General features: G+C 37.5%; 33 protein-coding genes (2 of these 33 cut by a window edge). 2 read left to right on the plus strand and 31 right to left on the minus strand.

Annotated elements, in window-relative coordinates:
• The 28 genes from M0G43_RS08800 to mnmE form a co-directional block, all read right to left on the minus strand.
• Positions 1-400 carry the 5' end (the start) of a triple tyrosine motif-containing protein gene (locus tag M0G43_RS08800; protein ID WP_248025128.1) on the minus strand. Its footprint begins 2,366 nt before the window's first position, so 400 of the gene's 2,766 nt are visible here — the first part of the coding sequence; its start codon is at positions 398-400; the stop codon falls past the left edge of the window.
• Positions 401-439: 39 nt separating this feature from the next.
• Positions 440-2,089 carry a solute:sodium symporter family transporter gene (locus M0G43_RS08805; protein ID WP_248025129.1) on the minus strand — a complete coding sequence of 550 codons (1,650 nt, stop codon included), beginning with the start codon at positions 2,087-2,089 and terminating at the stop codon, positions 440-442.
• 13 nt (positions 2,090-2,102) lie between these two features.
• Positions 2,103-2,942: an endonuclease/exonuclease/phosphatase family protein gene (locus M0G43_RS08810; RefSeq protein ID WP_248025131.1), complete on the minus strand. Its 840-nt coding sequence runs from the start codon at positions 2,940-2,942 to the stop codon at positions 2,103-2,105.
• Between the two features lie 6 nt (positions 2,943-2,948).
• Entirely contained in the window at positions 2,949-4,784 is a 1,836-nt protein-coding gene (locus M0G43_RS08815; protein WP_248025132.1) for a family 43 glycosylhydrolase, read from the minus strand.
• Entirely contained in the window at positions 4,781-6,481 is a 1,701-nt protein-coding gene (locus tag M0G43_RS08820; RefSeq protein ID WP_411039859.1) for a sulfatase, read from the minus strand. The genes M0G43_RS08815 and M0G43_RS08820 overlap by 4 nt, the downstream gene beginning before the upstream one ends.
• On the minus strand, positions 6,478-7,368 hold the full coding sequence (locus M0G43_RS08825; protein ID WP_248025134.1) for an alpha/beta hydrolase: 891 nt from the start codon (positions 7,366-7,368) through the stop codon (positions 6,478-6,480). Before M0G43_RS08825 ends, M0G43_RS08820 begins: the two co-directional genes overlap by 4 nt.
• 5 nt (positions 7,369-7,373) lie before the next feature.
• Positions 7,374-9,971, minus strand: a complete 2,598-nt coding sequence (locus M0G43_RS08830) for a glycoside hydrolase family 2 TIM barrel-domain containing protein (RefSeq protein ID WP_248025136.1) — start codon at positions 9,969-9,971, stop codon at positions 7,374-7,376.
• A gap of 32 nt (positions 9,972-10,003) precedes the next feature.
• On the minus strand, positions 10,004-10,927 hold the full coding sequence (locus M0G43_RS08835) for a T9SS type A sorting domain-containing protein (RefSeq protein WP_248025138.1): 924 nt from the start codon (positions 10,925-10,927) through the stop codon (positions 10,004-10,006).
• A gap of 12 nt (positions 10,928-10,939) precedes the next feature.
• Positions 10,940-12,772 (minus strand): T9SS type A sorting domain-containing protein, encoded by a 1,833-nt coding sequence (locus M0G43_RS08840; RefSeq protein WP_248025140.1) that lies wholly within the window; start codon positions 12,770-12,772, stop codon positions 10,940-10,942.
• An 18-nt stretch (positions 12,773-12,790) separates the two neighbouring features.
• Positions 12,791-15,013 carry a beta-glucosidase BglX gene (bglX, locus tag M0G43_RS08845; protein ID WP_248025142.1) on the minus strand — a complete coding sequence of 741 codons (2,223 nt, stop codon included), beginning with the start codon at positions 15,011-15,013 and terminating at the stop codon, positions 12,791-12,793.
• Between the two features lie 10 nt (positions 15,014-15,023).
• Positions 15,024-16,733 (minus strand): discoidin domain-containing protein, encoded by a 1,710-nt coding sequence (locus M0G43_RS08850; RefSeq protein WP_411039863.1) that lies wholly within the window; start codon positions 16,731-16,733, stop codon positions 15,024-15,026.
• Positions 16,734-16,801: 68 nt separating this feature from the next.
• Positions 16,802-18,901: a glycoside hydrolase family 97 protein gene (locus tag M0G43_RS08855; RefSeq protein WP_248025144.1), complete on the minus strand. Its 2,100-nt coding sequence runs from the start codon at positions 18,899-18,901 to the stop codon at positions 16,802-16,804.
• A complete protein-coding gene (bglX, locus tag M0G43_RS08860) occupies positions 18,898-21,237 on the minus strand; it encodes a beta-glucosidase BglX (RefSeq protein ID WP_248025145.1) in 2,340 nt (779 codons plus the stop codon). The genes M0G43_RS08855 and bglX (M0G43_RS08860) overlap by 4 nt, the downstream gene beginning before the upstream one ends.
• Positions 21,237-22,010, minus strand: a complete 774-nt coding sequence (locus M0G43_RS08865; RefSeq protein WP_248025146.1) for an alpha/beta hydrolase-fold protein — start codon at positions 22,008-22,010, stop codon at positions 21,237-21,239. Before M0G43_RS08865 ends, bglX (M0G43_RS08860) begins: the two co-directional genes overlap by 1 nt.
• Positions 22,011-22,035: 25 nt before the next feature.
• The gene (locus M0G43_RS08870) at positions 22,036-23,010 is read right to left on the minus strand and encodes a metallophosphoesterase (RefSeq protein WP_248025147.1); all 975 of its coding nucleotides are present in this window, start codon (positions 23,008-23,010) and stop codon (positions 22,036-22,038) included.
• Position 23,011: 1 nt separating this feature from the next.
• The gene (locus tag M0G43_RS08875) at positions 23,012-24,394 is read right to left on the minus strand and encodes a glucoamylase family protein (RefSeq protein WP_248025148.1); all 1,383 of its coding nucleotides are present in this window, start codon (positions 24,392-24,394) and stop codon (positions 23,012-23,014) included.
• Positions 24,395-24,453: 59 nt separating this feature from the next.
• Positions 24,454-25,818, minus strand: a complete 1,365-nt coding sequence (locus M0G43_RS08880) for a glucoamylase family protein (protein ID WP_248025149.1) — start codon at positions 25,816-25,818, stop codon at positions 24,454-24,456.
• 119 nt (positions 25,819-25,937) lie between these two features.
• Entirely contained in the window at positions 25,938-27,698 is a 1,761-nt protein-coding gene (locus tag M0G43_RS08885; protein WP_248025150.1) for a LamG domain-containing protein, read from the minus strand.
• A 26-nt stretch (positions 27,699-27,724) separates the two neighbouring features.
• Positions 27,725-29,182, minus strand: a complete 1,458-nt coding sequence (locus M0G43_RS08890; RefSeq protein WP_248025151.1) for a RagB/SusD family nutrient uptake outer membrane protein — start codon at positions 29,180-29,182, stop codon at positions 27,725-27,727.
• A 12-nt stretch (positions 29,183-29,194) separates the two neighbouring features.
• The gene (locus M0G43_RS08895) at positions 29,195-32,218 is read right to left on the minus strand and encodes a SusC/RagA family TonB-linked outer membrane protein (RefSeq protein WP_248025152.1); all 3,024 of its coding nucleotides are present in this window, start codon (positions 32,216-32,218) and stop codon (positions 29,195-29,197) included.
• Between the two features lie 224 nt (positions 32,219-32,442).
• Positions 32,443-35,247 carry a LuxR C-terminal-related transcriptional regulator gene (locus M0G43_RS08900; RefSeq protein ID WP_248025154.1) on the minus strand — a complete coding sequence of 935 codons (2,805 nt, stop codon included), beginning with the start codon at positions 35,245-35,247 and terminating at the stop codon, positions 32,443-32,445.
• A gap of 107 nt (positions 35,248-35,354) precedes the next feature.
• A complete protein-coding gene (locus M0G43_RS08905; RefSeq protein ID WP_248025156.1) occupies positions 35,355-36,332 on the minus strand; it encodes a type IX secretion system membrane protein PorP/SprF in 978 nt (325 codons plus the stop codon).
• A gap of 45 nt (positions 36,333-36,377) precedes the next feature.
• Positions 36,378-44,579 carry a T9SS type B sorting domain-containing protein gene (locus M0G43_RS08910; RefSeq protein ID WP_248025159.1) on the minus strand — a complete coding sequence of 2,734 codons (8,202 nt, stop codon included), beginning with the start codon at positions 44,577-44,579 and terminating at the stop codon, positions 36,378-36,380.
• A 73-nt stretch (positions 44,580-44,652) separates the two neighbouring features.
• Positions 44,653-47,343 carry a type IX secretion system membrane protein PorP/SprF gene (locus M0G43_RS08915; protein WP_248025162.1) on the minus strand — a complete coding sequence of 897 codons (2,691 nt, stop codon included), beginning with the start codon at positions 47,341-47,343 and terminating at the stop codon, positions 44,653-44,655.
• 1 nt (position 47,344) lies between these two features.
• Complete coding sequence (locus tag M0G43_RS08920; RefSeq protein ID WP_248025164.1) at positions 47,345-48,808, minus strand: gliding motility-associated C-terminal domain-containing protein; 1,464 nt, start codon at positions 48,806-48,808, stop codon at positions 47,345-47,347.
• A 130-nt stretch (positions 48,809-48,938) separates the two neighbouring features.
• On the minus strand, positions 48,939-50,249 hold the full coding sequence (locus tag M0G43_RS08925) for a hypothetical protein (protein WP_248025166.1): 1,311 nt from the start codon (positions 50,247-50,249) through the stop codon (positions 48,939-48,941).
• Between the two features lie 299 nt (positions 50,250-50,548).
• Positions 50,549-50,998, minus strand: a complete 450-nt coding sequence (locus M0G43_RS08930; RefSeq protein ID WP_248025168.1) for a hypothetical protein — start codon at positions 50,996-50,998, stop codon at positions 50,549-50,551.
• A gap of 325 nt (positions 50,999-51,323) precedes the next feature.
• A complete protein-coding gene (mnmE, locus tag M0G43_RS08935; protein ID WP_248025169.1) occupies positions 51,324-52,712 on the minus strand; it encodes a tRNA uridine-5-carboxymethylaminomethyl(34) synthesis GTPase MnmE in 1,389 nt (462 codons plus the stop codon).
• 93 nt (positions 52,713-52,805) lie between these two features.
• Here mnmE and M0G43_RS08940 point away from each other — a divergent pair, with 93 nt between their 5' ends.
• A complete protein-coding gene (locus tag M0G43_RS08940; RefSeq protein WP_248025170.1) occupies positions 52,806-53,948 on the plus strand; it encodes a TlpA disulfide reductase family protein in 1,143 nt (380 codons plus the stop codon).
• A gap of 38 nt (positions 53,949-53,986) precedes the next feature.
• On the opposite strand, the gene M0G43_RS08945 is transcribed toward M0G43_RS08940, so the two are convergent.
• Entirely contained in the window at positions 53,987-54,622 is a 636-nt protein-coding gene (locus M0G43_RS08945; protein WP_248025171.1) for a rhomboid family intramembrane serine protease, read from the minus strand.
• 62 nt (positions 54,623-54,684) lie between these two features.
• Here M0G43_RS08945 and M0G43_RS08950 point away from each other — a divergent pair, with 62 nt between their 5' ends.
• Entirely contained in the window at positions 54,685-55,581 is an 897-nt protein-coding gene (locus M0G43_RS08950; protein ID WP_248025173.1) for a lysophospholipid acyltransferase family protein, read from the plus strand.
• Here M0G43_RS08950 and M0G43_RS08955 read toward each other — a convergent pair whose 3' ends face one another.
• Both M0G43_RS08955 and glmM read right to left on the minus strand, forming a co-directional pair.
• Positions 55,582-57,087 carry an aminotransferase class V-fold PLP-dependent enzyme gene (locus M0G43_RS08955; protein ID WP_248025175.1) on the minus strand — a complete coding sequence of 502 codons (1,506 nt, stop codon included), beginning with the start codon at positions 57,085-57,087 and terminating at the stop codon, positions 55,582-55,584.
• A 26-nt stretch (positions 57,088-57,113) separates the two neighbouring features.
• On the minus strand, positions 57,114-57,671 hold the 3' portion of the coding sequence (glmM, locus tag M0G43_RS08960) for a phosphoglucosamine mutase (protein WP_248025178.1). The gene runs 831 nt beyond the window's last position; the window shows 558 of its 1,389 coding nt (coding positions 832-1,389); its start codon lies beyond the right edge, outside the window; the stop codon is at positions 57,114-57,116.

Consider the following 57,671-nt stretch of genomic DNA (forward strand, 5'->3'; position numbering starts at 1 on the left):
CGTAAATTCTGTTTAATGACTGAAAAAGAATAAAACGGTCCACAGAAATGATGTTCCAAAATTGTTCATCTTCGATAAGGTCGATTTTCAACTTTTGAGTCAGCGAAGCATATTTTAAATTCCCAAACTCATCGCGTTGCCAATAACCAAAATCCATATAGCAACCAGTGTATATCTTATCACCTACAACATTAACTGAACGTAAAATAGATTCATTTTCAGAAGGATATAACTGCCATTTAGCACCATTAAATTCCAACAGGCCTTTATTATTGGCTACATAAATGTATTTGTTACTTGCTTGCGAAATGGACCAATTTTGATTTTCACCTCCGTACTCCTTTGAAACAAATAAGTCAATAGGAGGCAATTCTTGCGCCAAAACAAGTTTGGTTAACAAGAAAAAAACAAATAGAAAATGATACTTCTTTAAAGTCAATTAAGCAAAATAAATATAAATACTAATTACGATTGCACATATGACCAAGCCAACTGGTTTGACGAACTTCCACGGGGAAATATCCACCTGTTTAGTATATTCCAACTCAAACGCCTCTTTACGTGGTCTGATCGCTCCAATAATCAACATAATGATAATATTAAGTACAAAAAGAATTGCCATCACGTGCAAAAAGTGAGGATAAGCTTCTGCCTCGACTAATTTTAAAGCAGCCGCATCAGTAATACCTGAAGCTTTGGCTTCTTCAACTGCCTTACCTACAAAATGTGGTTTTAAGAAGAATTGGCTCAAAATATACAATAAAGAGCCTGAAAGTACTCCAATTTTTGCGGCAATTGCAGGAACTCTTTTGGTGGCATATCCTACTACTATAATTGTAAATATTGGAATACTGTAGATACCATTTACTTCCTGAAGATATGCAAATAAACTTCCCGCATTGGCAATCAAAGGCGCGATGAACATTGCTGAAAATGCCAACACAATTCCGAAAATCTTTCCATAGCGTACAACTGTTTTTTCATCAGCATTTTTATTGATGTGCTGTTTGTAAATATCCAGTCCAAACAAAGTTACAGAGCTATTTAGAACACTATTAAATGAGCTCAAAATAGCACCGAATAATACGGCAGCGAAGAAACCAACCAAATATTTCGGCAATACAGCTCTTACCAATTCTGGGTATGCCATATCGCTTGATGCCAGACCGCCTTCAAAATAGTGATAGGCAATAATTCCTGGCAATACCAAAATCAATGGTCCTAATATTTTGAGAAATGACGCCAGCAATAATCCTTTTTGCCCTTCTGCTAAATTCTTTGCGCCTAATGCTCTCTGGATAATTTGTTGATTGGTTCCCCAATAGAACAACTGTACAAGCATCATTCCTGTAAAAATGGTACTGAAAGGAACTTCTTGCCCTGTCTCACCCATCGATTTAAACTTCTCCGGATTGGAACTCATCAAAATATCAATTCCATTTCCTAAACTTCCATCTCCTATTGCAATCAACCCAAAAACAGGTATCAACAATCCTCCTATAATTAATCCGATAGCGTTGATACTATCCGAAACCGCAACCGCTTTCAATCCACCGAATACGGCATATATAGAACCAATGATTCCAATTCCCCAAATACATATCCACAAAGCTTGTGTGCTAGACACATTAAGTAGTTCAGGCACGTTGAACATACCACTTATTGCCACCGAACCAGAATATAAAATTACTGGTAGCAACACGACCACATATCCTGTCAAAAACAATCCTGACGTAATGGTTTTGGTTGTGACATCAAATCGTTTTGATAAAAATTGAGGTACAGTCGTCAAACCTCCTTTGAGGTAACGTGGCAACAGAAATATTGCCGTAACCACCATTGCGATTGCCGCCAAGGTTTCCCAAGCCATCACAGACAAACCATCTGTATAGGCACTACCATTTAAACCAACAATCTGTTCCGTTGATAGGTTCGTTAGAAGTAAGGAACCTGCGATAACGCCTGCTGTTAGGCTCCTTCCGCCAAGAAAATAACCGTCTGAAGATGTTTCATCAGTGCTACGTGTCGCAAAATAAGATATGACTGCCACCAAGAGTGTAAATCCGACAAAAGAAATGATACCAAGCATAATATGGAATGTTTTAGTTAGTGTTTAGTTGTGCTTCAATATATACAGGCAAATGATCTGATGGATATTTTAAATTTTCATTATCACTTAAAACTGCATATTTATTGACTTTAATATTTTTTTTACTGACGAAAATGTAATCGATACGTCGTGTTACAGCCTCATCAAATTTGAATCCATTGAACGTGCCGGAAGGTCCAAAAGGTTGCATCTGGCTAACATCTTTTGAATCCTCTAATGTAGCTTTAATTAGTTGAATGTTCTCTGTTTCTGGTTCCAAATTGAAATCACCCATTAAAAATACAGGTAATTTTCCATTAGCAAATTCCTTAATTTTACTTAAGATTAAACACGTACTGTTTGCTCTGGCAGTCACTCCAACGTGATCAAAATGAGTGTTGAACACCCAAAACCGTTCCTTGTTTTTTATATTTTCAAACAATGCATAGGTACAAACCCTATTGCACACAGCGTCCCAACCCATTGACACCTTATCTGGTGTTTCAGAAAGCCAAAATGTAGAGCTCTTAATTACTTTAAACTTCGTTTTGTTATAAAATATGGCGGAGTATTCTCCAGAATCCTTACCATCATCACGTCCTACACCAACAAAACTGTAATCATTCAACAAACTATCCATATCTTTCATTTGATTTGGCATTGCTTCTTGAACTCCTAAAATATCTGGCGAGTAGAATTTCAATTGGCCTATAAAAAATGGTTTTCTGTTTTCCCAGCTATTTTCTCCTTCCTTCGGATAATCAAGCTTGATATTATAGCTCATCAATGAAAGTTCTTGAGCATTTGAATTCAAAAGAAAAAGAAAAGCAACAATTTGAAATAGATGTCTCATAACTTGTTATTCGATGTATAAAATTTCGCTTTTTTCTGAAATTCCGTTCTCATTAAAAGCCTCAACTTGCAGATAATAAGATTGGTCTGTATTCAAGGCTCTCAACTCGTAATTTGGCGTATCGTACATCATTGCCGAAAGGTTCAACTTGTCTTTTGAAATTCCCCAATAAATCACATATCCTGTAGCATCTTTGACCTTCTCCCAAGTGAGATTGACATTGCGACGGTCGGCTTGACGCACAGCCTTAAAGTTGGGAGGCGTGATTGGTTTAGATTCCAAACCTTTTCCAAACACCCGAAATTCAGAAATAGACAGATAGTTATTGGTACAATACACGTGATTGTATCGGATATATCGTACCTTCTCTGATTTTTCCAATTCGATATACGCGTGAGGCATATCTTTTTTGTTCTTTGAATAATCTGCAATAGTTTTCCAGTTTTGTCTATCAATGGATGACTGCAATACAAATTGTTGCCTCAAAGTGTCAGGACGTCCATAAATATCACTGTTAAAGTCTTGAAAATTGATTTGTATAGCACTGACGTTCATCGGTTTTTCCAAATCAATTTCAACATAAATGGAGTCATTATTACTTTCAGAAACCCAATAACTTCTTATTTCCTCGTCATTTATTCTATTGATGTTGAAATCAGTAATTTGTTCCTGCATATAGCCTTTGTCACTTTCGTCAACCACATTTATTTCTTTGGTTACTAACGGAGAATTGGTCTTAACAGGTTTATTATAAGACAATAACATCCACCCTGTAAAACGTTCTTTGTGATTATCCACTTTTGTATTTGGCAGGTAATGCGGATAGTCACCATAAGCAGTATTGACGTACATTTGTCCATTGTCTTCAAAACCTGCTGGATACATTCCAAGACGTCTTTCAAACTTAAAATTGACGGAAATAGCCATGGTTGAAAAATGCCAATAGTTGCCATTGTTATCCTTAACTGTACTGCCATGACCTGACCCTTTTAAAAATCCTCCAGGTTTGTACGAAATGGGATTATAAGGCGCATACTCAAATGGTCCAAATGGACTTTTACTTGTATACACACCATCGGCATAGACATTCCACTGTGTGCCAGGTGCACCATATTCAAGATAATAAGTGCCGTTATGCTTCATCATCCAAGGACCTTCAATAAAAGGTTTTAAATCTGATGTGTGGTCTTGTCCAAATCGTTCCCAACCATGTTTTTCGGGATCCAAATTAAACAAATCTTTTTCTTCGCCTATTGGCACAAAATAATTATCTGGGTCTAACTCCACAACTCGAAGTGGCCATTTATTTGAAGATTCTTCATATAAATAAACTTTGCCATCATCGTCTACAAATAAATTAGGGTCTTGAATTTGACCAGGCACATTGATGATTGCAAAATTCGTTTTCCAATCTCCAAGTTCGGGATTATCAGTTTCAATAACTGGTCCATAACCAACAGGGTCGCCATAAACAATAATTTTATCCTTATAAACCGCAGCTGCTGGTGCGTTGCTACCGTGAAAATACCAGCTTTGTGGTCTAATGAATTTCCAATTGCTCATATCATCAGAGACCCAATATCCGTGAGAGCGCGTGACAAACATATAGTATTTCCCTTTAAAATTGACAACAGCTGGGTCTGCACCTGAACGATACGAGACCTTGTTTTTCGCTCGATAGTGAGACATATAAGAATAGTCGATATCGATGGGGTTGCAATAGGTTTTATAATTTTTATCTTGAGCGGATTTCTCTTCAGATGAAACATCTCCCTTTTCCTTTTCAGAATTACAGGAAAAACAAAAAATGAATAAGGTTAAAAAAAGAAATCGCTGTATCATAATTTTTTATTTGTGTCCGATATCGGGTCGTAAGAAGTGCCTGTTTTTCCTCGCAGACGCTCAAAGTTCTTATAGTTTCTATCAACCGATTCTTTACTTGATTGCTCAAATTCTTTGTTGGTGACTTCATATTGCTTTTGCAATTCCCCCAATCGAACTCTTAATTTGGATTCGATGGTATCATAATTCTTATCATCAATTAGATTTTTAAGCTCCTTCGGGTCTGCTTTTAAATCGTACAATTCCCATTGGTCAATATCGTCATAAACGTGAATCAATTTGTAACGTTCGGTACGAACTCCATACATCCGCTTGACCATATGAAACGCAGGAAAATCATAGTAGTGATAATAAATAGCATCTCTAAATTCATCATTATCCGAATTTTTCGTCAGCAATGGTCTTAACGATTTTCCCTGCATATCATTCGGAATTTCCACTCCTGCAAAATCCAAAAATGTTTCGGCAAAATCCAAATTCTGGGTGAGTGCATTCACTTCAGTACCTTTTTTAATAACTCCTGGATATCTTGCTACCATTGGCATCGCCAGTGATTCTTCATACATAAATCGTTTGTCGAACCATCCTTTTTCACCTAGATAAAACCCTTGGTCTGTCGTATAAATAATCAATGTGTTCTCTGAAAGTCCATTGGCATCGAGATAGTCCAAAATCTTTCCTACACCTTCATCTACAGCTTTAATCGTTGCCAGGTATTCGTGAAGATAGCGCTGGCCTTTCCAGATTGCCAATTCCTTCGGACTCATATTGGCATCGTGCATCGCATCATTCTTGGCTTGATAGGCTTTGTCCCAAGTAGCTCTTTGCTCTGGTGTCATTCGTTCAAAATCGGTAGTCCAAGGGTTGTGAGCCAACTCATTACTACCTTTTTCCTTGGTCATCTTCAAATCGTGACCTTCGTACATATCTTTGTAGATGGTCTGTTGTTGTTCTTTTGATGCGATGGAACCTTCGTGGTCTGTAAAATAAGTATCTGGCAACGGAAATTCGACGTCATCATAAACATTCAAATGGCGCAACGCTGGCATCCAATTGCGATGTGGCGCTTTGTGGTGTACCATCATCATAAATGGTTGATTAGTTCCTTTTACCGAATTCAGATATGAAATTGCATCTTCGGTGATAATATCCGTAGCATAACCAGTGATGCGTGTCGTATCGACTCGCTTTTTCTGTTCATTATATGCAATAAAATCCGGGTTATAATAATTGCCCTGGTCTGTCAATATTTTCCAATGGTCAAAACCTTGAGGAAGTCCGTGTAGATGCCACTTCCCTATCATCGCAGTATTGTAACCTGCCTTTTGAAGCATTTTTGGAAACGTAGGTTGACTGCCGTCAAATTGGTCACCATTCATTCGGAAACCATTCACGTGGCTGTGTTTTCCTGTAAGCACTACTGCCCTACTCGGACCGCAAATGGAGTTTGTACAGAAATTATTCTTGAAAATGGCACCATCATTGGCTATTCTATCTATGTTGGGCGTCGGTGCCAATTTACTAATTGGGTGGCCATAAGCGCTGATGGCCTGCGTTGCGTGGTCATCGGCCATTATGAAAATGATATTCGGGCGGGTTTGCTCTGAAACGGATGAAGGTTGGGTGCTGCTTTCCTGCATTTTGGTCTTGCAGGTAAACAATGTTAGAGCCACAAATAACACAACTAATCGCTTCATATCTTCGTTACTATTTTGGTTGTTTGAATCACTTCTCTATTGAAAACCGTTTGGTTGAAAAATGTAAATACATCATCCAAATGATCAAAAGGAATCGAAGACAACTCGTGCTTTCCTCCTAAAACCTTATAGAAATAAAACGGCTTTTCAAGTTTCTTCAATCGTTCTACAATAGTTGCCGAACCATCGAGCATCAAATAACCAACTCTCGAAGGCGCACACAAATGATGCGGTGCACTTCCGAAAGGCACCAAATTATCTTCCGTTCCGTGGAAAAAAGCCGAAGGCAAAGCATTCGTCATTGTGATGTAATCTGCATTTACCATCGCTCCTGCCAATGAAAATACACCTGCAAATTTGATATTTTGATAAGGCTTTAAATCGTCCACAAAATATTCACGCATATAAACAGCGTTCAGCATACCTTCTGCACCAGCGCTACTGCCACCAGCAATGATTCTTGTGGTATCAGCGCCAAGCATCACACGGTTTTGATGAATGAATTTTGCAGCATCCAAAAAGTCAATTGCTGCATTTTTAAAGGTCAATAATTTTTCAGATTTTGGACAATCGCAACCAAAACCAGTTACTTGACCTTTTCGAGTCAATCGATATGAAATAAAAACACCTAAATAGCCGTTTTCTGCGGATAATTGAGCTAATTTCACCTCACTCGGATAGGTTCGGTCGCCTCCAACGAAACCACCTCCGTGCATCCAAAGCATCACAGGCAACGAATCTGTTTTTTTATAGTTTTTAGGTGTATAGACATCCATTTTGAGCGTGTCTTTCCCTTTGATGGCATAAGTGTACGTCGTCACTTTCGCCTGTGAAAACGCTGTGCAAGAGATTAGAAGCAGTAGGTAAAATGCAATCTTCTTCATCATTTCAATCATAATTTTTCTATTAACAAACCGCTGATGACGGTTTTTCCTTCTATTGGTTTCAAATTTATCGTTAATCCTTCAGAATTTTTAATCTTTAACAAACCTGAAACAGTAATTCCATATTTGTCTGAATATTGTTGCGACATATTAAAGTTTAAAGCAAGTGTTTCATCATTCACAATCACATCAAAAACACGCTTTGAATCTTTATCAGCTGAAGTCGTCTTTGATTTCAAATTGTAAATAATATCAACTTCACTTTTCAATTGCGGCTCTACAAAATACAAGGTTATTCTGTAATTTCCATCTGGAACGTCAACTTTATAAGTCGAGCAACCTTCAAGCATCGTTTGATACAATGGGTCGGCATTCGTGTTTTTGATGTTCTGCGGAATGCCTTGATGGTTTTCTTTATTGATATTGAATACTTCACCATCTATATGACCAAACAAGCCTTTGCTATATAGTCTATCAGCAACAAATGTGATGCCATTTTCCGAATCTTTGACGTTGAAATGCGAACCGATATTAATGCCCAATCGTTCTGGCAAGTCAGTTGATAAATCTTGAATCAACGCAACATCAAGGTTTTCAGTTATTTCAAATGAATTTGAAACCATTCTCAAAGTATTTTTTCCTTGTGTGAAAGGAATTTCAGCTTCCGCAATACCTTCTACAAACTTTAATGTTTTTAGCAAGTTTCCTTTCAGAAATAATTCAACTTCTTTTTGGTTGGAGAAGAAGGTTACTTTCTGGTCATTCTTTCCAACAATGTTCAACGTAGCATCTGTATGCAGTGACATATGAACAAAAGGCTCATTTTTATCCAAAACCGATTTATACCAATAATAAATATCCTTCGGCTCGCGATTATACTGAACCAATCCTTTTTGATTGACGTGCGGAATGGCATCACCACGGAACTCGGAGCCAAAATCGGCAAAATTCCAAGCTGTCATTCCTGTCACAAAATCGCGCTCCTTCACTTGACGATAATAACCTGAATGTAATTTTAGTTGATATTCCTGTGAAAAATCATATTTCTTTGGTGTGTCGGTTGAAATGCGTGCATCAGTTCCAGGACCATATTCTGATACCATTATAGAACGATTGGGATAACGACGATGCTGTTTATCCAGAAACACACCTAAATCCTCAATTGTGTCGTGATACCAACCGAAATACAGATTCCAACCAATCAGCATTGACAAATCGGCAATTTTTGTTTCGTTGTACAATTCATTAAAATGAAGCGCCATCACCGTTAAACGATTTGGAGCCAATTTTCGTGTCAAATCTTCCAGTTGTTTCGCCAATTCATACGTATAAACCTTGGCATCTTCTTTTTCCTCTTCGGTATTTCTATCGAACGCCAAACGCAGGAAAATCTCGTTCATATAACCGAACATCACCACAGATGGGTAATTATAATATTGTTTGATATGCTCCTTTTGCATATCGATACTTGTCTGAAAAAATTCCTTTGTATTGGTCACTTTATTTACGATAGGAATTTCAGTCCAAACCAAGATACCAAGTTCATCGCACAACTTATAAAGTTCACGTCTATGAGGATAATGTGCAAAGCGAATGACATTTGCACCCATATTTTTTATCAGATGAATGTCTTTTTCCTGAAGGTGCAAAGGAACGGCGTTTCCAAAACTCTCATAATCTTGATGACGATTGACACCGATGAGTTTATATGGTTTTCCATTGAGCGAAAAACCAGTATTTGGGTCTACAGAACACCATCTGAATGCGATGGATTGTTCTCTAAAATCAATTGGATTTTTATTTGAATCCGATAGTTTTATCTGAAGTTTGTAGAGACTTGGAGATTCTGGACTCCAGAGTTTTGGGTCTTGAATTTTTGGGAATTTTATATGGACTTCTGTGGAAGCATTTGCATTCAACTTCACTGTTTCACTTTTCGTCAGAAGTACTTTGCCTTCATAAGAAATTGAAAGCTCTAACTGTGTTGTAGATTTTGAATTATCGAAGTTATCAACCAAAACGGTCACGTCAACTTCAGCACTTTCATTAGAAACGTTAGAATAATTGACGTAAAAGCCATCAGAAGCAAAATCGTTAAGGGAAATGTGTTGTTTTGGAACCGAAATGAGTTCGACATCGCGATAAATGCCTCCATAAAACGTAAAGTCGGCATTTAACGGAGGAATATTGTCATCGTGCGAATTATCGACTGTCACTTCAATCAAATTGAAATCGTCATAATTCAGCCACTTTGTAATGTTGTAATTAAAGGCCGTGTAGCCACCTTTATGCGTCCCGACCTCTTGACCATTTACAAAAACCTTTGCATCCTGATTGACGGCGTTGAATTTTAAATAATGGATGTTGTCAGACTGTGATTTTGAAAGAAAAAGTTGTTTTTTATAATACCCTTTGCCGCGACGATAACCAGGCTCGTCATCAAAAGCATCCTTGTCATTCCAAGTATGCGGAATGTTTATCGTTTCCCAGTTGGTCTTATCTTCTGAAAACTGCCAACCTGAATTAATGATTTGTTGTTGTGAAAATGATGTAAACGAAAAAACCATCCACAATGCCATCAAACAAATGATGTTTAACTGAAACATTGTGAACGGTTTAAATTTCATAAGTTAATCAATTACTTAATAATTAATTTAGAAGTCGTTTTCTTGTTGTTTGCTGTCACTTCCAGAATGTAGGTACCAGCAGATAATTGTGTATTTTTACTAGAATTTCTTTCCCAAACATAAGAGAAGTCTCCAGCTGGTTGTTCTTCATTCAAAAGAGATTGAACCAATCTTCCATTGATATCGAACATCTCTATTTTCAAGTTAGATGCTTCATTCAAGAACAATTTCACTTCAAATCTGTCTGAAACAGGATTTGGGAACACATTCAATTTTGAAATCAAATTAACTGACTCAACAGAAAGTGGTGCATCACTTGTAATCATTTCGATGGCTCCTAAATAGTAGAAACCACTGCCATTGTCGTTATTAGGACCTGGTGCTGCCGTGAAAACAATCGCATTGCTACCGTTTGGTTGAATATTCATAACAGTTGCAGTATTCATTGTATTGTTCGAAGCATTTAAATAACCAACAGATGCTGATGAGCCAGCTACAGTATATATAGCTTCTCTATTGTCACTTACATTGTTCCTTGATGCAAAAATTGAGAACGAATAGTATTTAGTAGGATCAAGACCTGTCAGAGTAAAACCTCCTGTAGGCTCGGTCGCCCCTTGAAATACTGCAGTGTTACCAAAAAAACTATCTGCAGCAGCAGAACTTGGAAAAGGTAGTGATGCATCTGGTGTAGGATTTCCTGCTGTATTAACTGTATTGAATGCGTCGTCAACAGTCAACGTTACACCTGTACTAGCCCCAGAATCATCAACTAAAGCTAAAGTGATGCCTGAAGCACTTGCTGCATTAGCCACAGCAACGTTATTCCAATTTCCAGTTGTAGTATTGGTTGTAATACCAAAGTCAACGTATGTATATTGCTGTGCAAAAGACGCATACGAGATTAAAACGAAAATAAAAGTAATTTTTTTCATGAGTTTTTGTTTTTAGTTAATAATGATTTTGCTTGTTACCGATTTATTGTTGTAATTTATAGACATAATGTAGATACCAGATTTCAAAGTACCTCTTGTCACTTGAATTTGATTGTTACTTACTGTTTGATTACTGGAAAATACATTTTTACCAAGCATATCAGTCATCGTGACGTTCACATTTCCGAAAACAGCTTCAGAAAACTGAATTGTGCAATTTTGGATCATCGGATTAGGAAATATCTTTGTGGTTGCCACTTGAAAATCTTCAACAGATAAGGCTGCATTCATGACAGCTGTGTGAATTCCTTTTCCTAAAATTCTTTGGAACAATATCAAATGCGCAGCGTCATTCATGTGTATGCCGTCTCCTGAATCATATTGTGGCAAAATGCCATTGTTATCGGCAACTGGAAATCCAGTCCAGAAATCAACAGTATTATCGTTACCAAATAGATTATAGGTCTCGGTAATCATCTGTAATTGAATATTTAAGTTGGTTGTATTGGCACCAAAATTTCTTGGTTGTGGTGTTGTCACCCATAAAGGAACATTGGCACTTGCGGCATCAGCACTAATCAAATTATAATTTGCAATTTGGTCAGCCACAGGATAACCACTTGCCGCATCGTTGGATGGCATATTGATAATTATACCACCAGGATTCAAAGACAAAGCTTTCGTAATGTTGCGTTCCGTATCAATGGTTCTATTAACACCAGCAGGAATGGTTGAACCTGTAGGCAGAATGTTATAGGTTGCAAATCCACCAAGAGCCAAATTGATAACTTCATATCGCGTATCGCCTTCCACCAAATACGTTCTGTAACGGTTTACCCAAGCATTATTTCCATCAGAAGGGCCTGTTCCTGCAGCGGTTGAAGAACCCAAAACAACAATTCTAAAAACATCACCTTCATTCGGAATAATTTCGAATGTACCATCACTTGTATCTGCCAAGCCTTCTCCCGAAATACGAATCAAGCAGTCTGTAGAAATTTGGTTTGGCACCACATAATCATAATACTGCAAAGAACCTGGTGCTGTTGCAACAACATTCCAATTGGCTCCATTATCTGAAGAAAATTCAATTTGCATATCAGTAATAGAAATGCTTTCCCACTTGATCCTAACAGTTTTTCCAACTTCCCATAAATGACCACCATTTGGATAGGTCAAAGCCAATTCTGGGTCTGGAGTGGTATCACCAATTGGCGTATCACTTTTAATCAATTGCAATGCTCCCAAGTAATAAAATCCAAAACCATTGTTATTGTTCGGACCAGGTTGCGCGGTCAATGTAATTTCTCCGCTTGCATTCGGCTGAATATTCAAGATATCCGCAGTATTGCTAGTATTATTGGAAGGGTTCAAAGCTTGTGAAGCAGTGGTTGAACCAACAACGGTATACAGCGTTTCACGATTATCGCTTACACCGGTTCTAGAACTGAATACTGAAAAGGAGTAGTATTTGGTGGGGTCAAGACCAGAAAGCGTAAAACCACCTGTTGGATTGACATTTCCATTGAAACCTGCATCTGTAGCTCCAAAAAAACTATCACGAGTAGCAGATGAAGGAAATGGCAGAGCACCATTCGGGCTTGTGGTTCCGTTAGCGTTAATATGGTCAAAAGAATCTGTCAACGTCAACACAGCACCAGTTGTATTTCCGTTGCTGTCAATAAGGTTCAAAGTCAAACCATCCTGATTTTGGGTCGAAACCACCAGATTATTCCAGTTGCCCGAAGTGACCGTTCCGGAGTTTCCAAAATCGATATAGGAATACTCTTGAGAGTAGCCTATAAAGCTGGTTATCAATAAAAGGGAGAGTAAAATTTTTTTCATATAATTATTGTTTAAGTTTTATTTAAGTGTGAATGTATGCTTGAATTTAAAATCTGAACTTGGTGCGATGGCGATCTCAAATTCGCCAGATTCAACCCCAAAGATGTTTTCATTGTTATAATATTTCAAATCTTCTACCGAAATGGTAAAGGATACTGTTTTGCTTTCTCCTTTTTTCAGGAATATTTTTTGGAAACCTTTCAACTCCTTTACAGGTCTTGTGATGCTTCCGAATCTATCGTGAACGTACAATTGTACAATTTCATAGCCATCAACAGTTCCAGTATTCGTGATGGTTGCTGTTGCAGTCAATTTGTCGTTCATACCGATTTCATTGGAAGATAATTTCAAATCTGAATATTGAAACGTTGTGTAGCTTAATCCAAAACCGAAAGGAAACAATGGCGTGTTTGGCACATCGATATAGTTTGACTTATAATCTTGTGTCGGATTGTTATCAGGAATCGGACGACCTGTGTTTTTCATACTATAATAAATTGGAACTTGACCAACATTCCTTGGGAATGTGATGGTCAATTTTGCCGAAGGATTGTAGGTACCAAAAAGCACATCGCAAACGCCGCTTCCTCCCATCGTTCCAGGAAACCAAGCTTCTAAAATAGCATCCACTTGGCTGATTTCTTCGGAAAGATTCAGCGGTCGACCATTCATCAACACCAAAACTATTTTTTTGTTCGGAACCGCTTCACGTATTTTTTTGATAAGTTTTGGCTGAATTCCAGGAATTTTCAAATTGGTTCTTGAAGCTGCTTCGCCACTCATTCCGTGGTCTTCGCCCATCACAAGCAACACAACATCTGCTTTTTTCGCTGCATCGATTGCTTCCTGAAAGCCTTTTTCATCATCTTTTACAATGTCACATCCTTTCGCATAAATGATTTGGTTGTCTTTCAGAAATTCTTGCAAACCTTCAAAAACACTTACGGATTTACCTTTTCTATCGCCTGCGCCTCCCCAATTTCCATTGATGTGATACTCATCTTTTGCCAAAGGACCAATCAACGCGATGGTTTTGGTTTTATCCAATGGCAAGGCGTTATTATTATTTTGAAGCAAAACAGACGATGCAGCAGCAGCTTCACGAGCTGCTTTCAAAAATTCGGGTTTGTAGATGGTTTCCTGTTGTCTTTTTTCATCTGAATAATGGTAAGGGTCATCAAACAATCCCAACTTAAACTTGGTCAGTAAAATACGTCTGCAAGCATCATTTATGGTCGCTTCATCAACTTTACCTTCCGCTACCAAATCCTTCAAGAATTTTCGATAGAGATGTCCCATCATATCCATATCGACTCCAGCGTTCATCCCTATTCGAGCGGCATCAATACTATCTTTTGCAAATCCGTGTGGAATCATTTCATTTACAGAGGTATAATCCGACACGACAAAACCGTCGAATTTCCATTCATCGTGCAAAATATCACGAAGTGTGAATTTATTTCCAGAGGTTGGAACGCCATTCAATTCGTTAAAAGCCGACATAAAGGTTTCGACACCTACGTCAACCGTCGCCTTAAATGGAGGCAAATACACATTTCGCAACTCGTCTTCACTCATATTGACCGTGTGATAATCACGTCCAGCTTGGGCTGCGCCATAAGCGACATAATGTTTTGAACAGGCCAAAATCGTATTGTTTTTTGATAAATCATCACCTTGATAACCTTTCACATAAGCTTTTGCGATTTCACTTCCCAGATATACATCTTCGCCAGCACCTTCTGAAATTCGTCCCCAGCGAGGGTCACGAGCAATGTCAACCATAGGTGAAAATGTCCAATGCAATCCTTCCGCAGAAGCTTCTTCCGCAGCAATCCGTGAATAATTTTCAACCATATTCATATCCCAACTCGCAGCCATTCCAAGGTTTATTGGGAAAATGGTGCGGTGTCCGTGAATGACATCGTAGCCAAATAATATCGGAATGCCAAGACGTGATTCTTCCACGGCAATTTTCTGCAAATCACGCGTTGCTTTTGCTGTGTAAACATTCAGCATCGCTCCCATATTGCCTTCCTTGATGAATTTGACATTATCTGTACTGACGGTAGGACCTGTTTTGTCCCATCCACCACCATACATCACGGTTTGGCCAATTTTTTCTTCCAAAGTCATCAATTTCATCAGTGAATCGACCTTGGCTTCGTAATTAGGTTGCTGCGCAAAAACTCCCAATGTGAGAAATGCTGCGGTAAATTGTATGGTGACTTTAAGGTTCATCTCTTAAATTTTATTCTGATTTGACAATTTCTGTGCGTTCCGAAATTCCATTGGCATTAAACGCCTCTATCTGAAAATAATAAGCATCCGTTCTATCGGCTCCAGTAAAAAAATATTCATTTTTACCATAAACCATAATACTTCCGTACATTTTATCAGGTGATTTTCCCCAATAAATTACATAACCATCTGCCAACGGATTCTGTTGCCATTTGAACCAAATGCTGCGACGCTCGCCATATTTTTGAGGACTGGAACGCAACACCGTAAAGTTTTGGACTTTTTCAGGCTTTGCTCCTACTCCTTTACCGAATACTCGAAAGCCACTCAATGCAAATTTTCCTGTTGGCATATGCAGATTTTCAAGCTTTAGATAACGTGCTTTTGCAGGCGTTTGAAGTTCTATATAATCGTGAGGCACATCGGTTTTATTCTTGCTTTTATCAACAATAACTGACCATTTTTTTCCATCATTTGACCCATATATTTTATATTGATGAAATTTATCCAATGTTTTACCCATAAATTCCACATCTTGGTCAGCATAATTGATTTGAATGGCGTTGATGGTCGACACTTCGCCTAAATCTGTTTGAAACCATTCACCTTTGTCACCAGTTTTGGCACTCCAATAAGTTTTAATGTCTTCATCCACAGCGAAATTGGCGTGATAACCTCCTAGGGTAGATGAAACTTGAACAGGTTTTTGATAATTGAGCAACATCCAACCTGCAAACATATCTTTAGTAAAATCCTTTCCTTTCGAAAATTCTGGAAGAAACGTTGGATAATCACCATAAGAGGTGTTGCAATACATCACATCGTCCTTGTCAAATCCAGAAGGCCAAATGCCGATGCGTCGTTCAAAATTATTTTTGGTTGAAATAAATATGGTCGAAACGTGCCAATAATTATCAAAATTGTCCTCAAACGTTGCGCCGTGACCAGCACCACGAGCAAAACCTCCTGGTTTATACGAAAATGGGTTGTGTTGCTGATACTCGAATCTATCCAACGGGCCCTTGCTTACATACACGCCATCGGCATAACCACTAAATTCAGTAGCTGGCGCGCCATATTGCATATAGTATTTTCCATTGTGCTTCGTCATCCAAGCACCTTCAATAAAAGGTTGCAAAAACACATTGTCGTTGTATTCCCCAAAACGCTCCCAACCGTGGTCTTCCGGAAACAATCGAACAATTGGAACGGTGTAACCTTCCGATTGCATTGTTTTTGTATTGATTTCCGTCCCCAAAATTGGCCACACGTTACTCGAACCCCAATAGAGAAAGAGTTTATCCTTTTCCTCTTCATAATGAAATGCTGGGTCCCAAGCACCAACCATTAAGGTATCGACTGCAATTTCCCAATCATCTTCTGTGGGATTTGTGCTCTTCCAAATAGGGAAATCAGACTTCCAGGTCGAGCCATACACATAGAGCGTATCTTTCATAGCCCAAGCCGCAGGTGCATTCAAATCGTGTGTATAGGTATCATCTAATAGGAATTTTCGATATACAAATTTCCAGTTGAGCATATCATCACTGTACCAATAGCCTTCTTGATTCGTAGAAAACAAATACAGTTTTCCTTTGAAATTGACAATTACTGGGTCGGCCGTGGCGCGATGTTTTCCTTGTTTTGAAAACACTTCGAAAGGCGTATAACCATAATCAATATTCACAGGATTGCAATAGGTTTTCTGTTGGCCTTGCATCGACAACGACACAGCCAAAAGCAAACAACTCAATCCTATTATTTTTTTGATACTCATAGTTTCCTTTTTTAATCCAAAAGTTCAAAACTCACCGCTGCTCCACCGCCTTTTGCAAGGTTCAATTTCAATTTTGACTTGCTTGTGACCGTTTGCGTTTTGATGTCGTAACTTTTTGGATTGTTTTTCCAATCGGCATCTTTTCCATCTTGATAAATGGTGGCCTTGTATTTTTTTCCTGATGTGAGGAAATCCAATTTGATTTCGGTGGTTCTGGCATTTTCATCAGTAATCGCTCCCAAATACCAATTTTCAGAGTTTTTATCTTTTCTGACAACCGTTAAATAATCACCTGGTTCTGCTTCCAAATAATTGGACGTTTGCCAATCTGCTGGAACGTCTTTGATGAATTGAAAGGCGTCCAAATGCTTTTCGTAATTCTCTGGCAAATCTGCAGCCATCTGCAATGGCGAGTACATTGTGACGTACAAAGCCAATTGTTTTGCCAAAGTTGTATGAACTTGCTGTGTTTTACTTGGGTCGTAAATGTCCATCTTGATTTCGAAAATCCCTGGCGTATAATCCATTGGTCCGCCCAACAATCGTGTAAAAGGTAACACGGTTTCGTGATACGGCAGATTTCCATCGCTCCAAGCATTGAATTCGTTGCCACGAGCTGCTTCCGCAGCAATGTAATTTGGATACGTTCTATGATAACCTGTTGGCCGTGTGCTTTCGTGAGAGTTGACCATCAACTGATTATCAGCCATTCGCTGTGCGACAAAATTGAAATGGTTGACCATCGTTTGGCCATCGTGATATTCGCCACGAGGAATAATTCGTCCAACATAACCTGACTTTACAGCTGGATAACCATATTTTCTCATTACATCCATCGCTCTATCCAAGTGGCGTTCATAATTTGCCGCCGAACCAGACGTCTCGTGGTGCATAATCATTTTGACGCCTTTCGATTTCGCATAATCTGAAACTTCTTCAATATCAAAATCCGGATAAGGCGTTGTAAAATCGAAAACATCTTCTTTCCAATTGCCGAACCAATCTTCCCACCCGACATTCCATCCTTCGACCAAAACACCGTCAAAGCCGTGTTTTGCAGCAAAATCAATGTATCGTTTGGTGTTTTCGGTAGTTGCGCCGTGTTTGCCTGTTGGAATCATATTGCCAGTTCCTGCATTTTGAGCATTTTGGCTACCTGCATAATCCCAAGTGGATTTTCCAACGTGCATTTCCCACCAAATTCCTACATATTTCATTGGTTTAATCCAAGAAGTGTCTTCAATTTTGCTGGGTTCATTCAAATTCAAAATCATTTTAGAAGCCACAATGTCTCGAGCGTCATCACTCACCATAATGGTTCTCCAAGGTGTCACGGAAGGTGTTCTCAAATAAGCTTTATCACCAATGGCGTTCGGAGGTAAATTGGCAGTCAGTTTGAAGGCCGCTTTATCCAAATCCAAATGCATCACTGGATAATTGTTTACAGCAGCTTCAAAGATGTTGATGTACAGTCCATCTGAAGATTTCATCATCAATGGCGATTGTACACGATACTGACTTTCAATGGTTTTCAAGGCGATGCCATTATTTAAATCTAATCTTGAATTGTCAACCTCCGAAAGTTTTGTTTCGTTGTAATTGTATTCCTGACTATCATAATCTCCTGGAATCCAAAAGGTTTTATGGTCACCTGTCAAATCAAATTCTGTGTGTTCTTCCGAAACGATAAAGTATTCCACGTTTTTTTCAAAAGGAAATTCATATCGAAATGCCACGCCTTCATCAAATACCTTGAACACGATGTCCATTTTTTTCTTTGAATCCTTCTGTTGCAAATGAACGGTCAACTTATTATGATGGTCGCGAATTGTTGATTCTTCACCAAGAACCGGCTTCCAAGTGGAATCTTCGGATGTTTGTTCAGTATCAATCACAGAAAAACCTTTGGATAAAGAGGTGCCATCTTTAGGGGAAATTCCCATTTTACTGGTTTCAACGACTGATTTTCCTTTATACGAAACTTTGTAAGTCGGTTCACCAGCAGCATTCAAGGCAAAATCAAGTGTGATGTCCTTGGATGGTGATTGAACTTGTTGTGCCATCGAGATATAGGCAACAGATAAGATGAGCGGAACGATTAATTTTTTCATTTGGATTCGTTTTTAGTCAATTCGAATTTAGAGGATAAACTTGCATTGGAATCAGTGCCCACAAAGACTTCGAAGGTTCCTGGTTCCGCAACGAAATCTAAATCGTAATTGTAGAATTTCAAGTCTTCAACAGTCAGTTTAAACGTAACTGTTTTCGTTTCTCCTTTTTTGATGTCTACTTTTTGGAAACCTTTCAACTCACGAACAGGACGTGTAACAGAACCAACAACATCCCGTAAGTACAACTGCACCACTTCCTTACCATCATACTTTCCAGAATTTGTGACATCTACAGAAACATCTATTGTACCATCAAAATTGATAGAGGTTGCGCTCAATCGTAAGTTACTGTAATTGAATTTTGTATAACTCAAACCATAACCAAAAGGATACAAAGGTTCATTACGGACATCCAAATAGTTGCTTCGGAATTTTTCAAACTTTCCTTCTGTGTTACCCAAAGGTCTTCCAGTGTTTTTGTGATTATAGAAAATTGGCACCTGACCAACATTTCTTGGCCACGTCGCGGTTAACTTTCCTGAAGGATTGACGTTTCCAAACAATACATCAGAAATTGCCAAACCTGCTTCGCTACCAGGGAACCACACATTCAAAATAGTTGGGAATTTGGCATCTTCTTCAGTCAACACCAACGGTCTTCCCGTAAATAGCACTACGACAACAGGTTTTCCGGTTTTCATCAAGGCATTTAATAAATCTTTTTGTGCCTGTGGAATTTCAAGATTTGTTCGGCTACTACTTTCACCACTCATTTCAGCAGATTCACCAATGGCCGCAATAATGACGTCCGATTTTCTGGCGATTGAAAGCGCTTCGTCCAATAGTTGTTTGTCTGTTCTTTTATCGCGAGGAATGTCTTTTCCGAACATTGTAGCTCTTTTTTCGAACTCTAAATCATAATCTAAATTGCTTCCTTTTTCGTAGAGAACATTTACGGAGTCACCAACAACAGTTTTCAAACCATCCAACAACGGATTGGACAATTCTTGTTTTGTCGCCACACTCCAAGTTCCAGCCATATTCACAGCCGAATTTGCCAAAGGACCTACCAAAGCGATAGTTCCCGATTTTTTCAATGGAAGCACGCTATCCGAATTTTTCAATAAAACCATTGATTCAGCTGAAACTTTTCTGGCAAAACTTCTATGTTCATCTGTAAACACATCTGATTTTGGACGATTGACATCACAATATTTGTAAGGGTCGTCAAAAAGTCCCAATTCATATTTGGCAGTGAGTATGCGTCTAACAGCATTATCAATATCAGTCATTGAAATTTTTTCCTCTTCCAAGGATTTCTTCAAAGTAGTCAAAAGCCCTTCACCCACCATATCCATATCCACGCCAGCTTTCAAAGCCAAGGCAGACACCGACTGCAAATCGCCTACGCCGTGTTCCACCATTTCATTGATACCTGTATAATCCGTCACGACAAAACCGTCAAATCCCCAGTCATCACGTAATAAGTCGGTCAACAACCATCGGTTACCTGTTGCAGGAACACCATCGATTTCGTTGAATGCCGCCATTACCGAGCCAACGCCTGCGTCCACTGCAGCTTTGTATGGTGGAAAATACTCATTGTACATTCGAATACGGCTCATATCGACCGTATTGTAATCTCTACCAGCTTCTGGCGCACCGTATAACGCGAAATGTTTTACACAGGATAGAATGGTGTTATTTGAAGTTAAATCATCACCTTGATAACCAGTAACCATCGCTTTTGCTATCTCACTTCCGAGGTAGGCATCTTCACCAGAACCTTCGGAAACACGCCCCCAACGTGGGTCGCGGGAAATATCAACCATTGGCGAGAATGTCCAGTTGATACCATCAGCACTGGCTTCTTTTGCCGCTATTTGCGCTGTTTTTTTAATCATTTCCTTATCCCAAGAAGCCGACAATCCCAATGGAATAGGAAATGTTGTTTCGTAACCGTGAATCACGTCCATTCCAAAAATCAACGGGATTTTCAAACGGCTTTTTTCCATGGCTACTTTTTGTACCTCGCGAATCTTTTCAACAGATTTGATGTTGAAGAGCCCTCCTACCTTTCCCTCGGCTATTTTAGAAGCGATATCAGAGCTTTGTGCTTGTCCCGTCGTAATATCACCTGAAGAAGGTAAGTTGAGTTGACCAAGTTTTTCATCCAACGTCATTAAATCCAAGATTGAATCGACCTTCGATGCAAACGGATTATCTGAAGTATTGGATGTATTGGTTTTTTTATACTTATCATTATCGCAGGAAATTATCATTAGTCCTGAAACCGCAACAAGCAATAGTTTTTTAGTTAGTTTGATTGTGTTCATTAGTTTGTTTTAATATTTGAAAAAAGCCACGGTAACAATTCAGGCTCTGCGAAAGCAGAATCCCAACTGTTGTGATTATCTTTTGCGATAAGTGAAAAATTTGGTTTTCCACCATATTTAAGGATGCCACTGACCATATCTACAGATGCTTGCGGGTTCACAACATCATCATTGGCACCGTGAAAAAGCCACATTGGTACTTTTTTGGCATAAGCTTCAGTAGATTCTGGATTTCCCGCCCCGCAAATAGCGAAAGCAGCTGCAAATACATCTGGTTTTCTATATAAAATTTCGAAAGTTCCCATACCTCCCATTGACAGACCACCAACATACACTTGATCTTTTTTGACATAGTTTTTGGCAAGTGTTTCATCCAATAATTCCATCGCCAATTTCATAGATTTAGTTGGTGGTAAATCCTTTGGAAAAGTTAAAGAAATAGGTTTTGTGCTTCTATCTACTTTGGCATTTGCCCAATAATCTTCCTGCGGACATTGAGGAAAAATGACGATAGCTGGAAATGTTTCACTATTCTCGATGAATAATTTACTGCCATGAGTAAGTTGTTTTTCATTATCACTCCCACGTTCGCCAGCACCGTGAAAAAAGAATATCAACGGATAGGTTTTAGATTCAGAAAAATCCTTTGGGAGAAGCATACGATATTTCAAAGTATCTCCATTTTTGATGTAAAGTTCTTTTGAAAATAGACTTTCCTGCGCAGAAAGATGACTGAAACTTGCAAAGATTGCGAGGCCAAATAAAAATTTCAAAAAGTGTCTGTAAATATTCATACGGTTAAAATTCAACGTCTTTAAATTCAAATTGATGTGATGGCTCTGTTCTGAACCTATCCAACCAGGGCGAATAGGTTTTAACAGAGATAGATTTATTTTTGGTATCTACTTTTATAATCCGAAGATATCCCGAATCACCTTTTTCAACCCCTTTAATCTGTTTCTGGTAGTTGGCAAGCATTTGGTACACAAGATTCCCATGGTCGCCTTTGTTTATCAACTGCCCTACACCACTTCCTGTGATGTGACCTGTAAAGACCATGATGATGTTTTTATGTTTTTTTACCAAACTTTCCCACAACCCCGCACCATCATTTACGCGATCATCACCAGTCAGTTTTCCAACACCATAATTTTGAGGTAACGCCCAATCATTTCCATCCAATAAGGTATTATCATGAAAAAGATAGGCGTGCGTATTGATGATAATTTTATGGCTTTGATGTTTCATAATTATGTCATTTGCCCAAGCCACCGTTTTGTTTCGAGGTCCAAATTCAAGAGAAAAGACCAACCACTTTTGGCCATTTATGTCAAATTCACTACAGGTATTATCAATGGTTTCTTCTGGAAATGTCGCTATAGCATTTGATTGGCTGGCATAATCCATGTAAGGAAAAAAATGGTTTGCCCAGTAAGTATTTCTAGTATCTGCAAATTTTCCGGGAGCACTTCCCATATCATGATTACCGAGTGCGAGACTGTAAGGAATCTTTCCTTCTAAAAGCTTAAAACCATTTTTGGCAATTTGCCATTCTTTTTCTGAATTGTTCTGTGTGATATCTCCCTCATGAAGAACGAATGAAAATCTTTCAGAATGTTCTGAAATCCATTGCATTTGTTTCAGAAATACTTCTGGAAACTCTTCAACATATGTTTGTGTATCAGGAAGTACTACAAATTCAATGCTGTTTTGAGCCTTGACTGAAAAGCCAAACCACAAAATAGTGACGAATATGTAGCTAAATAATTTCATATTAATATGTAAAACCTAGTGCGTCCAATCCATTTTGAACATCTTCATTCTGCATAAAGAGATTCCAAAGTAGTCTTGTTCTATGATTTTCAATCATTATAATTTGCGGTCCTTGGTCAATAGCCAAATAGGCATTAGCTACCCAATAGCTATATCTTGGGCTGAAAGCGTCGTAAAAACCCGCAGGTCCCATTAAATTCTTTTGATAGAAAAAATGCATAGCAGCTAAAGATTCTTGTGGCGTGTAAGGAATAGAACTAACGGCCGCTGTTGGTGAAATCACGCCAGTATCGTTTGAAGGGCTATGTGCTGTGTATCCTAAAGACCCGTCAGCATTTCTAGTATAACTTGCCGTCAAACCCCAGCAATTTTGTCCATAATCGGTGTGATTTTGTGGATTTTGAACACAATATTGATAATTGATTCTTGAATGATTTCTAGCTGCATTCATGTAATTTCCATACTGATCACTCAAAGTTGTTGGATCCAAGCCGAGAAATGAATAGTGGCTAAAAAATAAAGGACCACCATATGTTGGATTACCTGAATGTCTCAAAACAATCGGAATTCCATAAGGATTGGCACCAGAAACAATGCCACCATTACTAGCCCAACCTTCGTGATAGGCTTCCGATGGAATTGAATAATCTGGTGAGGCGGCTCCTAGAATAAATGCTATCATGGTTTCATTATAGCCTTTGAGTTCTAGGTTAATGGCAAATCCATTGTTGGGGCTCCAATGCCATAACAATTTATTTTGGCCATTTGTATACCAATCCCATTCTACACTTTTCCAGAGCATGTCAGCCTGATTGGCTAATGCCACCTCTTCCACAGATCCAGTCTTGAAATATTCTTTCACACAAATAAGCCCTTGTGCAAATAAAGCAGTTTCTACCAAATCGCCACCATCGTCCTGCGCACTGAAGGGTATTACATTTCCGTTAGTACCATTAATCCAATGTGGCCAAGCACCACGAAAACGATCGGCATTTTCAAAAAAATTCAATATGGTTTGTAGCCTAGCAACAGCCTCTGCTCTGGTGATGTATCCTCGTTCAATCCCAACCAGAATGGCCATTAAACCAAATCCACTTCCCCCAGTAGCAACCACATTCTGGTCTTGAGTTGGGTTTGCTGGAAGATATCGCTCACGAGCGGCACCAGATTGGGTTTGGGCATAATTCCAAAAGTATTTAAATGTTTCCTGTTGCGTCAAATCCATAATCTCTTCATCCGTTAGGGCTTGTACGGGATCTGGACTATCATCTGTAGGTTCTGGGGAATCGTCCGTCGGGTCAGGATTATTAGGTTGCTCGTTTGAATCACTCGAACAAGTGTAAGCCAAGATCGAAATAAATAACAAACAGAATATCTTTTTCATTTTTTTAACTTTTATTTTTTGATAATTTCCCCTCTAAAAAAACTGAATTTTAGAAGCATTTACTTTCCGTAAGAAAAACCGAGTTTATCTAATCCTTTTTTTACATTTTCATTTTGCATGAACAAATCCCATAGCATACCTGAACGATAATTTTCAATCATTACGGGAATAGGGCCTTGATCGATAGCCAAATAGCGTGGTAAATACCACTTATTATCGATACTGAAGGCATCGTATGGTCCATATTTACCAATAAGACTATCTTGTTTGGTGTACAGATAATGTAGCATTTTCATACTTTCATCTGGCGTATAAGGAAAAGACGACAATGCTGCAGTTGGCGAAATAACGCCCAAATCATTACCCGGTCTGTGGCCTGCATAACCTCTCATAGAATAACTAGAAGTCAATCCCCATAAGCTGTCTCCATACCCTTTATAATTTTCAGGATTTTCAACCGCATAATCATGATGAATTTTTGCATGATTTTGGGTCAATTTCCAGTAATCTGCATACTTGTCTTTTAAATTTGTTGGATTCAAACCTAGATAAGAATAATGGGCCCAAAACAGTGGTCCAATAGCACTTTCATCGTGTTCATAGTAGTCTAATACTAGATCTTTTCCATACATTTTGCCAGTAGACATAATGCTGTCGTTTCTTGCCCATCCTCTATCATAGACTTCTTTTGAAATTGAATGTGTTGGGGAAGCCGCGGCAAGTACATACATAATAAGACATTCGTTGTAACCACCAACAGGGAAATTCATATCCCAATTATCAGTTGGCGACCAATGCCAGTAAAGAACATCTTCTCCTTTAGTGTACCAATCCCACTCTACTTCTTTCCAAAGTTTATCAATTTTTTCAGCAAGTTGTTTTTCTTTTTCATTACCGTCCTTGAAATATTCTTGAACTGCAATCATACCTTGCACCAAGAATGCAGTTTCCACCAAATCACCTCCAGTATCTTTTTTACTAAATGGAACAATTTTGCCATTTTCGCCATTCAGCCAATGTGGCCATGCGCCATGAAAGCGATCCGATTTTTCAAGAAAATCGATCATTTTCACATATCTTTTGAAAGCCTCTTCTCTTGAAATAAAACCACGCTTGACTCCAACGAGGATTGCCATAAAACCAAATCCAGAACCACCTATGGTGACAGTATTTTTAGGCGATGTAGGATAGATATCATCCATATGTAAACGTTCTCTTGCCAGCCCGGAGTTCGGCTCGGCACCATCCCAGAAATAGTTGAAAGTTTGAAATTGAACACTATCCAACAGAGATTCGTTAGAAATGTGGTTTTTAGAATTGAATTTATTAGCTTCTTCGTCCTTCTTATCACCTGATTTACAGCCAAAAACTAGGGATAAACATCCAATCAAAATGATCAATATTTTGGTTAATAATTGCTTCATAAAAATTAATTGATAAATTTTAGCTGCACTCCTTGTGAGAAATGCAGCTAAAACAAAAAATAGACTAATTCAAATATCTTGACATAAAACCATTACATAAATGGAATCAATTATTTAGATTAATTCATCAGTGCTGTAACTTCTGCTTGGCTTAACGCCGAGTTAAAGATTCTTAAATCATCCATATAACTTAAATCAGAATTATGACCCCAGCCAGTAAAGCGAGGTGCACCAGACATAATAGACATTATATCACAATCTGCCCAACTTATACCAGGAAATGTATTTTGACTAACAATAGTTCCGTTTATGTAAACCGTGGCCTGTGTAGCAGAAATTGTGAATGCCATATGAACCCAACCCGTTGTTACGGCAGGATCAATGTCAGCAGCTGCACCTCCATCAAACCAATTTTCACCAGCTCCATTTCCAACATTTAATTTAAAACGTTGTTTACCTCCGGCATTTTCTCGGAAAAATCTAAAACCACTATTTCTATTATTTTGTGCTCCAGGATTTGCAGTATCCGGTGGACCAATTACCAATATTCCAGCTCTGTCTGGTGTTGCATTAACTTTATACCAAAAAGCAGCGCTAAATTCGTTTCCTAAAGACATATCTTCAGTAGCGACAGTTAAATAGGAGTCTGTAGCACCGGCATAAGCATTTCCTTCATATGCCATAGAAGTACCTGTAAAAGATGGTGAACCAACGGTTGTCACTTCGACCCCGCCAACCACATCATTATAGTTATCGTCAAATGGCAAGTACATTGTTTGTGAAGCTAGAGCCATCTGCTGTTGAATCTGTTGTTGTGTCAAAGCAATATCAAAAACTCTCAACTCATCCATATAACTTAAATCTGATTTGTGATCCCACCCTGTAAAACGAGGAGCTCCTGACATTATAGACATAATATCACATCCAGTCCAATCTACACCAGCGAAAGTATTAGAAGATACAACTTGACCATTTATATAAACAACAGCTTGGGTCTGAGAAATTGTAAAAGCTAAATGTACCCACTCTGTATTTGCAGGATTGATGTCAGCTGCTGCGCCTCCATCAAACCAGCTTTCGCCACTTCCTGTTCCAACATTTAATTTAAAACGTTGATTTCCTCCTGCGTTTTCACGAAAAAATCTGAACCCACTAGTTCTGTTGTTTGGTGCTCCAGGATTAGCTGTATCTGGTGGGCCTATAACTAAAATTCCAGCTCGGTCTGGAGATGCGTTCAATTTATACCAAAAAGATGCAGAAAATTCATCACCTAAAAATCCACTGGCAGGGTAAGTCAAATAAGAATCAGTGGCACCAGCGTATGAATTAACGCCAGCAAATGCATCGTTCGAAAAAGTAGGGTTTCCTACAACAGTTGCTGAAGTGGAATTCACCAGATTAATATAGTCTCCTTCAAACGGCATATACAAGACCTCTCCATTTTGGGGATTATACGGGGCAACATCTTCCTTTAAAAATTCAGTTGTTACTGTTTCAACGTTTCCGTCGGAATCAGTTGCGGTTAGAGTAAATGTGTGCATACCCGTACCCACATTGTCATAAACTAAATCTTGCACACTCACTAATTGTGGGTCGACAAAATTGCTCATATTATATATTTCATTTCCATCTACTAAAACGTTTACATTAGAAATCGCAATGTCGTCTTCAACAGTAAATTCGATAGAAATCGATGTTATCGGGTCTGATGATTGAATTATTGTTGATCCATTTGGGTTTGGACTTGTAAGAATTATTATTGGACCATCCAGCGGGTAATCACTAAACTCGGGTTCATCAAAATCTTGACAGCCAATGAAAAACAACACTGGTGCCAAAAATATTATTTTAACAAATTGAAATAAATTATAATTTTTCATTCTATTTCTTTTTAAGTTATTTAATTTTAATAATTAGGATTTTGCACCAAAACCCCTCCGGATTGATCAATCGCTTCTTGAGGAATTGGATAAAATTCATGTCGTGGTTGGTATCCCAAGGCTCCCAAAACGGATGAAGCATCTCCCCAACGGACTAAATCATAAAACCTATATTCTTCGAGTGCAAACTCAACTCTTCTCTCTTGCTTAATTGCATTCCTCATGCTAGATTGACCAGATGCGGTGGTATTACCAAGCCCTGCTCTTGATCTTATCTGATTGACCAAGGTTGAAGCTTCAGAAGTCATGCCTAACTCATTCGCTGCTTCTGCCGCCATCAGGATTACATCTGCATAACGTATGATTTTTATATTTTCCCATCTATTGGCATTCATATTGAAAGAGTTTCTTTGAGCTTGTTTGGTATAAGCTTTTTTATTCCAATATGGTTGTGCTAACGGTGGAGATTCAGGTAAAACGCCGCTTCCAAAACCACCATCATCTTGACCAGATTCTAAAATTGTATTTGATTTTCTAGTGTCTCCAGGCTCAAAGGCATCAACCAATCCTTGTGTAGGCACATTGAAACCCCAGCCTAAATTCCACACTCCAGTACCCCTAACTCCCTGTGAAATAAAATAGTTATCTGCATAATTTTGATTGTCGGTCACCAATTGTTGAATTTCAAAAATTGATTCTACACCATTATCACCTTCAATCTCAAACAAATTAACCAGGCTTGGATCCAAACTATATGCTCCCGAACTTATAACCTCATTACATTTATCATAAGCTCCTTGCCAGTTTTGTTGGTATAAATATAATTTAGCCAATAAGGAGTTTGCAAAACCTGAAGTTGCACGTCCAGGATAGTTAGACCATGTCAAGGGCAAATATTGAGCTGCATAAATCAAATCTTCTTCAATTAGGGCATCAATCGCAACTACTGAAGATTTGGGAGCAATTGCATCTTCAGGATTATCAATGGTCGCAGTTATAAGGGGGACTTCACCATAATCTCGACGTAATTCAAAATACATCCAAGCTCTTATCGCCCTAGCTTCAGATTCATTGATCAAACTACCGGGATCTTCAGCTCCGGAATCTTGAATAACGTTGATTATTTCATTACATGCAAATATAATTTGATAGTGTGAATTCCACCAACTAGTACTTAACCCATTTGTTGCAACGTATTGAAAATCATTAAAAGCTGTTCCATTAGCGGCCGAATCTCCTGCGGTACTGCCCTTGGCTGCGTCATCTGACCTAATACTGCCAAACCAATATCTCTGCCATTGGCCAACACCAGAATTTCTCATTAAGGAGTATACTCCAAAAACCGCTGTCTCTTGACCACCAACACCCAATTCTTCAGGGTTGGCAACTTCGCCTAATGGAAGTTGGTCGAGCATATCGTCATTACAAGACACGATAGGGAAAAGTCCCATCAAGCAAAGTATTGCAATTCTTTTAAATTTCATCTTTTTCATATTTTAAAATGTTATACTAAAACCTAATGTTGAAATCACTGGGATTGGGTAACCTCCATTGTCGATACCGAATGCAATAGGTGATCCTCCTGCTTCGGGTGAAAATCCCGAAGTATCCTTCCAAGTGTAAAGATTTTGAATGTTAAAATAAACCTTCATTTGTTGGATAGTCACATTTTTAACATCAAAAGGATCAAAATTGTAGCCCAACTGAACGTTTCTAATCCTGAAGTAACTGCCATCTTCAATCATATATGTTGAAGGCAATCTGTTATATTCGGACGCATCATAAAGCCTTGGCTCCCAGTTTGAACTCCCGGATTGAGTCCATCGATTCGCTCTTGCCGCTCTATAATTAAATTGTGCAAAGGAATTACCATTACCCCAATCTCTATATATTTCATTGCCATATACTCCTTGGAAATCCATATTTAGAAAGAAATTTTTATAGTCAAGATTCACATAAAATCCATAAGTAAAATCAGGAGTTGGATTACCAATGACCGTTCTATCATCTGGCGTTATCTCACCGTCACCATTCACATCTCTATACTTAAAGTCTCCAGGCCCATAGCTTCCCAGAGTGCTTGGAGGTGAAGCCGCTATATCCGCATTTGATTGGTATAGACCATCTACAATGTAACCATAGAAATGACCAATTGGTTCTCCAGTAATTGTTCTGGAAGCAGCACCAGAAAAAATTGCTGCATCCTGTCGAGTTGAAACTACTTCATTATTTATAGTTGTAATGTTTCCACCGATTGAATAACCAAAGTCTCCGCTTCCTGAAGTATCTCCCCAATTTGCTTCAAACTCGAAACCCTTATTTCTGATTTCACCTGAATTGTCAAAAAATTGTGCCGTTCCAATATCTACAAAGACCAATAAGTTTTCAGTAAGACGATTATAATAATTGGCATTGAATGTCAATCTATTATTAAACCATTCCGATTCTAGACCAACTTCCCAAAGTTTTACAGTCTCCCATTTAAGATTTGGGTTTTCTTCAAACCTTTGAATATAACCAGGAATAACATTTTCCCCGAATACAGCAGTCGCCCCTTCATTAACTCCAGGGTAAAAAGGATAATTTACTGGCACAAATTGATTTCCTAATTCTCCAATGGAACCTTTCAGTTTTAATAAATTTAAAGTAGAGGAATTTTCGAGAAAGCTTTCTTCAGAAACAACCCAACCAGCTCCTATAGACCAAAAATCTTGCTCTCTGCTATTTGGTGCTAATTGTGAAGTTGCATCTCTTCTATAGGAACCGTTCAACAGATATTTATCATCATAATTATACAGTGCTCTTCCAAGCCAGGATGTTGTGGCTCTGGTAAACTGATTTGAGCCAGACGTTCTTGAGGTTGGGTCCCCATAAGGAAAAACACCAACATACCAAAATCTCGGATCATCTGGTATAATTCCTACGCTAGGATCATGTTCTACACTACCTGAAATGCCCTCAACATTGGTTTCTGTTGTGGTATATCCAAGTGTTGCACTAATTCCATGTGGACCAAAATCTTTCTTATATGTTAAAAGATATTCTTGTTGAAAATTAGTAACCAAATTAGAATTTTGATTAACTCTAGTAACCTGGTTACCATTAAAACTAACAATCTCATCAGTTTCCGCAGTATAAATATTTACTATTGGAGTATAGGATCTTCCCCTTACATGATCATAATCACCATATAAATTAGTCCTGAAGGTAAAATCTTTTAAAAATTTAACCTCTCCAAACACACTACCTACAAAACGGTATCTCTCGGCTATGTTCTTATTTTTGGTCACTTCTGCTACCAAGAGAGGATTTCCTATTTGAGCTCCCCCTATTTCAATAGGTAGTTGATTATAAAGACCGTTATATTCAGGTCTTGAGTCATAGTGAATTGGATCAACAATTGGTGTCGCATTAAGCGCCGAAGAGAATCCGCCTGTGTTAGGGAGTTTATCTTTGTAGAAATTTCCTGTCAATCCTATCTTTATATTATCAGACAAATTAAATTCATCATTCAGGTTCATAGTCAACCTCTGCAGGTTTTCCTGCTTGATAAGACCATCCTCATTTCTATAACCTAAACCAAATGAAATCTTATTCTTTTCTGATGCACTTTGAATACTAATATTATTAGTTTGGATAAAAGAAGACTCTTTAGAAATTTCTTCAACCCAATCGGTATTACCTGTAAATAAGTCATAGTACGAGAAAGGAGCTAAACCTTCATTCATTAATCTTTCGTCATATAGCTCACGGAATAGTGCGGCATCGGCCATGTCGGGTGCATTGACTATATTTTTAAACCCTAAAGTTGAATTGAAGTTAATTGTTAATTTCCCAGCTTTAGCCTTTTTGGTTGTAACGATTATAACCCCATTTGCACCCCTAACGCCAAAAATCGCCAACGAAGATGCATCTTTAAGGATCTCAATAGATTCAATATCATTAGGATTTACGAAACTTATATCGTCTGCAAAAATACCATCTACTACATACAAAGGCTTGGTGCTATATCTACTACTTGTTCCTCTAATTCGTATATCAGGTTCTTGGCCGAGTGTTCCTGAATTTACCACCGATAGTCCGGCAACTCTACCTTGTAAAGAAGCTACTGGATTGGTAGCCGGCTTATCAGCTACAACATCTCCAGAAACTTTTACAATAGATCCTGTTAAATCTCTTTTTTCAGCTGTACCGTAACCGATAACAACAACTTCTCCTAAAGATTCTACATCTGTTTCCATTGTAACATTGATAGTATTTTGAGAACCGACCGTAATTGAAACAGTTTTAAATCCCAACGAACTGAATTCTAAAACTGCCCCTTGATTAACCGTAATTGAGTAGTTACCATCAAAATCAGTATTTGTGCCATTCGTGGTGCCTTTTTCAATGATGTTGACACCAGGCAACGGAAGTGAGTCATCCGCACTTGTTACTGTTCCTGTAATTTTCTGCCCTTGAGCATGAATGAAGGAACTAACTAAAAGAAATAGAAATAATAACTTGAATTTAGCTTTCATATAGTGTTTGATTTTCGTGTTAGTAGTGACAAGATAATAAGCAATTTCACATAATTTAACAATTTATTTACATTTTACATACGTCAAACGTGTTAAAGTGAGTCAACATCAATAGTGACGTAGCTCCAAGTTACAAAAAAAAGTTCGAAATCGTTTGAGGTTTAACTGAATGACGTATAATTGACGTAGTACAAAAATGCCAATTCGATAATTTGAAGGGGTAGCTATTTAAAATTTACAAGATAATCCGTAAGGTTTTTATCAGATTCTAAATCTAACTTGCGCTTTAGTCGATAGCGTTGCGTTTCTACACCTCTTGGCGAAATATTCAAAAGTGGTGCAATTTCTTTGGTTGTCAAATTCATTTTAATGTAGGCACAAATCTTTAAGTCTTTATGAGTCAGTTGAGGAAACTTTTTCTTTAATCCATTAAAAAACTCTTCATGGACTTGATTGAAATTATACTCAAATACCTCCCACTCATCCTTTTGCCCTATTGAACCATCTACCTTCTTTAATATCTTTTTATAGGAAAATGGGTTATCGAAATTCCCTTTATGTTGTATAAGCTCATTTTTTAACTCTAACAACGCCTCGTTCTTTTTGACCAGTGCCATTGCAGTATTTGCCAATTGTTTGCTCTTTAATTTGATTTCATTTTTAAGAGCTTCATTCTTAAGTTCAACTATTTTACGATCATTTTCTTTTGTTTTTTCCTTCAACAATTCGCGTTGTTCTAGTTCGAATTGTTGAGTCAAGAGTTCCTGCTCTTTCTTAATTTTTCTTTTATGAAGTGTGTAAAAAATGACGACCGAAATAGCAGCCAAGAAAAGAAATAGAAAAAAACCCTTTATAGTTTTATACCATGGAGGTAAAACTGTTAATTGAAATGACGTAGTTGGTGAGGAAATTCCTGAAGAACTTGTTGTTCTAAAAAGTAATTTATAATCGCCACTGTTTAAATTTGATAATTCCAATTTTTCTCTTTCTAGAGGGTACCAATGCGAAGAGTCTAAATTTGCAATGGAATACTCAAAAAAGTGATTTCTGGAGTTGGGAGAAGAAATTGAAATACTGATGTTTTTGTTTTTAAAAGGCACTTCTATTGAAGAGGTGCCATTTAAATCCATAAATTTTTTATCAAGTTCCAAAGATTCAATAATTGGTTTGAATAAATTGTCTTTTTCGGAATATCTCTGGCTATTTATCATCATAAATCCATCATTTAAATTTAATGCATAAATAGAATCCTTGATTAAAGAAACCCTTTCATAGCCAACAATTAATCTTTTTTTGAAATATCTATCTGAAAGTGTAAGATGATAGCTTGGATCCGAAAGAGACTTCAGTTCAATAACTTCTTTGTTCTTCATTGCAAGAACTTCATTCTCTTCTTCAGAAATGATATATGAGTCTTTACTGAAATTTTCGTTTAAATATTTAAAAGGAACAATGCTATCTAACAATGGCTCATATTTTTTCCAACCGTCATTAGTTTTAAAAATCGTATTTGATTTTAATTTGAATGTTCTGATATTGTAATCTGACGTTAAATCTTTCTTTCCATAATCCTTTATTTCGGTGATGGAATCATGTGAATTATTGAACTTAATTTTAAACAGCCCTTTGTAGGCATGAGCTGCCCAAGCAGTATTTGAATCTTCGAACACCAAAAATCGCACTGGCATTCTTGGACCTCCCAAATGTTTGACCTCCCAATCACCATTCCTATAATCAAATTTTACGATTCCCGTGTAAGCTCCTTGCATGTAAAGGTTTGATTGCTCTGGCACCTTTTTAAGAACCCATCCTCCTGTTTGGGCCGAAAGCAACTTAATCTCTTTGTTTTGAACCAAATAAGTACCATTATTATGGCCACACAATAGCTGTCCTTCTATTTCCTTAAGTTCCCAAACCTGACCTTGAGAGCCTTCAATAAATCTTAAGATATTATCTCTATCAATATAATAAAGACCAGTATTGCTTCCTATATAAATAGTTCCTTCGAATAAAATGACATCGTATACAGCACCAAGCTTTCCTGTAACATCATTATAAAAAGAGTGTGGACTGTCCAAATTAATTGAAGCTATGCCATTATCTAAACCAAGCCAAAGTTCATCTGTATTATCCACAAATTGGTCGAGAACGGTATTGTTCATCAGTCCATTTTCTTTGCTTATATGAAATAGTACATTTCCAGAAGTATCTGTGATATATATTCCATTTTTTATTGTTCCAAAAACCATGGTGCCATTTTGCAATGATGAAAAAGCGTTCAATTGCTGCTCTTTGATAATTGAATTTATTTCAGAGTTCCAAGGTTTAAACTTACCGTCTTCATAAATAAAGCAACCCCTTAAAGAAGTTGAAATCATTAAGCTTCCATCATAATCGCTAATGGCTACAACCTTTGCATCAATCATTATTTCATTGAAAATGAAACGCTTTGGAGTTTCGTTTTCGAGTATAAAAATTCCACCCTTCAATGTTGAAATAAAAAGATCATCATCAACCACATCTATGGAAAGAACTGTTGAAGAAGGCTTTATTTGAGAAATCTTATTGTTTTTGTAGATATAAACATTAAGGAACGATCTAAAGACCACAGCATCTTTATAGGGGATAATTTGCCAAAATTCTTCATTGAAAAATTCTTTCTTGTCAATTAAATGGCTTAATGATTTGTAAACTAACGTTCCCTTGGAGTTTTTTTGCCAATAACCGAATTCTTCATAAGAACCTATATAAATTCGGTCTTTAAGAGGTAAGACAGAGCGAATGGTGGTTTTGTTGGGAATTTCGTGCAGGCTCCATTTAAGACCATCAAAAACCAATAACCCATTATTGTTTGCAACATAGATTTTGCCGTCATTGCCTTTGGCTATTCCCCAATTTTGATTACCTGCGTTATATTCAGATAATGAATAATTTTGAAAATATGGTGAATACTGTGCGTTTAGTTGATTGAACATCAAAAAACTAAACAACAATACGTAAATGAAGTATGGAACAGATTTAGAATACATCGGCAAATTTCAAGAATAACTTGACTGAAATGATTGCCTAAATGTAAAAAATTACTTCACAATACAAAAATCATCATATTTATCAGTTTAGTACAATAATGATCATCTTACATTTTATTGATTCGACTTCTAGTACATGGACAATCACTCATACCTTGTAAGAAATCAACACCTATGGTTATCATATGTGTCCCAGAATTGTAACCAGCTAAATCGTTCATAGTGATTTGATAAGAATAAGCAAAATAGAATTTATTCTTCATGATTCCTGCCATCGGACCTAAATTCAAAGGTTTTAACGTTTGATCGTTTAAAAATCTGTATGAAGCTCCAACCCAAAAATAATCATCGTATCTTCCAAATTGTCTGTATTTGAAGTTAATATCGGTAGTAGAACGTCTATCGCTACTAAACAACTGATAGAAAACAGAAGGTTCATACTCCACCTTTTTATTGGTATTGCTTCCGAAAACATAACCCGAATAAATTTGATAGTTCAAAATCAAACTTGGCTCTATTCCTCTGAATTTATCAATATCCTTTTTGAGGATATTATTCGCATTGAAACTGAAATAAAATCCACCATAGCGATAAAGTGCTCCAACATCAAAGTTATTATTTGAAACTGAACGGTCATCTGTTATACTTGGATCTACAATAGGGATTTCATAAGTAGGCTCAAAATTCTGAATATCAATCTTGAAATTATTGATGTTGTAAGATATACCAAAGGACAAATATTGTTTTGTATAATAGTCAATTACTAAATGATGTGCAAAAGAGAATTTAACACCTTTCTGACGTGTATTTCCATTTTTATCATTATATGCAGAGATTCCTATACCAGAACGATTAGAAATCCTAAAATCAGCATAAACTGATTGGTTATCAGGTGCATCCTTGATTCCTACCCATTGTGTGAGTCCATTGGCCCTGATTCTTAAATTGTCTCCAATTCCTGCATAAGTAGGCGAAATTACAAAATCATTATCCGCCAAGTACTGTGTCCAAACTGGCAAATTTAACTCCTGGCCGTAACTTGCTGTCACGACCAAGATCAGTATATATCTAAGTAGGTTTTTCATCATAATGCTAGTTTATAAATCAAATAATTTGGGGGCATTCATTTATTATCTATAGAGTGTAAAGTGACCTACAAAATCACGGTCGTTCGTGGAACTGTTCAGTCTCACCACATACCAGTAATCACCTGTTGGCAATTCTCTGTTGTTGTATTTTCCATCCCAATACTCACCAACTCGATAGGTCGCCACTTTACGGCCATATCGGTCAAAAATGTCGAATTCCAAGTTTGGATAGTTATCTGTACAACCAGGAGCCCAGCCATCAGTAACACCATCATTGTTTGGTGTGAAATAATTTGGAATACAGATATCAACAAACTCCAAGTACAGAGAGGCACTCGCCATACAACCCCAACTATCAGTGACGGCAATGGTATAGGTTCCTGATTCTGTAATGATGAATTCATTGGTAGTTCCGTAATTTTCACCATTGAATGTGTAGGTATAATCCCCAGAGCCACCATTTGCGTTTGCGATGATTTCGTTCAAATCACCTTCGCTCAACGTTATAGTCACAGGTTGAATTTCATCAATATCAAAAAACTCTGTTGTTTGTATACAACCATTAGTATGCCTTACATTGATAAAGTGGTCAACGCCGGCTGGAATATTTGTAAAGATATTACTTGACTGATAAGGTCCTCCATCCAACGAATAATCCAATTGCGAAAGGTCTGTATTGCTTTCATCTACAGTAACAACCACCATATTTGTACCAACGTTGTTTTCACATAAATTCTCTACTTCAATCAATGGGTTAATGGTCACAGATTCAGGGAATGTAATGTTCCATTCAGATTCACAACCTTCAGCATCACGAACAAAAACAGTATGGTCTCCTCCACCCAATCCTGTAAAATCAAATTGTGTTTGTGTCAAAGTCCCTGTGGTGTAAGTGCCATCATAATTATCAAGATTCACACTATAAGGCGCTGTCCCTCCAGAAATATCAATACTAAATTCACCCAAAGCATCACCTTCACAAACTTCTGGGAACATACTGTCGGCCACAATACTGATTATGACAGGTGCAGGTTCGGTAATGGTAAAATTGAAAGTTAGATAACAACCCAAAATATCCTGAACAATCACATCATAATTACCAGGAGCCAAATTTTCAAACACATTGGTTTCAAAAAATTGATTCAGTTGAGGAGAAATAGCATATTTAATAATACCTGTGCCTCCAGTTGCAAGAATTTCAAGCGAACCATTGTTGCTTCCGCTACAAGACACATTGCTAATGTTGAATGTCGCCTCTAATGGAGCAGATGGCTCTGTAATGGTAACAGGAGCAGAAGTTTCCTCACAATCACCACTTAACACATTTACAATATATGTTCCAGCTACAAGCTGCGTAAATACACCAGGACTGTTTTGAGTTGCAGGAATTGCATTGCCTGCCGAATCTTGAAGTGTGTAAACATAATTGCCTAAACCACCTTGAGCATCAGCTACTACAGAACCTGTATTATCACCAGCACAATTGATGGTTGGGTTACTTGCAGTCAAATCAATAGTCAGCTCTGGAAGTTCATCAATGGTGATTTCATTGGAAACATTGGCCACACAACCATTCGCGTCTCTCACATAATACTCATAAGTTCCGGCTGGAACAGAAAAGGTGACAGATGATGTAAATGTTCCTAAAACAGGTGAAAAATTACTGTTATTACTATAGGTATAATTTCCAGTTCCGCCTGATGCGCTCAAGGTCAAAGTTGCTTGCGTTAAACAAGTAGGAGTAGTTGTCACTACCAAATTAGCTTGAATAGGCGTAGGTTGCGTGATGACGATATCCGTTGATGTCATCTCACAATTATATCCGTCTGTGATAGTTACATTATACGTTCCTTCACCAAGACCATTAAACACATTGGATGTTTGAGGTCCAGAAGAACTTGGTGTTGGCAATATGCTATTTAAGGTATAAGTGTAATTTCCACCTTGTCCACCTGAAACATTCGTCACAATAATGGATGCATCCTGATCACCAAAACAAGACAACAAAGTTGTATTTGGTGTGAACATTGCAGTGATTGGATTTGGAACCGATAGTGTCACATTCACAGAAGCAATACAATTTTGTGCATCTCTAACATTCACAGTATAATTTCCTGCCGATAAATCAGTAAATGTTCCGTTTGACGAGTAAGCCACAGTGGCAGCACCTGTCAATTCGTACTCATAACTTCCCCAACCACCTATAGCAATTGCTGAAATGGTTCCAAGATTATTATCACAAGTGACATTGGAGGTTTCTGAAGCAGCCAATACCAGTTGTTCTGCTGGTGACGAAATAATCACTGTTGAAGTCGCTGAACAAAATGGACTTGCCGTTTCTGTTATGACAACTGTGTAAGAACCGGCTGTCATTCCTGATACAGTTTCAGGATTGGTCGATGTATTGGTAGCAACAGGGCCCAAAACCGAAACTCCTGAAGTATTGAAAACTTCATAAGTATAAGGTCCAGAATAACCATTCACGTTGATGGTAAATGAGCCTGAATTATCACCGAAACAAATTACAGGAGTCGATGTCGTTGTAAATGTTGGAGGAACTGCCGTTGGCAAAGACACCTCAACCTCTTCCGTACATAATGTATTGTTATCCGTGATTGAAATCGTATATAATCCCGATGGCACACCAGAAAACACATTACCTGCTAAACTAATAGAAGCTGGATTTGGACTGATGGCGTAAGAATAGGAACCAGTGCCTCCCGAACCTGTAACTGTGATGACACCATCATCATTGTTACAGCTTGGAACAGTCGTTACAGATGGTGTTACATCCAATGGTGGTGCAATGTTGATCGTAATAGTGTTACCACATCCGTTGACATCTCTAATCTCTACAGTATGTGCACCTGAAGTTAAATTAGAAACTGTGAAAGGTGGTACTCTTGTTTGAAATGCGCCACCATCAATGCTGAAACTATAAGGAGACATTCCTGCAGAATCTAATGTTACCTCAATTTCGAATGAACCTTCAGTTGCAGTACACTGATTAGTAACAGTGCCAGAAATTACTGGCGATGGATCAGCAGGCAACACAACTACTGGACTTGTAACAATACATCCATAGGCATCAATGACGTGAACGTAATAATTTCCTGCATCCGTATTGAATACACTTGCAGATGCCCACAAAGTATCATTTGCAGCAGGTGCAGTAGCTGTCGTTGTAATCTGATATTGATAAGGAGACGTTCCATTTTGACCAACAGCACTAATAACACCCGAATTTGCATTACAATTTGCATTCTGATCTACCGAAGTTGTCAAACTTAAAGGAATCGCTGATTCTGTGATATTAAATGGAACAGTCACCACTCCACAACCATTGTTAGGTCCAGATGTTTCGGTTATGAGTACGTAATAATTACCAAATGGCAACGGTCCTAAATTTGTAACGTTTAGAGAACCATTGGCAGGAACTACTCCTGTTCCACTCACGCCAGTGGTATTTAATGACAACGAATCAAAAATTTCATAAGAAATATTTGTTGCAGAGCCATAAACGCTATTCACCGTAAACGAAACATTTCCGTCAGCACTTCCTGTACACGTAATGTTATTTGCAGTTACTGCTGTGGCTGTTAAAGTTGAGTTGGTAGGAATTGGAGCAGCCGCAGGCTCATAATAACTACAATTGGTTGAGGCATCATACACGATAAAAGTATAAACCACACCAGGAGTCAAACCTGTAAATGTTGCTGACTGGCTTCCTGGTGAATCTTCAGGAATCCAAGTGCCTGCTGGATTTGGATATACAGAAGATGGTCCTTGATAGATGCTAAAGAAGAATGGTCCTGCACTCGGCAATGATGAACCTATACTTACAGTAGCTTCTCCACCTGATAAACAATCAACCGTTGTTTCAATATTGATATCCAAATCGGTTGGCGGTGATGCCACAAGCACATCTTGAAACAACACCGAACATCCATTGGCATCAACGACATTTATTTGATATAATCCAAAATCAACCACATCAAAAGTAACAGATGTAGAACCTGTGGCGTTCAATTCTGAATTTGAATAGCCATTAGTTCCCGTTACAAAATAGTTATAAGGAGCAGTTCCACCTGTAACAGCATCAATAATGATTGAGCCTTGAGAAACACCAGCTGCAGTACAAGTGATGTCAACAGTATGGTAATTAACAATAATTGGATCTGGTTGATCGATTACAACAGTTTCTGTGGCTGTACAAGATTTTGCATCAGTGACCGTAACAGTATAACTTCCTGCAGGTAAGCCAGAGGTTTGTGTACCAAAATCTGTTCCTGTGGTATCGTTATAAACATTGATCACAAATGGTGGTGTTCCTACAGATGTGTCAATTGTTACTTGAATTGCTCCATTGGAATTTCCATTACATAAAATATCTTGAGTCTGTGCTACCAAACTTAATGCTGGAGGTGACAGTGGAAGAACGGTTTGTGTTCCAGATTCCACAACGCAACCACTAGCATCGGTAATTTGAAATTGATAAGTTCCCGAAGTTCCTGTTGCATATGTGAATGGTGAACCTGTTGCTCCCAAAGACGAATATGCGCCTCCATTAAAAGAGACTGCATAGGTAAATGGTGGTGTTCCGCCTGAAATGGTTCCTGTAATAACTGCATCTGGTGACGAGGTACAATCCAAATCTTTTGTAAGAACAGTACTTACAGTCAAAGGAGGTAGCGGTGAAATGGTAAATGATTCACTGTAAACACAGTCATTTTCATCTCTAACCTGAAATGTATAGGTTCCAGGAGATAAACCAGCAAACACATTTGAAGTCTGATATGAAGTTGCAGCTGATGATGGAGCAATTATTTGATATACCAAAGTTCCTACTCCACCCGTCACACTAGCAACAGTAATATCCGCTGTGTTGGTAGGACACGTTACAGGAGAACTGCTAAATGTCATATCCGTTGGTGGATTTAAGGCATCAATCGTGATAACATCTGCTATTGAAGTACATCCACTACTATCTTTTATTGTAATGGTATATGTTCCACTTGTCAATCCTGAAAAAGATGTTCCATTTTGGAAATTAACACCATCAATACTATAGGTATAAGGAGGTGTTCCACCAGTTACATTTGAAACAGTAATTGTTCCGTTAGATGAACAAGTGAATGGTGCTGTCAATGTTGCTGTTCCTTCAACACCTGAAGTTGAGTTGATAGTTACTGTTTGTGGATCAGTCAAACAGATCGAACCGCCTAATGTGTACTCCAAAACAACGTCATAATCACCTTGTGAAAGACCATTAAATACTGGTGAATTAAAGAATGTTGTTCCTCCATCGATACTATATCTAATAGAACTTCCATTGGCATTCGAAACGTTAATGGTAATATTTCCATTATTGCTACCCGAACATTCAATGTCTGTCGTAGCTAGGGTAAATTCTGGTGCAGGTGTTGAATCCACCTCAATAGTAGTTGTGGCACTACAGTTATTTGCATCCACTACCATAATATTATAAGTTCCAGGAGCCGTAACTATTATTTCTGGAACCGTCTGGAAATCTGTGGTACTGTTAACAAAGTAAAAGTAGGGAGGCGTTCCTCCCACTGGATATATTGTTATTTCACCATCAGTACACGTCAACGGACTTGTGACTGCAGCTGTAACGGTCAATAATGGTGGCTCCGCGATGGTAACAGTTCCAGTATACTCACATCCATCTTCTGTAGAAACATTTGTAGTATAAGTACCAGGATTTAAGTTGGCAAACGTATAATTGTTTGCATTGATAGGTCCTACACTGTTTACCAATGTGGCTCCGTTATAAATCGAGAAAAAATATTGCGGACGAACATCGTTGGCAGCCAACCTAATCGTTCCTTTATCTCCGTGACAAAGTGGTTGATTTACGATGGTAGAAACCGTAAAATTACGTTCCCTTATTTGAACATCAGGCACGGTGAACACACAAGGGTTTGTTGGTACTCCCACTTGTCTTATGTAGGCTGTGTAGATTCCAGGGGTGTTTACAGAAAATACGTTACTAGATTGATAATTAACACCATCAATACTGTATTCATATCCTGAAGGCACGCCATTTACTGTAATGCTTCCGGGCGTGGTACAAATTATATCTGTCGCTGTTACCGTAGGACTCAATAAATTCTGATAGACGTTGAAATAAAATTGATTGAAACATCCACCTTCATAATTTATTGTCAATCTAAATTGACCAGATGTATTGGCTGTAAAGTTTGGACCTGTAGCAACTTGATTCCAAGTACAAGAAGGATTCTCATTGGCACAATCGGCATTTGAAACAGCAGCACAACTCGATTCATCCAACTGTTCCCATATAATTGAAGTTGCTCCAGATATATTCGTTGTAATGTCCCTAAAATCATTGGCACCACACAAAAATATTAACGGCAATAATTTTCCATCATTAGGACAAGTCACAACTTCATCCGCAAATGGAATCACAGGATTTGGAATACTTCCTCCATAAATACCAACTTCAAACTCTTGAACGATAGATTGACATGGCGCCGTTGCCGTATTATGTACATAATATGTTCCTGTCGATGTTACGGTTATAGATTGAGTGGTTCCAATTACAGGGTTTCCTGATGGATTTGTAGACCATGAATAAGAATCATATCCATTTGCTGCTGTTAAAGTCACACTACTACCACACAATACAATATTTTCGGAAAAAGTACAATCATCCAAATCCGCGAGAAAGTTGGTGGCTTGCGGTGTAATCAAGCATCCAGTATTACTGCTAAAGCTCGGATCATCAGTAATTTGAAAGTTGGGATTGAAAAATCCATTATAGGTAGCAAAAGCTTGATTGTTAATAATATTAGAACACGCATCAGCCAATTGATTACAAGTTTCAACGGTCATAACCTCTATTCTAATTTCATAGACAGGGTCATTTTCTTCAACCAAATAATCTTCAATATCAAATATAATTTCCCTTGTTGCTGGATTGTAACTTGCCACCGTAACACCAGGAGGCAATACCAAATCGGTAGGATAATTAAAAATGATATTTATAGGAAGGATATCCCTAATCTGAAAGTTAGTGGCATTATCATTTCCAGTGTTTTGAAATCCTATAACATAATTCAGAGGTTGAGACAAGCCTACGGTTTGACCTCCAATATTGTTGCCCAAGTCATCCTCTACAATTTTTGTGAGGACAATATTTGGCTCTATAATTTCAACCGCAAAAGCGAAGAAATATTGAAAATACACGTCTTGGTTACTCTCCAACCGCACCAATGCCGATGTGGCATCATTTGCAATGACTGTATTTCCTGGATTTGGAACATGCATCACACCGGTATCGAAACCAAGCGTATTGGTACTGTTTGGATTCCGTGTTGTGACTGGTAAAGCACTCAATTGCGTCACCGAACTATTAAAAAAGTTATTCGCAGGTCTGTCTGCAGCTGACATTGGTATGCCATTGAGCACCAAGCGATCGTTCTGGATTGGTTTGTCACCTTCCAATGTTGCAAAAGCAAAATTTGCTCTTACAGGCGCTGGTGCAGGAATGGTTCTAAAACCAGAAATTGGTATATCCACATTCACAGAACTACTGATGGCACTAAAACCATCAAAACTTGTAATGGATTTTCCTGGAAGTGTTGGATCTTCATATACAACGAAAAGAGACCAACCAGCCGAATAACCAGTACCGTTGTAGGGGTCGAAAGTTCCGGTTGCACCTTGTGCACTTGAAACATTCGCAATAGTATAAGTTCCAAGGTTATTAGCCAGACCCGTTACGATATCAGTTACATCTGCGTAACACGAATAAGGAAAACTTTGCCCAGTGGCAGTACCATTTGCATCATAAACAATAGTACCCGTAACATCGTGATAACCGCCTGTAGGTCCTTTAAATTTTACATTGGTAATTGATTCCGGGCCACTCGTCACAGCTCCCCAATACAATCCTGCATATTTAATTCGATAACAATTAGGATTTGGGATATCCAAGTCTGCGCTTGACGAACTGAATGTAGAATTATCTCCATCAATATCGATATATCTCATATCCACATTGTGATTATAAACAGAATTATCGTTAAAAGCGTTGTTGCTCGGCCCCAGGATGTTGTTTCCTATCAAAATTATATCACCCTTTAAATCCTGATTGAATCTAGGAGTAAAAGGCACATAGTTTTGGGCAAATGCTTGCATACCCAAAAACAGGAATGAAGCAAGAAGAGCTAATCTAGAAAAAGTAGGTTTTTTCATGGTCTTAAGATTTGGTGGTTACATTTTCTCCAAAGGGCGTTGGCGAAAATGTTTTGGGCCTCAATTATTTATATTAATTTTCAATTTTCACTATTGACATTTTTGTGTTATATGGTCTATCTCCTTTTGACGACAATGCATTGTTCGCCTCTTCTATACTATCAAATTTCTGATAGTAGATATAATATTTACTGGTATTAACATCATAAAAGAAATCTATATCTCTGCGTCCTGATGCCACCACTTTGGTTACAAAATCATCACGTTTGTCTTTATCATTATGGACTGCTACAATCATATAATATCCATTGTCTACATTTTTGACATTTTTAAGAATCTGAATATTACTACTTTGCTCTTGGCCAAAATCAAAATCTTCAGTTTTCAATGGTGTTGTTGCCAATTTGGTGTTTTGCTTAATGATGCTCAAAGCCGCTCTATCTTGCTGATATCTATCCTCTTCACTGTCATAAGCAGCACGTTTGATACGTCGTTTTCGCTCAAACTCTGTAGCTTCTTTAATTTGCTCCAAATTTGATGTCAAAGTTGCCTTGGTTTGAATAGCTGTCAATTGCTCTGCTTTAAGACGTTTGATGGTGTTTTTATAGTACAGATTGACTTCGTCATTTTCCAAAGGAATAATTCTGAATCTTTCATCGTATAATCTTTCCAACTCTTTGATTCGCTCATTTCTTGTAGCAATTACCTCATCCAAATCCGTTTTTAAAGCTTCCAAAGCGTTGTTTTCGGCAGTAAGACTTTTGAATGGTTTTGGCTCCATAAAGATGCCTTGATCACTCAAATCATTCTCCTCCTTCAAATCTTTTAAATCTTGATTCTTCACCGCAATCGCCTGTCTGAACTCATTTAATAACTCTGTTTGACGATTTTCCGAATCTTCTGCCTGCTTTTCTACAGATGTCATTGAGACACCCAATTCATCGGTTGGTACAACAGACAACTCTTGTGAATCCTTGTTACCTTTAGCTTCGGCTTCAGACTCTAATTGCGAAGCTTCTTCCTGCACTTTTTGTTCGGCCTCAAGTTTAGCTTGGGCTTCAGCAGCTTCTCTTTTTTGTGTTTCCTCTGCAATTCGGGCTTCCTCTGCCAACCTTTCAGCTTCCGCTTTAGCTTGAACTTCTTCCCTCGCCTTCTGTACCGCTTCTTCTTTTGCTTTTGCTTCAGCTTCTGCTTTTAGCCTATTTTCTTCTGTCAATCTTGCTTCTTCCGCTAGCCTTGCAGCTTCTGCCTGTGCTTCAGCTTCCAATCGTTCAGCTTCTTCCTTGGCTTTTTGTTCTGCTTCAATTTTAGCTTGAGCTTCCGCAGCCTCTCTTTTACGTGTTTCTTCTTCAACTCGTGCCTGTTCTGCCAATCTTGCCGCTTCTGCTTTAGCTTGGGCTTCTTCCCTTGCCTTTTGTTCTGCAGCAGCTTTAGCTTCTGCTTCTGCTTTTGCCTTGTTTTCCGCTGCTATTTTAGCTTTAGCCTCTGCCACTTCTTTGGCAAGAACTTCTGCTTCCAATCGTGCAGCCTCTTCTTGTGCTTTCGCTTTGGCCTCTTGTTTGGCTTTAGCTTCTTCTTTCGCTTTAGTTTCAGTAGCTACTCTTGCTTTATCTTCCTCTAGTGCTTTTGCTCTAGCTTCTGCGTCGGCTTTAGCCTTATTTTCGGCAGCCAATTTTGCTTGCGCCTCTTTTTCGGTTCTCTCTTCCGCTTCAATTTTAGCTTGAGCTCTATTTTCCGCAGCCAATTTTCTATTTGCTTCTGCTTCAACTTTTGATATTTTTGAAACCGGTTTTCTTCGTTTTTCAGATGAAATCAATCCTGCCACTTCATCATCTCCACCATAATCATAATTGTTATTGTTTTCAAACCTGTAAGCCAATGTGATTTCGTGAGATGGACCAAAATCGGTCAAAGCACCAAGAGCCTTCTCGAAATTATATTCAATGGCAATATTTTTTGTGATATTGATTCCCAGACCTCCTGATGCGCCATATAAGTTGTTGTATCCTACTTGCGCCCAAATTCCTTTGGGAACAGTTACCATCGCAATTCCAGATACAACGGTTTTATCCTTTTTAAAATCTGACCTTAATAAAGCTGTGAATTTGCTTTCATCAAAAAAGCCAGAGCTGTCTATATAACCAGTATACATCATATGTGCCTGAATACTTTGTTCAGGATTGTCTTCAATAAGCTCGGAAGAATTGATATTGTACAGTGCCAAGTTGTTAACGGAAACACCAAAATCCAAAAATGCTGTTCCGTAATTGATTCCTGGATTTACAGTAAGTAAAAAGTGAGAAGGAATATTCTCCAATGAAGGATCTGGAAAGTTTGTGACCACTCTTCCGTCATTAATGCCACTTTTATAAGCACCAATGTTTAAACCGAAAGTCAAATTGCTATCTCTATCCAATCGGGCGTTGTATGCAAAATTCAAAACGCCTCCAAAAGTGGTCAACACACCATAATTTTGCTGAAACAATCCGATTCCTGCACCTATATTTTCTGCAAATCGACCTGAATAGCTTGCCAAATGTGTTTGAGGTGCGTCTTCAAACTGAACCCACTCTCTTTTATTTGTGATACTGATGAATTTTGTTTGTTGTCTTACGAAACTAAAGGTTGGATTAAAAGCATATTGGTTAAAAGTCAAAGAATTTCTTATTGGCAATGCAAGCGCAACCACTCCGTCTTCTTCTTGGGAGTAGGACATCCATATGGAACAGATGAATAACGCTATGGTCAATAAATAACTCTTCATATCATTTTATAATCGTGATGGAGCCTTTCTTTTCTTTTTGATTTGGTGGTTTTATGATATAATAAAAAACAAGGTTGACACTTGTTAAGTTCAGTTGATTTTGCGGCCAATTATTCTGATAATCATTGGTTTGAAACACAACCTCTCCTCTATTCGTCAAAATCATCACTTCAGTGTTTGTTCCACTTACATATTGTGTAGGTATTACCCAAGTATCATTCACTCCATCACCATTCGGACTTATCACATTTGGGATATTTGCAACATCCGGAAATGGATCTACAGGTTCACTGATAGAAAAAAGTATCTCTTTAGAAACCACACAACCCGACGTTTGATAAATAATTACCTTATAATCACCAAATTCAGACGCCTCATAAGTATCATCTTCTGCGCCAGGAATCAACACATCGTTTAAGTACCATTCAAATTCTGCATCAATGGCATCAGTAGTGACAAAAACGGTTAAGGTTTCTCCTATTTCCATTTCATTTTCTTCAGAAACATTGATATCGCTCGAAAAACCTTCGCTTTCCAAAACGATTGAGCCTGATGCTTGACAGCTTCCCAAATCAACCTGAACTGAATAGGTTCCTGATTCATCTGTTTGGTACATTTGTTCGTTAGCATCCGGAATCAAAACACCATCTTTATACCATTGATAGCTATTGCCACCAAGCGTACTCAAGGTTGTCATTCCTTGCTCTGGACAAAACGGATTTCCTAAACTAGAAGAAATAGTGGCATTTGCTTCTCCTGAAACCGCTTCGCTTATGGCTACACGATTTGAGAATGAGTTTGATGTACACGTTCCATAATTGGTTCTTGCAAAATAGGTTCCCGGTTGATCAACTGTCAGTGTTGGTCCATCGGCCACAAAGACTGATGTTGTAGGACCAGTTTCTTTATACCATTTAAATGTCAAAGAAGGATAGTTCAAAGGCGAGTCATTGTCGCCAAAACCTGGATTATCAATAGTCAATAAATAACTTCCGCCTGAACAGTATGCTGCCGTAGACACCAAATTATTGATTGTAAATGGACTGTCTTGACTCTTGTAATAAGCCGCAAAAGTGGCTGAACCCGAACTTGTAGCCACTGGAGCAGAACTTTTAATTCGTAATCTGTAACCTTCACCTGCAGTGGTTGTAGGCAAGGAAAAACTCAAGGTAGCTGGAGATGTTGTTACAGCGCCAGGATTTGATGTGAAAACGACTGTTGCATTTGAAAAATTTCCTGTTGCGTCAGACATTTCAATGGAAAATTGATTTGTTGGTCCAACAGCTGATTCGGGAGAAAAAACAAAAGTAACATTATAGGTATTGAAAGAACTACTCGCACAAGCCTGACTGAAGCCAAGATTAGGCGCACCAATAACAATTTGAGCGCTAGTATGTCCTGAAATCAACAGGACAAACAAACAGGTCAAAAAGTATAGTTTTTTTAATGTAGTAGTTTTTTGCATTAAGCTTGGTTTTATCAAATTGGGGCAAACTTTTGAATAACTGTGCTTTATATCTATTCCATTTAATCAGTGAAACCCGTAATGATTTCATCAAACGAGTCACTGCTATCTCAATAAGTTTTATTAAATATTAATCTTCTGGATCGTAATCGTTAGAGGCAATGATTTTATTGATTCTCAACCTAAAATCTGGACGTTTAGAGTTTTTGGCATCAATAAAGGTCTCTGAATCAGCTCCTTTTGAATAGACGTTAAAAAATGCTCGATTGCCATACCAGTTTTCCAAATCAGCATTATTGGAATTATGTTCTGTGAAAATATTTCCTTTGCAGTTGTTAAAATACATTTCACTGAACTTTATTTTTTCCAAATTTTTACTGTTGACAGTGATATTACTGTCCAAAATAACTGCTGGATAAAAACCAGATATTACGGTTTTGTTCATCTTAAGTGATGCATCTTGAGCTATGTATAAAGCTTCTTTAACCAATCCAACTTTGATATCCGAAGCCAAATCTTCAGAAATGTTAACCAAGGTCAGGTTTTCAGCATCAACAGAAGTTCCTTTTTTCGTTAAATCCACTTCCTCTTTTTTATCATACGAAGCAACATACATACAACGAGACCCATCTGCACCAGATACATATGGTGATCTTATGGCTAAAGAATTGGTGATTCTACACTGTGTACCAAAGTTGAACTCATAATCATTACTGCTCGATCTGTAGGAAACCATTTTATCCATAACGACCTCACCTCCGATAACGTTAAATGAATTCCCTTCGCAGTAGCTAACCATTACATTTTCTACCTTTGTTCCATTTCCTACACCCGCCAATGTGAGTGCATTAAAATATCCGAAATCCTTTGTTCTTTTTCCTGCAAATTCAATTCTGACATATCTTAATATCCCAGAGTTAGCTTTGGGATTGTTTCCTCCATAACTGATATGTTCATAAGATGTGGGTTTCAAACCAAAATTTACTGCGGAAGTGTTTCCAAATTTATTGATAGGAGCATCTCCAAGAATGAAGATTCCACCCCAATCTCCTGCTTTTTTTACACTTCGGTTAGAGGTAAATATAATCGGGTCGGTCTCCATCCCATCAGCGATTATTTTAGATCCTTTGCTAATGGTCAAAGAGCCATTGGTCTTAAAATCACCAATGATAACAGTTCCAGGTTCAATAGTGAGTGTGGCACTGTCGGTCACAAATACGCTTCCCAATAATAAATAGGTGTCTCTTTTATAGAGTTTAGTATCTTTTGTGATATTGCCACTTAAGATTTGGGTAGGCTCACCATAATCTACATTATTTGGTCTAAATTCCGTCCAAGAATTCAACCAATTGGTAGTACCTATTATACCTTTTTCTTGTTGAGCAAACAGGTTGCCAACAACTAATAGTAACAAACAAAAAAGTTGAGTAGAGTTTTTCATAGTAAGTTTTTAGTTTTCAGATTAGGGGTTTCCATTAACTATTTGAATCAAACTTATAACTAAATCCTACGAAATACAAATAATATCGATGAAATGCATATTTTTTTTATTATTTAGAATAATTTTCTTACAAATAAATATTGTTTGATAATATCACTTAATTCTTAGTATGAATTTTCTGATGACATTCAAAAATAGTTTCATGACAAAATCCAAAAGCTAACCTTACACATTCATTAAAAAAAAAAGCCTCATCAATTTGACAAAGCTTTACAGTAAATTGAATTTGGTTATTTCAATTAATTTCGATTGAACTCGTTATAGGTGTGTAATGATTTCAGAGTCTCTTCATAAAACAATATAGCAGCAATTAAATTTGACTTGTCCGAATAAGGCAAAACTTTTCTTTGAAATTCAATGGTACTATCAAAATAGGTTTTTGATGCCTGAATGTTATCTTCCAATGCTTTACGGTTTTCTTTTGTGTCAGGAATCCCAAGTGTACTCATAGTCACTCCAGGTTTGGTTGCAAAAGCGATATTTGGTAAAATTTTTACAATTACCTCTATCCTTTCGTTGTACAAATCCAACAATTGACCTTTTTGCATTTTGTCCAACTCATCGCGATCATGATATTTAGCGATTGATACCTTTCCACTGATAATGCTTTGAGGTTCATTTTTTTGAGCAAATGCTGAACCTACAATAAGTAGAAACAAGAAACCAATTAGAGTAAATTTAGCTTTCATAGTTAAGATTTAAGGGTTGAATATCGCAAATTTATGTAATTAAACGAAAAAAGCAAGCGTTTTGTCGATTTTTTTAATAAAATTTAAATTTTATGCTTAAGTAAATTCAACTTCTTATTCATTAACATTTGAAAAACAAGTATTTAAATAACATAAAAATTAAAGGGTATCAATAAAATATTGGGACATATTAAAAAAGTGTCCCTTGTGCTAAAGAATTAGAACTGGCATACCAACCTATATTAAAAGTCAATAATTTTTTCCTTTGCCTCACTTCTTCAATAACCGAATTATTTGGATGAATAACTATTGAGTATGTATTCATTTACTTCCCGATGCAAAAGTTTGCGAAAATGTTACCTAAAAGTTCATCGTTAGAAACTTGCCCCGTGATTTCACCAAAATGATATAATGCCTGACGAACATCTATGGCCAATAAATCTCCCGAAAGTCCTATTTCGAGTCCATTCTTAACTTTTTGTGTTTCTTCAAACGCTTTCAATAGCGCATCATAATGGCGTGTATTAGTAACAATGGTTTCGTTATTACGAAGTGCACCAGTGTTAATAAGGTTAAGCAATAAATCTGTCAAACGCTCAATACCAACTCTTTTTTTAGCTGACAACAGTAAAACATCTGGAATTTCCTTTTGTAAATTATCTAATTGAAGATCCGTCAGAATATCTATTTTATTAGCAATTATTATCAATGGCTTTTGCGGATACCTATTTCGAATCTTCTCTATCTCTTGTTTGACTTGTTTGAGATTCACTATGCCCTTCGAACTATCAAATAGATAAATAGCAACGTGCGATTGATCGATTTTTTCAAAAGTCTTTTTGATACCAATACTTTCAACCACGTCATTAGTTTCCCTAATTCCTGCCGTATCTATAAATCTAAAACCAATTCCTCCGATAGAAATTTCATCCTCAACGGTATCTCTGGTGGTTCCGGCTATTTCTGAAACAATCGCTCTGTCTTCATTCAATAGTGCATTTAGTAATGTCGATTTACCAACATTTGGTTCACCAACAATAGCAACCGGAATTCCATTTTTAATGACATTCCCTACCGCAAATGAATCAATCAAACGCTTTAGGACAAAAATGATTCGATCTATCAATTCCCTAAATTGTGTCCTGTCAGCAAACTCAACATCCTCTTCAGCAAAATCAAGTTCCAATTCAATCAACGAGGCAAAATTGAGCAGCTCTTCTCGAAGTTTTGCAATTTCAGAAGAGAAACCTCCACGCATTTGTTGCATCGCAATTTGATGAGAAGCTGCACTATCACTTGAAATTAAGTCGGCAACTGCTTCTGCCTGGCTCAAATCGAGCTTACCATTCAAAAACGCTCTTAATGTGAATTCACCCGGTGTGGCCATTCTACACCCGTTTCGTAGAAAAAGCTGTAAAATTTCTTGTTGAATATATATACTTCCATGACAAGAAATTTCAACCACATTTTCCCCTGTATATGAATTAGGATTTTTAAAAATTGAAACCAAAACTTCATCAAGCGTGCGATCATTTTCTAGAATGTGTCCTAAATGAATCGTATGAGTTTTTTGCCTTATCAAATCTTTGCCGGAAACCGAATTAAAAAAACGGTTGCAAATTGAAATAGCTTCCTTTCCTGAAATTCTAATTACGGCTATAGAGCCAACTCCAGATGGCGTGGCAAGTGCAATAATGGTATCGTTATAATCCATAAAACAAAAGTATACAAAAATGAGGTGTATACATTTAATGAATATATTTCTTTAGGATAACTTTTTATATTTGCAATACAAAAATTTATAATGATGAGAAAAATAATTAGCATTTTGACAATTGCACTTCTTTTGATGGCTTGTGATGAAAAAGCTGAAAAAACAGATGGGTATGTAATTAACGGGACAGCGAAAGGAGTTTACAATGGCATGAGGGTATACTTAAAAGCTTCGGACGAACGTTCGAGCCAAAAAGCCCAAGATACAGCTATTGTAATGGATGAAGTTTTTAAATTTGAAGGTAAAGTTGATTATCCGCAAATGTGGTACATCTCTGTAAGCAATGTTAACGGTTTTGTTCCTATTATGGTAGAAAATGAAACGATTGAGGTTAATTTTAATAAAGAAGTTATTGACAACTCAACTGTTACAGGAACCAAAGCCAATGAAGCTCTTTCAAAATATTCAAAAGGCTTTAAATTATTGTTGGATAAACGTAATGATATCAGCAAGCAATTTTCTGCTACAATGAATTCAACAAATACCGAATCTAGAGAAGAAATATCCAAAAAACTTGGTGAAGTCAATGCAGAACTTTCCACATATCCTTTTAAATTTTTAAAAACGAATTCCGATACTTATTTTTCTTTATCATTAATTGACAATATTTTAAAATCAAATCCAATAGAATTTAATGAGATAGACGAGGCATTTGCAAAACTCGATACTGATATCAAAAATTCTCCATATGGAAAAACGGTACAAGCAAACCTTGAAGCCTTAAAGAAGAAAAACGAAGGTTTGGCAATGCTAAATATAGGTAAAGTTGCACCCGATTTCACCGCTCCAGATCCCGATGGGAACCAGATTTCTATGCACAATATTAGAGGAAAAGCCACCATTATTGACTTTTGGGCATCATGGTGTGGTCCTTGTAGAAGAGAAAATCCTAATGTTGTGAAAGTTTACGAAAAGTTTCATAATAAAGGTTTGGAAATCATAAGTGTTTCTCTGGATAAACCAGGTCAAAAAGACAACTGGCTAAAAGCCATTGCAGACGATAAGTTGAATTGGCATCACGTTTCAAACCTGAATTATTTTCAAGATCCTGTTGCACTACAATATAATATACAGTCTATTCCTGCAACCTATATTTTGGATGCAGAAGGAAAAATTGTTGCAAAAAGCTTAAGAGGTCAGGCACTCGAAGATAAAATAGCAGAAATGCTTAATTAATAGAAAAAGCCTTTAGAAGTTCTGAAGGCTTTTTTTTATTAAATCTTTCCTGTCTTATGTAAAACAAATAACAAAATAATTGGTATTGCCAACAATCCTATCATCATCAAATCTGTTTGAAATAAAGACGGCATCAACATTAATGTAACCACAAAACCTCCAATGGCTCCTCCGAAATGGGCATCATGACCTATATTACCAATTCTATTTTTCATTCCATAAATTGAATAGAGTAGATAAGCGATTCCAAAAACGAAGCCAGGTATGAAAAAATTAATTTCCATCCATGGATCAAATAATATTGCGGAATATATTACACCCATTACGGCCCCACTGGCTCCAACTGCACTATAATGATATTCATCTTTATGAAAATAAAGCGATAGCAAATTCCCTAAAAGTAGGCTCGAAATATATATAATAATGAAATGTGTAGTCCCGACATAATATATTACACCATTCGCAAAAAAGAACAGAGTAATCATATTAAAAATTAAATGTTTCGTATCCACATGTAAAAACCCAGAACTAAACATCCTTATCTGCTCTCCTCTTCTGATGGCTCCAACATTAAATTTATATCGCTCAAAAAAACCGTAATCGCTAAATCCTTTATATGAGATTATTACATTGGCTGCAATGATAATAATAGTGACTAAACTTAAATTGCCCATAAACTCTAAACGTATAATTATATTATAACATATATTTGCTGTTGCAAATCTAATATTTATTAATGCAATTTCTTGTCTACATTCTTGTTTATCCTTTCTTGTGGCTTATTTCAATTCTACCATTTAGACTGTTATATGCGTTTTCAGACTTCCTTTACTTTTGGGTTTATAAAGTTTTCGGATACAGAAAAAAGGTAGTAAGAGACAATTTGAAACTCGTTTTTCCTGACAAATCTGAAGCTGAAATTGCTGATATTACCAAGAAATTTTACAGCCATCTGTGCGATATGATTGTCGAGGCAATTAAATCACTGACGATTTCAGAAAAAGCAATGAAAGAACATTTCAAATTTACCAATGTGGAATTGTTGAATGATATTGAAAATAGTAACAGAAGCACTATTTTGATGTGTGCTCATTATGGCAGCTGGGAATGGATTTTTATTTTAAATACTTACGTTGATAAAAACACAAAAGGATACGCGGTTTATAAACGCTTGGCAAATCCTTATTTTGATCGATTGGTAAAACGAATTCGCGCAAAATACAATAGTCATTTGATTACCACTAAAGAAACCATTCCTGTTTTGATTAAGGCAAAAGTTAATGGAGAATTGACCATCAGCGGTTTTGTTTCTGACCAAACGGCAAAGCCACATACAGCGCTCCATTGGGGCGAATTTATGGGCTACAAAGTGCCGATGCATACTGGTGCGGAAATGTTGGCAAAAAAGTTGGATTTGGCGGTTGTATTTTTTAAAGTGAAACGTTTGAAAAGAGGTTATTATGAAACTACTTTTGAAGTCATCACTTTAAATCCGAGAGAGTACAAAGACTATGAAATAACTGATAAGTTCTTTCGATTGGTTGAAAAACAAATATGGGAAGCTCCTGAATATTATCTATGGACTCACAAACGCTGGAAACACAAGGATATCGTTCCAGAACAATTCAGATAATTAAAGCTCGAACCACGAATTTATAGGTGTCTCGTTAGATGAGTTCTTCACTTGGGATGAATGAACAAACTCGTTGGTTGATTTCAAATATTCATACTCTTTAGCCCAATCTTCAAAATGCATTGCCAACGACTTGATACTGTCGCAAACATATTCAATTTCGGCATTGGTTGTAGTAGGATGAATTGACATACGAATCCAACCAGGTTTTCTAGTGAGTTCGCCCAAAGAAATTTCATTGGTCAGTTCGTGAGAATGCTCAATATCTACATGCAACAAAAAGTGTCCATAGGTTCCTGCGCAACTGCAGCCTCCTCGTGTTTGAATCCCAAATCTGTCATTCAACAATTTCACGCCGAGATTGTAGTGTAAATCATCAATATAAAAAGAGATGACACCCAACCTATCTTGATGTTGCCCAGCAAGAATCGTCAAATTTTCAATTGATTTCAGTTCTTCAAATATATAATCAATCAATTCGTGTTCACGATTGAGGATATTCTCCACACCCATTTGTTCCTTGAGCTTGATGGCCAAAGCGGTCTTAATGGTTTGCAGAAAACCCGGCGTTCCACCATCTTCTCTATCTTCAATATTGTCAATGTACTTGTGTTCACCCCAAGGATTTGTCCAACTGACAGTTCCTCCACCAGGACAATCAGGAATCATATTCTTGTACATTTTTTTATTGAAAATCAAAACCCCAGAAGTACCTGGACCTCCAAGAAACTTGTGTGGCGAAAAGAAAATCGCATCCAAGGATTCTTCCTCATCTTCAGGATGCATATTGATTTCGACATAAGGAGCGGAACACGCAAAATCTACAAAACACACGCCGCCGTGCTGATGCATCTTTTTTGCTATATCGTGATAAGGTGTTTGAATACCTGTGACATTTGAACCTCCCACAACCGAAGCAATTTTCAAGGCTCTATCTTGATATTTTTCAAGCAAAACTTCCAGATTTTCCATACTGAAAAGCCCATCTTCACCTGGCGGAATTACTTCTACCTTTGCGATGGTCTCCAACCACGAGGTCTGATTGGAATGGTGTTCCATATGCGACACAAACACCACTGGTCTAATTTCGTCAGGAACTTTTGTGAACTTTTGAAGGTTTTCAGGAATTTTCAAACCTAAAATCCGTTGGAATTTATTGACAGCATCCGTCATTCCACTACCACAAACGATAAGAACATCATCAGCATTGGAATTGACGTGGTCTTTAATGATGTGTCTTGCCTTATGATAGGCCTTTGTCATTGCAGTACCAGAAACTGTAGTTTCGGTATGTGTATTTGCTACAAATGGCCCAAACTCGTTGCATATTTTTTCTTCAATGGGACGATATAATCTTCCTGAAGCAGTCCAATCTGTATATATTATTTTCTGTGTTCCAAAAGGAGAAACGAATTCTTGGTCAACACCGATGATATGTTGACGAAATTGATTGAAATATGCTTCCAATTCAGATGCTTTTACTTTTGGTTTTTCAGTAGAAATCATATCCATTGAATTAATTGACAAAGGTACTAAATATTTGCAACAGCCTTAATTTCAGCAATAATCTTATCAGCCAACTCATCAGCTTCTTGTTGCGATGGTGCTTCGGTATAGATTCTAATTATTGGTTCTGTGTTGCTTTTTCTCAAATGCACCCAACTATTACTAAAATCAATTTTAACACCATCAATGGTATTGATATTCTCATTTTGATAGCGCTCTTCCATAGCTTTTAAAATAGCGTCAACATCAAGTCCTGGTGTCAATTCAATTTTCTTTTTGCTCATAAAATAGTTTGGATAGCTAGCTCTCAACTCGCTGGTGCTCATTCGTTTTTCTGCTAAAAGACTCAAAAACAATGCAATCCCTACAAGTGCATCACGTCCATAGTGCAATTCAGGATAAATAATTCCTCCATTGCCTTCGCCTCCAATAATGGCATTATTCTTTTTCATTATCTCTACAACATTTACCTCACCTACAGCACTTGCCTGATAGTTGCCACCGTGTTTTTCCGTGACATCCTTCAACGCTCTTGTAGAACTCATATTGCTGACCGTATTGCCTGGAGTTTTACCCAACACATA

The sequence above is a fragment of the Subsaxibacter sp. CAU 1640 genome, from assembly GCF_023156585.1.
In the GTDB taxonomy this organism is placed as follows: domain Bacteria; phylum Bacteroidota; class Bacteroidia; order Flavobacteriales; family Flavobacteriaceae; genus JBPOFM01.

Coding starts and splice junctions, on each gene's coding strand:
- M0G43_RS08880 (WP_248025149.1), bottom strand. CDS start 25,818: ATGAAGCAATTATTAACCAAAATATTGATCATTTTGATTGGATGTTTA.
- M0G43_RS08915 (WP_248025162.1), bottom strand. CDS start 47,343: ATGAAGAGTTATTTATTGACCATAGCGTTATTCATCTGTTCCATATGG.
- bglX (WP_248025145.1), bottom strand. CDS start 21,237: ATGAACACAATCAAACTAACTAAAAAACTATTGCTTGTTGCGGTTTCA.
- M0G43_RS08825 (WP_248025134.1), bottom strand. CDS start 7,368: ATGATGAAGAAGATTGCATTTTACCTACTGCTTCTAATCTCTTGCACA.
- M0G43_RS08840 (WP_248025140.1), bottom strand. CDS start 12,772: ATGAAAAAAATTTTACTCTCCCTTTTATTGATAACCAGCTTTATAGGC.
- M0G43_RS08905 (WP_248025156.1), bottom strand. CDS start 36,332: ATGAAAAACCTACTTAGATATATACTGATCTTGGTCGTGACAGCAAGT.
- bglX (WP_248025142.1), bottom strand. CDS start 15,013: ATGAACCTTAAAGTCACCATACAATTTACCGCAGCATTTCTCACATTG.
- M0G43_RS08850 (WP_411039863.1), bottom strand. CDS start 16,733: ATGCAAGGCCAACAGAAAACCTATTGCAATCCTGTGAATATTGATTAT.
- M0G43_RS08920 (WP_248025164.1), bottom strand. CDS start 48,808: ATGCAAAAAACTACTACATTAAAAAAACTATACTTTTTGACCTGTTTG.
- M0G43_RS08900 (WP_248025154.1), bottom strand. CDS start 35,247: ATGTATTCTAAATCTGTTCCATACTTCATTTACGTATTGTTGTTTAGT.
- M0G43_RS08910 (WP_248025159.1), bottom strand. CDS start 44,579: ATGAAAAAACCTACTTTTTCTAGATTAGCTCTTCTTGCTTCATTCCTG.
- M0G43_RS08950 (WP_248025173.1), top strand. CDS start 54,685: ATGCAATTTCTTGTCTACATTCTTGTTTATCCTTTCTTGTGGCTTATT.
- M0G43_RS08830 (WP_248025136.1), bottom strand. CDS start 9,971: ATGTTTCAGTTAAACATCATTTGTTTGATGGCATTGTGGATGGTTTTT.
- M0G43_RS08890 (WP_248025151.1), bottom strand. CDS start 29,182: ATGAAATTTAAAAGAATTGCAATACTTTGCTTGATGGGACTTTTCCCT.
- M0G43_RS08875 (WP_248025148.1), bottom strand. CDS start 24,394: ATGAAAAAGATATTCTGTTTGTTATTTATTTCGATCTTGGCTTACACT.
- M0G43_RS08870 (WP_248025147.1), bottom strand. CDS start 23,010: ATGAAATTATTTAGCTACATATTCGTCACTATTTTGTGGTTTGGCTTT.
- M0G43_RS08925 (WP_248025166.1), bottom strand. CDS start 50,249: ATGAAAAACTCTACTCAACTTTTTTGTTTGTTACTATTAGTTGTTGGC.
- M0G43_RS08940 (WP_248025170.1), top strand. CDS start 52,806: ATGAGAAAAATAATTAGCATTTTGACAATTGCACTTCTTTTGATGGCT.
- M0G43_RS08955 (WP_248025175.1), bottom strand. CDS start 57,087: ATGATTTCTACTGAAAAACCAAAAGTAAAAGCATCTGAATTGGAAGCA.
- M0G43_RS08815 (WP_248025132.1), bottom strand. CDS start 4,784: ATGATACAGCGATTTCTTTTTTTAACCTTATTCATTTTTTGTTTTTCC.
- M0G43_RS08820 (WP_411039859.1), bottom strand. CDS start 6,481: ATGAAGCGATTAGTTGTGTTATTTGTGGCTCTAACATTGTTTACCTGC.
- M0G43_RS08855 (WP_248025144.1), bottom strand. CDS start 18,901: ATGAAAAAATTAATCGTTCCGCTCATCTTATCTGTTGCCTATATCTCG.
- M0G43_RS08835 (WP_248025138.1), bottom strand. CDS start 10,927: ATGAAAAAAATTACTTTTATTTTCGTTTTAATCTCGTATGCGTCTTTT.
- M0G43_RS08885 (WP_248025150.1), bottom strand. CDS start 27,698: ATGAAAAATTATAATTTATTTCAATTTGTTAAAATAATATTTTTGGCA.
- mnmE (WP_248025169.1), bottom strand. CDS start 52,712: ATGGATTATAACGATACCATTATTGCACTTGCCACGCCATCTGGAGTT.
- M0G43_RS08930 (WP_248025168.1), bottom strand. CDS start 50,998: ATGAAAGCTAAATTTACTCTAATTGGTTTCTTGTTTCTACTTATTGTA.
- M0G43_RS08895 (WP_248025152.1), bottom strand. CDS start 32,218: ATGAAAGCTAAATTCAAGTTATTATTTCTATTTCTTTTAGTTAGTTCC.
- M0G43_RS08810 (WP_248025131.1), bottom strand. CDS start 2,942: ATGAGACATCTATTTCAAATTGTTGCTTTTCTTTTTCTTTTGAATTCA.
- M0G43_RS08945 (WP_248025171.1), bottom strand. CDS start 54,622: ATGGGCAATTTAAGTTTAGTCACTATTATTATCATTGCAGCCAATGTA.
- M0G43_RS08805 (WP_248025129.1), bottom strand. CDS start 2,089: ATGCTTGGTATCATTTCTTTTGTCGGATTTACACTCTTGGTGGCAGTC.